The sequence below is a fragment of the Anaerobium acetethylicum genome, assembly GCF_900096945.1.
GTDB classification, from domain to species: domain Bacteria; phylum Bacillota; class Clostridia; order Lachnospirales; family Lachnospiraceae; genus Anaerobium; species Anaerobium acetethylicum.
Genome location: NZ_FMKA01000023.1, coordinates 1 through 57,671 on the forward strand (window position 1 = coordinate 1; position 57,671 = coordinate 57,671).

Annotated in this window: 55 protein-coding genes and 1 pseudogene (1 of these 56 running past the window's edge); 2 read left to right on the top strand and 54 right to left on the bottom strand. The window is 40.2% G+C overall.

Going from position 1 to position 57,671, the window contains the following annotated elements:
* Positions 1 to 165 precede the first annotated feature (165 nt).
* From BJR36_RS20365 to dinB, 26 genes and pseudogenes are all read right to left on the bottom strand, one after another.
* Positions 166 to 315 carry a hypothetical protein gene (locus BJR36_RS20365; protein ID WP_169823714.1) on the bottom strand — a complete coding sequence of 50 codons (150 nt, stop codon included), beginning with the start codon at positions 313 to 315 and terminating at the stop codon, positions 166 to 168.
* Positions 316 to 378: 63 nt separating this feature from the next.
* Positions 379 to 1,935, bottom strand: a complete 1,557-nt coding sequence (locus BJR36_RS14460; protein ID WP_091235627.1) for a PDDEXK family nuclease — start codon at positions 1,933 to 1,935, stop codon at positions 379 to 381.
* Between the two features lie 9 nt (positions 1,936 to 1,944).
* Positions 1,945 to 3,015, bottom strand: a complete 1,071-nt coding sequence (locus BJR36_RS14465; RefSeq protein ID WP_091235628.1) for a DNA cytosine methyltransferase — start codon at positions 3,013 to 3,015, stop codon at positions 1,945 to 1,947.
* On the bottom strand, positions 3,015 to 3,224 hold the full coding sequence (locus BJR36_RS14470; protein WP_091235630.1) for a helix-turn-helix domain-containing protein: 210 nt from the start codon (positions 3,222 to 3,224) through the stop codon (positions 3,015 to 3,017). The genes BJR36_RS14465 and BJR36_RS14470 overlap by 1 nt, the downstream gene beginning before the upstream one ends.
* Positions 3,225 to 3,583: 359 nt before the next feature.
* Positions 3,584 to 4,030, bottom strand: a complete 447-nt coding sequence (locus BJR36_RS14475) for a very short patch repair endonuclease (protein ID WP_091235632.1) — start codon at positions 4,028 to 4,030, stop codon at positions 3,584 to 3,586.
* Positions 4,031 to 4,224: 194 nt separating this feature from the next.
* Positions 4,225 to 5,835: a recombinase family protein gene (locus BJR36_RS14480; RefSeq protein ID WP_091235634.1), complete on the bottom strand. Its 1,611-nt coding sequence runs from the start codon at positions 5,833 to 5,835 to the stop codon at positions 4,225 to 4,227.
* Between the two features lies 1 nt (position 5,836).
* Positions 5,837 to 7,540 (bottom strand): recombinase family protein, encoded by a 1,704-nt coding sequence (locus BJR36_RS14485; RefSeq protein ID WP_169823715.1) that lies wholly within the window; start codon positions 7,538 to 7,540, stop codon positions 5,837 to 5,839.
* A 10-nt stretch (positions 7,541 to 7,550) separates the two neighbouring features.
* On the bottom strand, positions 7,551 to 9,269 hold the full coding sequence (locus BJR36_RS14490; RefSeq protein WP_091235638.1) for a recombinase family protein: 1,719 nt from the start codon (positions 9,267 to 9,269) through the stop codon (positions 7,551 to 7,553).
* A gap of 40 nt (positions 9,270 to 9,309) precedes the next feature.
* Complete coding sequence (locus BJR36_RS14495; RefSeq protein WP_091235640.1) at positions 9,310 to 9,498, bottom strand: hypothetical protein; 189 nt, start codon at positions 9,496 to 9,498, stop codon at positions 9,310 to 9,312.
* Positions 9,499 to 10,463: 965 nt separating this feature from the next.
* The gene (locus tag BJR36_RS14500) at positions 10,464 to 10,922 is read right to left on the bottom strand and encodes a very short patch repair endonuclease (RefSeq protein ID WP_091235642.1); all 459 of its coding nucleotides are present in this window, start codon (positions 10,920 to 10,922) and stop codon (positions 10,464 to 10,466) included.
* Positions 10,923 to 10,936: 14 nt separating this feature from the next.
* Complete coding sequence (locus BJR36_RS14505; protein WP_091235645.1) at positions 10,937 to 12,892, bottom strand: DUF2075 domain-containing protein; 1,956 nt, start codon at positions 12,890 to 12,892, stop codon at positions 10,937 to 10,939.
* Between the two features lie 16 nt (positions 12,893 to 12,908).
* Positions 12,909 to 14,549: a DNA cytosine methyltransferase gene (locus tag BJR36_RS14510; protein ID WP_091235647.1), complete on the bottom strand. Its 1,641-nt coding sequence runs from the start codon at positions 14,547 to 14,549 to the stop codon at positions 12,909 to 12,911.
* A gap of 9 nt (positions 14,550 to 14,558) precedes the next feature.
* Positions 14,559 to 16,310 carry an AIPR family protein gene (locus tag BJR36_RS14515; protein WP_091235649.1) on the bottom strand — a complete coding sequence of 584 codons (1,752 nt, stop codon included), beginning with the start codon at positions 16,308 to 16,310 and terminating at the stop codon, positions 14,559 to 14,561.
* Complete coding sequence (locus BJR36_RS14520) at positions 16,310 to 17,317, bottom strand: PD-(D/E)XK motif protein (protein ID WP_091235653.1); 1,008 nt, start codon at positions 17,315 to 17,317, stop codon at positions 16,310 to 16,312. The genes BJR36_RS14515 and BJR36_RS14520 overlap by 1 nt, the downstream gene beginning before the upstream one ends.
* Entirely contained in the window at positions 17,295 to 20,126 is a 2,832-nt protein-coding gene (locus BJR36_RS14525) for a Z1 domain-containing protein (RefSeq protein ID WP_091235655.1), read from the bottom strand. Before BJR36_RS14525 ends, BJR36_RS14520 begins: the two co-directional genes overlap by 23 nt.
* 2 nt (positions 20,127 to 20,128) lie before the next feature.
* The gene (locus BJR36_RS14530) at positions 20,129 to 21,616 is read right to left on the bottom strand and encodes an ATP-binding protein (RefSeq protein ID WP_169823716.1); all 1,488 of its coding nucleotides are present in this window, start codon (positions 21,614 to 21,616) and stop codon (positions 20,129 to 20,131) included.
* 4 nt (positions 21,617 to 21,620) lie between these two features.
* Positions 21,621 to 21,797: a MerR family transcriptional regulator gene (locus BJR36_RS14535; RefSeq protein WP_091235659.1), complete on the bottom strand. Its 177-nt coding sequence runs from the start codon at positions 21,795 to 21,797 to the stop codon at positions 21,621 to 21,623.
* Positions 21,798 to 22,190: 393 nt separating this feature from the next.
* Positions 22,191 to 22,277: pseudogene (locus BJR36_RS20770) on the bottom strand (hypothetical protein); the annotation flags it as partial.
* A gap of 37 nt (positions 22,278 to 22,314) precedes the next feature.
* Entirely contained in the window at positions 22,315 to 22,713 is a 399-nt protein-coding gene (locus BJR36_RS14540; RefSeq protein ID WP_091235661.1) for a type II toxin-antitoxin system PemK/MazF family toxin, read from the bottom strand.
* Positions 22,714 to 22,716: 3 nt separating this feature from the next.
* Complete coding sequence (locus tag BJR36_RS14545) at positions 22,717 to 23,097, bottom strand: hypothetical protein (RefSeq protein WP_091235663.1); 381 nt, start codon at positions 23,095 to 23,097, stop codon at positions 22,717 to 22,719.
* Positions 23,098 to 23,127: 30 nt separating this feature from the next.
* The gene (locus BJR36_RS14550; RefSeq protein WP_091235665.1) at positions 23,128 to 23,466 is read right to left on the bottom strand and encodes a helix-turn-helix domain-containing protein; all 339 of its coding nucleotides are present in this window, start codon (positions 23,464 to 23,466) and stop codon (positions 23,128 to 23,130) included.
* A gap of 31 nt (positions 23,467 to 23,497) precedes the next feature.
* Positions 23,498 to 23,689: a hypothetical protein gene (locus BJR36_RS14555; RefSeq protein ID WP_091235666.1), complete on the bottom strand. Its 192-nt coding sequence runs from the start codon at positions 23,687 to 23,689 to the stop codon at positions 23,498 to 23,500.
* Positions 23,683 to 24,069 (bottom strand): recombinase family protein, encoded by a 387-nt coding sequence (locus BJR36_RS14560; RefSeq protein WP_091235668.1) that lies wholly within the window; start codon positions 24,067 to 24,069, stop codon positions 23,683 to 23,685. The genes BJR36_RS14555 and BJR36_RS14560 overlap by 7 nt, the downstream gene beginning before the upstream one ends.
* Before the next feature lie 315 nt (positions 24,070 to 24,384).
* The gene (locus BJR36_RS14565; RefSeq protein ID WP_169823717.1) at positions 24,385 to 24,690 is read right to left on the bottom strand and encodes a helix-turn-helix domain-containing protein; all 306 of its coding nucleotides are present in this window, start codon (positions 24,688 to 24,690) and stop codon (positions 24,385 to 24,387) included.
* Between the two features lie 647 nt (positions 24,691 to 25,337).
* Positions 25,338 to 25,586, bottom strand: coding sequence for a hypothetical protein (locus BJR36_RS14575; RefSeq protein WP_091235677.1), 249 nt, complete (start codon positions 25,584 to 25,586; stop codon positions 25,338 to 25,340).
* An 81-nt stretch (positions 25,587 to 25,667) separates the two neighbouring features.
* A complete protein-coding gene (gene dinB / locus BJR36_RS14580) occupies positions 25,668 to 26,915 on the bottom strand; it encodes a DNA polymerase IV (protein ID WP_091235679.1) in 1,248 nt (415 codons plus the stop codon).
* Positions 26,916 to 27,033: 118 nt separating this feature from the next.
* Here dinB and BJR36_RS14585 point away from each other — a divergent pair, with 118 nt between their 5' ends.
* The gene (locus tag BJR36_RS14585; RefSeq protein ID WP_242875588.1) at positions 27,034 to 27,570 is read left to right on the top strand and encodes a helix-turn-helix domain-containing protein; all 537 of its coding nucleotides are present in this window, start codon (positions 27,034 to 27,036) and stop codon (positions 27,568 to 27,570) included.
* Positions 27,571 to 27,685: 115 nt separating this feature from the next.
* Complete coding sequence (locus tag BJR36_RS14590; protein WP_091235684.1) at positions 27,686 to 28,219, top strand: ImmA/IrrE family metallo-endopeptidase; 534 nt, start codon at positions 27,686 to 27,688, stop codon at positions 28,217 to 28,219.
* A 210-nt stretch (positions 28,220 to 28,429) separates the two neighbouring features.
* Here BJR36_RS14590 and BJR36_RS20920 read toward each other — a convergent pair whose 3' ends face one another.
* The 28 genes from BJR36_RS20920 to BJR36_RS20775 all read right to left on the bottom strand — a co-directional run.
* Positions 28,430 to 28,564 (bottom strand): hypothetical protein, encoded by a 135-nt coding sequence (locus tag BJR36_RS20920; protein ID WP_278276592.1) that lies wholly within the window; start codon positions 28,562 to 28,564, stop codon positions 28,430 to 28,432.
* 594 nt (positions 28,565 to 29,158) lie between these two features.
* A complete protein-coding gene (locus tag BJR36_RS14595) occupies positions 29,159 to 29,980 on the bottom strand; it encodes a TIM barrel protein (protein ID WP_091235687.1) in 822 nt (273 codons plus the stop codon).
* 25 nt (positions 29,981 to 30,005) lie between these two features.
* Complete coding sequence (hxlB, locus tag BJR36_RS14600) at positions 30,006 to 30,560, bottom strand: 6-phospho-3-hexuloisomerase (RefSeq protein WP_169823718.1); 555 nt, start codon at positions 30,558 to 30,560, stop codon at positions 30,006 to 30,008.
* 81 nt (positions 30,561 to 30,641) lie between these two features.
* Positions 30,642 to 31,658: an ABC transporter permease gene (locus BJR36_RS14605; protein ID WP_091235737.1), complete on the bottom strand. Its 1,017-nt coding sequence runs from the start codon at positions 31,656 to 31,658 to the stop codon at positions 30,642 to 30,644.
* 35 nt (positions 31,659 to 31,693) lie between these two features.
* Positions 31,694 to 33,190 (bottom strand): sugar ABC transporter ATP-binding protein, encoded by a 1,497-nt coding sequence (locus BJR36_RS14610; RefSeq protein ID WP_091235692.1) that lies wholly within the window; start codon positions 33,188 to 33,190, stop codon positions 31,694 to 31,696.
* A gap of 65 nt (positions 33,191 to 33,255) precedes the next feature.
* Positions 33,256 to 34,254, bottom strand: coding sequence for a substrate-binding domain-containing protein (locus BJR36_RS14615; protein ID WP_091235694.1), 999 nt, complete (start codon positions 34,252 to 34,254; stop codon positions 33,256 to 33,258).
* Between the two features lie 57 nt (positions 34,255 to 34,311).
* Positions 34,312 to 35,841 (bottom strand): xylulokinase, encoded by a 1,530-nt coding sequence (gene xylB / locus BJR36_RS14620; protein WP_091235697.1) that lies wholly within the window; start codon positions 35,839 to 35,841, stop codon positions 34,312 to 34,314.
* Positions 35,829 to 36,512 carry a ribulose-phosphate 3-epimerase gene (gene rpe / locus BJR36_RS14625; protein WP_091235699.1) on the bottom strand — a complete coding sequence of 228 codons (684 nt, stop codon included), beginning with the start codon at positions 36,510 to 36,512 and terminating at the stop codon, positions 35,829 to 35,831. The genes xylB and rpe overlap by 13 nt, the downstream gene beginning before the upstream one ends.
* Positions 36,513 to 36,528: 16 nt before the next feature.
* The gene (locus BJR36_RS14630) at positions 36,529 to 37,368 is read right to left on the bottom strand and encodes a MurR/RpiR family transcriptional regulator (RefSeq protein ID WP_091235702.1); all 840 of its coding nucleotides are present in this window, start codon (positions 37,366 to 37,368) and stop codon (positions 36,529 to 36,531) included.
* A 664-nt stretch (positions 37,369 to 38,032) separates the two neighbouring features.
* Positions 38,033 to 38,470, bottom strand: a complete 438-nt coding sequence (locus tag BJR36_RS14635) for a hypothetical protein (protein WP_091235704.1) — start codon at positions 38,468 to 38,470, stop codon at positions 38,033 to 38,035.
* 67 nt (positions 38,471 to 38,537) lie between these two features.
* Positions 38,538 to 40,289, bottom strand: a complete 1,752-nt coding sequence (locus tag BJR36_RS14640) for a C40 family peptidase (protein ID WP_091235738.1) — start codon at positions 40,287 to 40,289, stop codon at positions 38,538 to 38,540.
* A gap of 123 nt (positions 40,290 to 40,412) precedes the next feature.
* A complete protein-coding gene (locus BJR36_RS14645; protein ID WP_139133560.1) occupies positions 40,413 to 40,712 on the bottom strand; it encodes a transposase in 300 nt (99 codons plus the stop codon).
* 63 nt (positions 40,713 to 40,775) lie between these two features.
* Positions 40,776 to 43,160: a VirB4-like conjugal transfer ATPase, CD1110 family gene (locus BJR36_RS14650; RefSeq protein ID WP_091235708.1), complete on the bottom strand. Its 2,385-nt coding sequence runs from the start codon at positions 43,158 to 43,160 to the stop codon at positions 40,776 to 40,778.
* Between the two features lie 17 nt (positions 43,161 to 43,177).
* A complete protein-coding gene (locus tag BJR36_RS14655) occupies positions 43,178 to 43,576 on the bottom strand; it encodes a PrgI family protein (RefSeq protein ID WP_091235710.1) in 399 nt (132 codons plus the stop codon).
* 16 nt (positions 43,577 to 43,592) lie between these two features.
* Positions 43,593 to 44,435 carry a hypothetical protein gene (locus tag BJR36_RS14660; RefSeq protein ID WP_091235713.1) on the bottom strand — a complete coding sequence of 281 codons (843 nt, stop codon included), beginning with the start codon at positions 44,433 to 44,435 and terminating at the stop codon, positions 43,593 to 43,595.
* A 61-nt stretch (positions 44,436 to 44,496) separates the two neighbouring features.
* Complete coding sequence (locus tag BJR36_RS14665; RefSeq protein ID WP_408605724.1) at positions 44,497 to 44,829, bottom strand: hypothetical protein; 333 nt, start codon at positions 44,827 to 44,829, stop codon at positions 44,497 to 44,499.
* A gap of 116 nt (positions 44,830 to 44,945) precedes the next feature.
* Positions 44,946 to 47,153 carry a VirD4-like conjugal transfer protein, CD1115 family gene (locus BJR36_RS14670; RefSeq protein WP_091235717.1) on the bottom strand — a complete coding sequence of 736 codons (2,208 nt, stop codon included), beginning with the start codon at positions 47,151 to 47,153 and terminating at the stop codon, positions 44,946 to 44,948.
* A 1-nt stretch (position 47,154) separates the two neighbouring features.
* Entirely contained in the window at positions 47,155 to 48,345 is a 1,191-nt protein-coding gene (locus BJR36_RS14675) for a PcfB family protein (protein WP_242875590.1), read from the bottom strand.
* Positions 48,346 to 48,367: 22 nt separating this feature from the next.
* Complete coding sequence (locus tag BJR36_RS14680; protein WP_091235719.1) at positions 48,368 to 48,787, bottom strand: hypothetical protein; 420 nt, start codon at positions 48,785 to 48,787, stop codon at positions 48,368 to 48,370.
* A gap of 10 nt (positions 48,788 to 48,797) precedes the next feature.
* The gene (locus tag BJR36_RS14685) at positions 48,798 to 49,946 is read right to left on the bottom strand and encodes a hypothetical protein (protein ID WP_091235723.1); all 1,149 of its coding nucleotides are present in this window, start codon (positions 49,944 to 49,946) and stop codon (positions 48,798 to 48,800) included.
* A gap of 36 nt (positions 49,947 to 49,982) precedes the next feature.
* Positions 49,983 to 51,449: a relaxase/mobilization nuclease domain-containing protein gene (locus tag BJR36_RS14690; RefSeq protein WP_330387947.1), complete on the bottom strand. Its 1,467-nt coding sequence runs from the start codon at positions 51,447 to 51,449 to the stop codon at positions 49,983 to 49,985.
* Positions 51,436 to 51,771, bottom strand: coding sequence for a plasmid mobilization protein (locus BJR36_RS14695; RefSeq protein WP_330387948.1), 336 nt, complete (start codon positions 51,769 to 51,771; stop codon positions 51,436 to 51,438). Before BJR36_RS14695 ends, BJR36_RS14690 begins: the two co-directional genes overlap by 14 nt.
* Before the next feature lie 367 nt (positions 51,772 to 52,138).
* The gene (locus tag BJR36_RS14700) at positions 52,139 to 53,125 is read right to left on the bottom strand and encodes a DUF3991 and TOPRIM domain-containing protein (protein WP_091235726.1); all 987 of its coding nucleotides are present in this window, start codon (positions 53,123 to 53,125) and stop codon (positions 52,139 to 52,141) included.
* Between the two features lie 4 nt (positions 53,126 to 53,129).
* Complete coding sequence (locus BJR36_RS14705; RefSeq protein WP_091235728.1) at positions 53,130 to 53,669, bottom strand: JAB domain-containing protein; 540 nt, start codon at positions 53,667 to 53,669, stop codon at positions 53,130 to 53,132.
* Positions 53,641 to 53,769 carry a hypothetical protein gene (locus BJR36_RS20925; protein ID WP_278276593.1) on the bottom strand — a complete coding sequence of 43 codons (129 nt, stop codon included), beginning with the start codon at positions 53,767 to 53,769 and terminating at the stop codon, positions 53,641 to 53,643. The genes BJR36_RS14705 and BJR36_RS20925 overlap by 29 nt, the downstream gene beginning before the upstream one ends.
* Before the next feature lie 14 nt (positions 53,770 to 53,783).
* Positions 53,784 to 54,788, bottom strand: a complete 1,005-nt coding sequence (locus BJR36_RS14710; RefSeq protein WP_091235730.1) for a DUF5688 family protein — start codon at positions 54,786 to 54,788, stop codon at positions 53,784 to 53,786.
* Positions 54,789 to 55,020: 232 nt separating this feature from the next.
* Positions 55,021 to 57,051, bottom strand: coding sequence for an InlB B-repeat-containing protein (locus tag BJR36_RS14715; protein WP_091235732.1), 2,031 nt, complete (start codon positions 57,049 to 57,051; stop codon positions 55,021 to 55,023).
* Between the two features lie 15 nt (positions 57,052 to 57,066).
* A protein-coding gene (locus BJR36_RS20775; RefSeq protein WP_242875591.1) for a hypothetical protein crosses the window boundary here: on the bottom strand, positions 57,067 to 57,671 show its 3' portion. It continues 247 nt past the right edge of the window; 605 of the gene's 852 nt are visible here — the last part of the coding sequence; its start codon lies off the right edge, out of view; its stop codon occupies positions 57,067 to 57,069.

Sequence of the window (57,671 nt, forward strand, 5' to 3'; positions counted from 1 at the left end):
GAAAACGAGGAACTCATAGCGGCGATACAAAATAGTTGTAGGAGCCGCGCTGAGATTATTGCTTTCTTAGAGAGCAAGTAATCTATATCCCAATGCCATCGATTTCTAATAGGTCAGATGGCATTGAGTGGGTAAACCTTGGGAAGTTAGCATTTTAAGTGCTTTCTAGTAGAAACCTAGTGAGGAGTTGCGGGAATCCAGGATATCAATAATGGTTCTGGAATCAACCGTACGTCTGCATACTGTTGCAGTATACTTAGAACCATTTCTTAAATACCACATCCAGAATACTCTTTCGGCTTTCTGTATTTCCATTTCTCTGATCCAGATATTTCTTATTGCAGTAATATTTCGGACGACCACTATAAATTCAATATATTAAGTTAAATCTTTTAGCAAAACCTGCCTATTCATACTGAATACATCTTTAATCTTTTGATGATTGAAAGGATTACTATTATGTATGTCCACCATTCTTATTACATTCGAAACACTTATAGCAGATCCGTTAATGCCAGTTGTATTCACAATATTTCTAATCTGACCATCTATATTGCTTCCAAAACCTCCAGCTATATAAGAGAAAAACGCAAGATTATTATTACTTTCACTATAATTAGCTAAATTTTCAATGTAATTATGAACCATCCTGTTATAATGATCGTTACTAATGGTATATTTGCTGTATGCCTTATTATCAATAATTGCTTGATATCCATCTAAATCTGAAATCAACAATACATCTGGCGTTAAACCAATCGGACCTACATGCTTCGATTCAAAACCAAATACATCGTGAAAAAGCTCTACAGTTGCTTTTTCAAAGTCAACAGCCTCCTCTCTTCCCTTAAATGCCATTTCAAAATATTTTGTCATAAATGCACCTACCGAGCCCGTAGGATATTGCTCCACTAATACTTCTTCTACAAGTTTCCCATCAATTCCCGTTTGATGTACTATATAATCTACTAATTGAGGAGTTATTCTTGTTATTGGTCTTTCTAAGGACTCTGCAATATATGCCTGCATAATCTTTTGCCTTGCAATAACTCTTGCAGTAATAGTTTGTGTTTGTGCAAGGTTTCTATTATCTTTGCGATGCTTCGGATCAATTCCGTACTTACGTTGAAAATATTCATGCTGTTCAGGTCTATCAATAAAACTTGGGGATTCTCTTAATATTGAGACTACTTCCTCATGTTTATCGTCCAAAATATATAATTTCCCATCTTCGCGCTTTGCTAATTGCGTGTATTCCAGCCAATTAACTAAGGTATTTGCCAAATCAGTCAAATGACTATATGGATGATCTGGATTGACAGCACCTTTTGACGGCTTATATTTAGTGAAAAAATCTTCCTCAAGACATTTATCACCAAAATTTCTAAATTGAATAATTCTATCCACAACACAGTTATAGCATTTCTCTGTTTCATTCTCCGCTTCGGTTACAACAATTTTTGCTATTTCTTCTTCTGTTAAACATCCAATTTTATCGTCATCCAATAATTTTAACAGAAACCTAAACGGTCGTATTTTAAACCTTTCAGCCACTTGTACCCCTCTTCCCGTTGAAAAAGAAGATGGGAACTGATATTTTAAAACCTGACTGGACAGCACTTGAACAGGAGAATCTCCATTCATAATTGCTTCTCCAGCCAAAGTCAATTTGATTTTTCCTGATGAATCTTGTTTAAAAACCAAACCCAAACTTACAAGCCATGCCATATAAGTTCTAGCTCCACCACCTGTTTGATCCCTTCTTTCGCCTTTTCTCTTCAATCCAGCTACTTCAAGTGCATCTTCATATGCAAGATGAGAATCCCTTTGTCCTTCCCATTCTTGATTCAAGGATAAATCTGCAAATGCCCCTAACACTTCAGGTATTGCATTTAATTTCCTTTTCGGTCTTGTAACCCACCAATAATTCAACACCCTTATCACCTACTCTGATATATTTGATTCTACACTTTCATAATTAATTCCAGCAAACGAATTCAGTACGGCCTCAAAAATAATTCTAGCCCCTTTTGAAGGTACCGCCATTCCAATCTGCTTTCTAACAGATTCTTTTGAACCCTCAAATACATACGTATCAGGAAAAGTCTGAAGCCTTGCCCTTTCTCTATTGGTAAGCGCCCTCGGTATCTCATAATGATATATATGAGTCCCGCCGCCTCCAGAACCTGTAACTGTATAAGCTGGTTTATTTGGATCTAATCTTTTATATATCTGACTTATTTTTGCACCTTTTACATTCAACTGTAATTCTTCAGGTAAATCAGCTGTGAATGCATTCTGCCCTGGCTTAATATGTTTTAATCTTTCAACTACTGTTGGAGATTGCTTTGTCAATTCATTATTTGTAGCATATCCAGGTATTGGTGGAACTTCTAACGCATGCCTGCATGTATTGTTGATATTTTTATATGGCTCTGGACTTGGAACTTTAAACTCATAAGGTAAATCATTTCGAATACCAATAATTATCATTCTATGTCTCGCCTGCGGAACTCCATATTCTTCAAATTTATATAGATTAGGATATATTTTATATCCCGCTTTAATTAAATCTAATTGAATTTTTTTAAATGCTTTTCCATCATTAGCACTTTTTAATCCACCGACATTTTCAGCCAAAAACCATAAAGGCTTATATCTTTTTAATACATTTACGCCATAAGTATATAAAGGACCGAACACGCCATCAAAACCCTTTTGTTCTCCAACAACCGAAAAATCATTACATGGAAATCCAAATGCTAGTGCATCAATATCTCCTAATTTATCAATATCTAATTTTCTGACATCCCCGCAGATAACGCTTTCTTCATCATCAGGACAGATATTTCTTATGTATGTTTTGCAAGTATCTGCATCATAATCGTTGGCCCATTTGTGAACTATCTTATAATCTGGATTACTTATCTTTGCTGTTGTAGCCCCTAAAGCAAGACCTCCTGGTCCGCAAAATAATTCTCCTAGTCTAAATTCTGTTGTGATTTCTGAATTCATTATATTTCCTCTCCATTCGGTAAAATAAATTTTCTTTGAAACGAAATACCTAATGCATCCGCAACAGCATCAAGATCCGAAACTGTAAAACTTTTTCTTTTCATTTTTGAATTTAAACTTTGCGGTGATTTTCCTAACCTTCTGGCCAATTCTGCTTCGCTCACATTGCAACGCACACAAATCACCTTAATTTGTTCTGATATTGTCATATGAATTTTCTCCTGCTACCTGCTTGCTACAAAGTAAATTTAACTTTAATATTGTAAACGTTTTTTTTGATAATGTCAAAACATTCATTTAGCTTATATGTTTTTTTCAAAGACGAATCTTCCGAAACATTCAAATCAAAATGCACTATATAATCATATAAAAGGGATATTTATCATCCAACTAATTCAACAACGTTATTTATTTTCAAAATATATAACATCTTACCACGAACACAAGTTCGATTCAAGTATTAATTTTCATCCATCAATTTTATCAAAGTGTAGTTCAAACTTCACCACGGTGTAGCCATCCTCTGCATCCTTTCAGTTTCAGACCAATAAAATCAACTTAATAATCATCATCCTCCAGCGGCATTTCCCCCAAAAATCACATTGAACACCGCATCTTCAATCACCTTAACGCATTCTTCCGTCTTTTTCAATATATCTTTTCCCCAGAAGTGTATGACCGTCCATCCAAGAAACAGCAGTTCCTGGTCTCTCTCGATGTCTCTCTCCCGGTTTCGTTCTATTTTATTTATCCAATATTCGCTGTTCTCCGCCAGCTCCAGTTTGGGCTTCAATATCTCCCAGTCCTTCCCATGGAAAAACTCGCTATCGCAGAAAATCGCAATCTTGTATTTGGTCAAAGCAATATCCGGAGTTCCGGGCAAAGCCTTATAGTTCTTTCGATACCGGAAGCCCTTGTTCCAAAGGGCTTTACGTAGGCTTATCTCTATCTTGGTGTCCTTGCCCCGTATATGGCTCATGGTCTTGTGCCGCTGCTCCTTGGTCATACGATCCATACAATCACCTCCTGGTATGCTATCGGTATATTTTCAATTTCTTTTTATGGACTTCCTTTAGAAATTCGTCTTACAGTTCTCTTGACTTTGCCTTGAAAATCCTTACTCTATTATATTTCATTGTACAGCAAAATACCCTGATAGTTAAGCACAACCTATTTTCTGTGCCTTGCTATCAGGATATTTTGCAATCGTTATCTTATCATTCCTTCCACATCTTCAATATTCACGAGCCTATTACTCTTATCCCCAAACTTCCACTTTATTTCAATCCTCCCCTCGTCATACACCACAATCTCATCCACAAACACTTCTGCCATTTCCTTATTCAGTTTTGTCAGTTTCATACTCCCATCCAACATCTCAAATCCCGCTGCCTCTGGCACATCCATATCAGAAATCTGCCTCACTGCTACCTTCTGCTTCTCAATATTCTCCTGCATTTTTTCCATCATCTGCTCATATATTTTCTTCTGTTCAAGATAGGTATCTTTATCTGTCACTTCCATTTTGTATGCTTCATAACTGGCACGGAGATCCTGTTGCAGCAACACCAACGAATGCTCCATATCTTCCAAGTGTTTCTCCGCTATTCTAAGTCTTTCTTCATTCTTTTTACGCTGTAAATCAACAATTTCTCTGGAATCAACTAAAACATCCGCATGCTGTTGCAGCATAGTCAAAACCACCTCTTCAATATCAGCATCCAAAATACTATTCCTACAGTCACCGCTGCTCTGATCCAGGAATTTCTTAATGCAGTAATACTTTGGACGTCCACTATACGTATGTACAAGTGTATGTCCACAATCGCCACATCTCATCTTGCCAACCAGGCAGTGTCTCGCATGGCGCTTCCCATCTGTGAATTTTTGATAATTCAATTCTCGGAGTTCTTTCACTTTCTGAAATTCTTTCTTGGATATAATAGCCTGATGACAATTTTCGATTTTCCGCCACTCTTCTTCCGGCAGTGCCACACAGCTTCTTGCACCGACCTCTTTACTCTTGTATCGGTTATATACCAATGTTCCCGTATACTGTTCATTATCAAGAATTCTTCCGATGGCTAATACATTCCAAAGCGGTTTCCTTTTCTTGTACCTGGCAAGCATCTTCTCATTGCCTTCCGTCTCGGCAATATAAACACCTGGTGGAACAATTCTATCATCATTGAGATTTCGGGCTATCTTATACATTGAAGCACCTGACTTATATTCCTTGAAAATCCTCTTTACAACCTTGGAAGCCACATCATCAACTACCAACTGATGCTTGTCCTCCGCGCTTTTCACATAGCCGTATGGTGCATATACAGCAATGTAGTTTCCATTACTCCGAATGGACTTCAGCGAAGCCTTTACCTTCTCAGATAAATCTTCACTATAAAAATCATAGAGTAGCGCCTTGAAAGAGATATCAATTTCTCCAATGCCGCCAATATGATCCTGGCTGTCATAATTATCATTGATGGAAATAAACCGAACACCCATAAACGGAAATATCTGCTCAATATATTTCCCCTGAACGATATGATCTCTTGAAAATCGCGAAAAATCCTTTATGATAACACAGGAAATCTGCTGCCTTTTGATCAATTCCAGCATGTTTTGCAGGTCTGGCCTTTCCATGTTCTTGCCTGAATATCCGTCATCAGCAAATTCTATTACATTCATTTTTTTAAGTTCCTTGTCTTTTTTGATAAAAGATCTGATGAACTTACGCTGATTCGTAATACTATTGCTTTCATCTGCAACAAAATCATCTTCTTTGGATAATCTCAAATACATCGCTATCTGTTCCATGTTATGAATGCTCCCTTCTGTACTTTTCCCTTTCCTCTGTAAGAGGGTCCTTGAAATGATAGGTGATTTGAATATTCTTATCCGGGTACAATTCAATACGAGAAATCATCGCCTCTACAATCTCTCTGTTCAGCGATGCTTTCCCTCTCATGCAGGATGCAGCGGACCACCAGCGTACTTCCTTTTCAAGTTTTTTCTTCTCCCTGGATTTGTTCTCTGTTTCATCAATAATCTGCCCTTTGAGATTGGCGATTTCTTTTGCGTTTTTCTTCTGCAGTCGAGCCAATTCCTGTTTTGTGACATCTCCCATAACATAGCCTTCGTATGATTTGCTCTCGCAATGCTCCGCTTTTTCAATTCGCTTTTCCAGAGATTTTATCTTTTCATCAAATGCATCCATCTTATCTGCAATGATTTCATTCATCTTGTCAACAATTGTATCTGCCTTTTCGTACTGCATCGCAACCTGGAATGACAGCGCATCATATACTGACTGAACGATATCCCTTTCCAGCCAGGAGCTGATGCACTTTTTCTCTTTACCGGCATCATAACTATATCGACACTGATAAAAATACTGCCTGCACAACTTCCCATTCTTTTCCACAAGTTTGGACATCATCGGAATCTTTTTTCCACATGTACCACAGTACAGAATGCCATCCAGAATATCCGCCTTCATAGGTATATGTTTGCCTCGGTCGGAAGAAAAAGCGCTTTTCTCCACCTTCTTTGCAAACAAATCCCTTACTGCATAAAAAGCCTCTTTATCGATAATAGCTTCATGCGTATTCTCTACAATTACCCACTCTTTTTTATCTGTAGAATGCGTTTTTTCATTCTCGCTTAATCTTGTTCTCCTCTTACCCTGCACCATATTTCCGATATATGCCTGGTTGGAAAGAATAGAAGAAAGAGTTCCTATGTACCAAGGCTTCGCATCCTCATTATTTGCATGATAAAGCCTCTTTGTTTTCAGGTATTCACCTGGACTGGATAAATTGTAATCCTGTAAAGCAATTGAGATATTACGCATATTTGTTCCTTCCAGTGCCATAGAAAATATCTGACGCACAACATCAGCTGCCGGCTCGTCAATCACATACTTTCTCAATGGATCATTTGAATCTGCAAGATATCCATATGGTGCATTACTGCCAACGAACTTGCCCTTTTCCATATCCATCCTTCTGCTGCATGCAATCCTTTTGGAAATGTCCTTGGCATACATGTCATTCACCAGATTCTTAAGCGAAATCTCCAATGCTTTATTTTGGTTAAATCCTTCATCCGAATCAAAATGATCATTCACAGAAATAAACCGAATCCCAAGGAATGGCAGTATCGTCTCTATATAATTGCCGGACTCGATATAGGTTCTGCCAAATCTGGATAAATCTTTTACAATAATGCAATTGATTTTCCCAGCTCTGGCATTCTCCATCATCTGCTGAAATGCAGGCCTGTCAAAACTTGTACCAGATACGCCGTTATCGATGTACTCGTAGGTTTCTGCGAATTCCTGCTTATCCTTTACATAGTCCCTCATTATAGCAAGTTGATTTGCAATAGAATCTGAAGGCTTCATCTTCAGTTCAACTGATAATCTCGCATAAAACGCAGTACGGAACGTTCTTGTTTTCACTGAATGGTTATCTTCTACGATTACATTATTTTTAGCAACTGCATTAAACCTGCCAGCCATTCGTGCCATCCTACACACCGCCCTTCAATTCCAGTACACAGTTTCCATCAATCGCTATGGCTCCTGCTCCTAATGCATCCTGCCCTGTCAGCTCATTTGCAGTCTGAACAATCCCCGCAACCTTCTCCATCTCGTTACTATACTTAAAGATAATCTCCACTGTATCTTCATATATCAGGATCCTGTCAACAAATGTTACCAATGCAATCCGATCCATTTCTTCAATCTTAAAATTCTCGCGAAATTTAGCCAGCTCATCTGCAATGGCAAGTCCACTATTATAAATGCCATGAATAATTTTCTCCTGTTTCTTTACTGCCTCTTCCAGCTCTGCTTCCTTAACTGTATAAATTTCCCGGTATCGGACAAACTGCTCTTTGGTAATAATCTCATCCTGCAAATCATTGTAAAGAGAAGATTTCAGCACCGCATACTTTGTTATTTCAGCCTTTAATCCGGCTATCTCTTTATCATGTGCTACCGCTTCATCATAATTCACATTCAGCTCATCCAAATGCTCTACCAGTTTTTCACAGTCACGCATGTTGTCAATATAGGACTGTAACTGCCCAAGAATAATCTCGCTCAGCACCTCTTCCCTTATGGCGTGCCTGGTGCAATTTCCCTTGCCATTACGGTTATAATTGGAACAAATGTAATTCACTATCTGCTTACCCCTGTATGTATAAGAACGTCTGACCATACTCGTACCGCAATCACCGCAATACAGCAATCCCCCATAAATGTATGATTCCTTCTGTCCGGCTATTGCTTTAGTATCACGATTCATAAGTATCTGAACTGCATCGAAATCTGCTCTTGAAACAATCGGTACATGCGAATTTTCAATGATAATCCAGTCGCACTTAGGCACCATAACCTCCCTCATAACCTTATGATTTATTCTTGTTCTCTTACCCTGCGCCAGTACTCCTACATACACTTCGTCTTTTAAAATCCTGCCAATGGTCTGAGCAGACCACTTGGGATCACCTGTTCCCTGAAAGCTGGTAGAATACTTCTGACCAGTTTTTTTCTTATATGCCATCGGCGATAATACTCCGTTGGTATTCAGGTCATTTGCGATGGCAGATGCACTCATTCCTGCTAATTTCTTTGCAAATATATCCTGAACAATTCCGGCTGCATATTCATCCGAGATAAGCTGATTCTTATTATCATCTGCCTTGGTATAGCCATATGGTGCAAATGCTCCTACAAACTCTCCGTTTGCCCTCTTAACCTGTTGACTGGACCTGACCTTTATAGAAATATCGTGGCAATAATTATCATTAATCAGATTCTTCATTGGTATGATAATATGCTTCTCTCCATGGTCTGCTGTAAGGCTGTCAAAGTTATCGGTAATTGCTATGAATCTTACGCCATATTTATCAAATGTCTTAAGAATCAGCTCGTCTCCGCCGATATGTTCCCTGGCAATTCGCGATAAATCCTTAACTATAATGCAGTCAAGCCTTCCCTGCTCTACTGCCTTCATCATATGCTGATAGCCAGGCCTTTCAAAATTGCTGCCCGTAAAGCCATCATCAACAAACATATCTGCAAGCTTAAATTCCGGCCTGGTTTTTATAAAATCTTCTATCAGAAGTTTCTGGTTCGTGATACTATTGCTATCCACCTTCCCCTTCCCATCACGGTCATCATCTCCTGATGAAAGCCTCAAATACATTCCTGTTCTGTAGCTATCAAGTTCCTTAATTCCCATCTATCAATTCCTCCTATTGTGCTCCGTAATCATAAGTATCTCATCCATACTTCAGCGATGCTTTCCGGTCAATGTAAGAGACCATCAGGTCTTCCATATGGGCATCCCCATATCCAACCTTGATCTTATATTTATCCACATTCTTCACATTATGTGCAACGGTTTTCCCCTTCTCCACAACATCCTTACCGGCATCGCTGACAATTGCTCCCGTCTGTTCTTCTATCAAAAAATCTTCTCCTTCTTTCGTAAAAACGGAGACCGCTTTACAAATATCACGAAACGCAAAAAACCGCTCTCCACAGTAAACAAAGTATGACTCTGAAATATATACATCTCATGTATAAACTTCGAGTTTCCAGCTATTACTTCTTTACATACGGAAGGACGCAACCTGAAAGAAATACATGTGTACACGATACATGTATCCTGGCTGTTGCTATACTTTTTTTGCAGAACAGACCCTTTTTGTGCCAGACAGACTATCTGCCTTTGGCAGGCACAAAAATCGCTAAATTCCTTATTCTGTTCCTAATCCTTTTGCCCCTTTTGAGGGAATCCGTATGTATTGAAGCTTTCACTTCACTTTGTTAACCATGGACAGCGGTCTCTTTATTTTGCGGCGTTCATCTTTTAACACCGCTATTAAAAAGCTGTCTATTGTCAACTATATTATATTGCCTGAAAATGATGTTGCTCTTGCGCTGGCTAGGCACTCACAACAGGTTAATAGTTAGCGTAGTTCCGTGTTTGGCTGAACACTTAAGTTGAACTACTTACTTTATAATAACATCCAAACAAATGTTTGTCTACTTTGATTTTTAAAAAATTTCATAAAAATTTCGTGTGAAAACCGGCTGGATTTACCCGCCATATTTATCAGATGCAACTTTTAACATTATACATATGAATATTCCGTTCCAATAATGCGGAAAATTCTGAGCTCCATATACTATGCAAACAAAATATCCAACACATATCTATAAATGATAATAAAAATTGTACCAGTATTTAGAAAATGACACTCAAAAACTTTACCAGGGAACTTGCTTCTTCGTTTGGCCACTTGACATTAAATCACAAATTTTATCGTGGATACTTTACATCGCTCAACGCGGCATAGTCCTTGACAAAATTCGTAATTTGATTTCAACTCTTGAAATTTCGCACTCCCCTATTCCCTTTTCGAATATACTAATATTTATTTTTGTTCACATCCATATCATCATATCTTAATTGCTCCTGTATCGTTTCTTCAATAACCTTCACACATTCACCAGTGTGTTTCTTAATATCATTTCCCCAAAAGCGAATTACAGTCCAACCAAGAAATAAAAGTTGTTTATTAATCTCATCATCTCGTTCTCGATTTCTAGAAATTTTACTAACCCAATAATCACTGTTATTACTTTGTTTTAGTTTTGGTTTTAATACTTCCCAATCCTTTCCATGAAAAAACTCACCGTCACAGAATATAGCAATTTTATACTTTGTAAGTACAATATCAGGATTCCCTGGAAGTTTTGTATAATTTTTTCTGTAACGATATCCTTTATCCCATAGTGCCTTTCTTAAAATCACTTCGATTTTGGTATCCGTCGAATGGATTCTTTTCATATTTTTATGACGTTGCTCTTTTGTCAAATCATCCATCCCATCACCTGCCTTTATATTTCACCTATTCCGATTTGTTTAAAATATTCGTAAGTTCCATCATAATATTCCCTCAGCGTCGTTGGATCAATATCACTTCCTTCTGGAACGTAAATTACTAATCCTTGTCTTGCCCTAGTTAACAGAACCCTGTAAGAATTTTTTAAATATTTCTGTTGTTGCTCCTTTCTGACATGTGTCCACTTATCGCCTCTGAATTTATGGTAAGCAAACATTCTATTGTAATATCTAAAATCCGCATCCCATGCAAGTAATCCATAATCAATTTCTAATCCTTGCACTTTAAACTCTGATGCCGCAACTTCAAGATAAAACGATGAATCGACATTATCTTTTCCATTTAGAAACCAGCCGACATGATTAATTGTAGTAGGCACCCATATTCCGTTTGCTCTAAGTCTTTTGCCTTCGGAACTTGCAAGCAATCCGTATCGTTCTGTTCCTCGAGCTTTACTTTTTACCCACTTTTTTGCTTTATCAAAATTTCTAGTCATAACAATCGGATATGTCTCTTTTAATTCGCTATATATTTTTTTTGCCATGTGTAACTCATTATCTAATAATGCCTTTGTAAATTCAGATAATTTCTCACTTCTAAACGAACGTAGTGATACACCCAAATGCAATTCACTAATGGAATCATATTCTCTATTACCAAGCAAATCCTGAAGTGATTCATTACCAATATACTCGGAATCCGTCATTTTATCCGACAAATATATTTTCCAATCCGAATATCCCGCCTTAAGAGCCGCAAACCAATCTGATATTCCAGCCTCTCCTCTATATATTTCCTGCCCACCACCAACTAAACAAATAATAGTGGCCCAGTCTTCATGTCTATCCATAATACTGATCAAAAAATCCGGCTCAGATTTATCAAAGTTTGGAACGCCTTTCTTTCTGTTCATAAAATTAGTTAATGCATCTTTATCCCACGCTCTTTGCGCTTCATCAAAAACGGAAACTTTTTCTACCGGTGCTCTATTACTACTCAGAGCATCATCTCGGAATTTGTGAATTATCTGTATAAAAGATTTTGTTTCCCTTTCTGCCTCTCTAATTGTTACATCTGTCCGTTTTGCTTTATCTCTAGCCAAAGCAGCATGTAATACATCAACGAGCGGTCCGTTTCCAGACAGAAACACAGCATGTTCATTCTCTTCAAATTGATGTCTTTCATTGGCTATATTTAGCCCTGCGAGAGTTTTTCCAGCCCCCGGGACACCCGTAACAAAACAAATTGCTTTTTCTCCTCGCTTCTTGCACTGATCTATTATCTTTCCTATTGCAATGGTTGTCTGACTCAAATTCGTTGCTCCCGCATCATTTCTTGAAATATCTTCAACAGAATGGTTTCTGTATAATGCCTGGGCCGCCTCAATAATAGTCGGTGTAGGCATATATCTTGAATTTATCCAGCTTTCTAAATCTATTTCCTTCTCTTCAGTTCGACTTAATATATCAAAGATCAAAGCTTGTATATTGCCTTTATTACAACTAATAACATCAAATATCTTATCACTCATCATATCAACAGAATTTGTTATACTGTCTGCTTCTGTTGCGATAATAATCGGAACAATAATCTTATTTTTACTCTCTTCATGAAAATATTTAAGATCAAGTGCATAGTCCATAACCTGATCTTTTGCCGACTTTGAATATTCCTTTGCACCAACCTTAAACTCCAATAAGAATAGTACACCATTAATAATCAAAACGGTATCAATACGACTGCCTATACGTGGTATTGTATATTCAAAAACAATATCTCCAGAAGCAAATACCTCTAGCTGCTCTTTTAATATAACGACTTCTTCTTTCCATGCATTTTTCTGCAAATCTGTAGTTTCAAAGTCATCATTTATTAACAAATCACCAATAACAATATCATTCGGTTCACATAAAAATTTTTTTATTGAATTGCGGTAATATTCCTTTGCCATACTTGCTCCTTTCCGCTTACTTTTTATATTGATCGTAAATACTCTTAAGTGTTTCGTATTCCTGGTCACAACCGATTAATTCTAATACTTTTTCAGCAACTGCACGCCCTAATAAAGGCGGCACCGCATTACCTATCTGCTGATATACCGAATCCTTTGTCCCCAAAAATATATAATTATCTGGAAAGCTCTGCAATCTCGCAGCTTCTCTTGCACTTACTGCTCTATTAAGTTCTGGATGAATCCACATAGATTTTCTTACATTGACAACAGTATCCGATGGATGATCATATGCCAACCTTTTGTAAATCGTATTCTGAGTTCTTGCTGGATTTTCATATGTGTGCTTTAATTCATCGGGCAACGAATGGAAATTTTCACCTTGCTGAATCATTCCAAATCTTTCCAAAGCTGTTTCTCTAGTTTCTGTACATACATGATTAAAAATTTCTTTGCCTGTACTGTCTAAAACAAGTTTTCTGTAATATGAATTAATCACCGGCATACTGACTCTTTTCTGTATCTCTTCCATACTTTGGGTAGTAGGCATATACCTCACTAAATCTCCTATAGCCTGCTTAACAGAAATATAGTCATTAGGATTTTCAATCAAGTCCTCTGGAAGATGTATTTCACTGTTAACAGCTTCTTCTTTTACGCCAATTAGAATAAAACGTTCTCTTGTTTGTGGCACCCCAAACGATGCTGCATTCAATACTTTACCATTGATTGCATATCCTAAATGCTTAAACACACTTCTTATGAAATCAATAACTATGTATGTATGCATTCTTACAATAATTGACCTATTCGCAACAATTCTTTCAAAAATCGCATTTTTACTGTCCAGTTCAAGCATTCCTTGAAAAAATCTTTGGATATCCCAAAAATTCCTTACTAAACCAATACTATTTATATCGATATTTCCCACTCTATCAATCATACTTTGAAGAACATTTCTAGCATTCATTGTGGAATTATTATACCAATTTGGCATTTCTTCTTTTACTTCCATATGCCCTATGATATTTTCTACTTTCTTTACGTTAGCTGTCTTTTTAAAATACTTTTGTAGCTGGTTTCGCTTTTTATAAAGATTATAAATCACATAAAGTTCTTCTTCACTAAGCAAGCTCAGCTCATGTGCATCATGATTTTCGCATAATTCATTTATTTCATTTACGTACTCTCCTTCATATAAAACAACATCTCCATCATGAATCTGTAACTGTAATGTATTCGTAATGTAATCATAATCATCATGTGTCAAGCAAAATGCATGTTTATCGGAAGCAATAGTTTTTACATTTTCCATGACAAATGCCTTTGGTCTTATTTCTTCTATTGCTTTAACATACCTCTTAACAAGTTCATTACTTCCATTAATCAGCTGTCTTCTCTGACGATTTGCATTTGAAAACCCCTGACATGGTGGACCCCCAATTACAACATCAATCTTACCGTTTTCTTCTACTATTTTTCGAAAATTCACTTTTAAAATATCATCATAATTTTTTAAACCTGGATGATTTTTTTTATATGTTTTAGCAGCATTTTTATTATTCTCAACAATTGCCACAACCTCAAACTGACCGGTCATTTCAAATCCTAAACTGAGACCCCCTGCTCCCGCAAATAAATCTAAAATTTTATACATAAATTACCTCTAAATCAATTTATTTTTATATCTTTCCTTAAGAAATTTCCAGCAATCTTCTTTTTTACACCACTGAGTAATGTTAATTCCTTTGACTTCTGGATTCATGAAATGATTCCAGACACGCAAAATCAAATCCTCGATCATAATTGACAACTCTGGAGAAATTGCCTGTCGCTTCCAGATATCCACATCAGATACCTGATCTTCATGAAATTCCGAAAGTAAAGCCATAGTATAGTAATTAATTTGCGCTTTGTATCCACCAAAGTTTTGTTTTGCAACTAACTTATCACATTCTTTAAACAGAATTACTTTTGCAATCATGCTAATATATGTATCATCAGATGGCGCCGGTAAATCTCCATTTTTTATCATTGCTGAATATTCGATAAAGTTTGTTTCTAATCCTTTACTAACTGTATACGGATATTTCATCCAAGCCATCATACATTTAGCTGCTACAGTCTTTGAGATACACATTGACTTTGGATTAAGTTCTTTAAACTTCTTCTTTGTTGCTGGTGTTGGTTGCCTATTTACATCCACCATATATTGACCTCGAGCTCGCTCGTAGTACCAACGTAACGTAGATTTCCCACTATCAACAGGGACATAAATTTTTCTAGATAATCGCTCCATCTCCACATGATAAGAATCATTTGCACTAAAATCTGACATATTAATCTTGTTCTGGCTATTAGCATATTTTGATATATATCCAACCATTTCTTCCGTTTTACGAAAATCGCGAATAACAGTAAGTTTCATCTGCACATTAACAGCTGAAATATCGACTCCCGACTGTAAAGCATTGTAAATTGATGCAGTAGTTTGCCCACCATTTACGATCTGCCAATCTGTTACCTCTTTGATCACAACAAATGAATCATCACTGTTTTCATCATCTACTATAATTGCTTTTGCGGTGGTTGAAATACCATTATTATATGTCATGAACATTTCAGGTTCATTTTGCAAAGTAGCCTTTAAACCTTGATTAATTTTACCTGTAGCTTGTAAAAATGACCTGACATTTTTTTCAATCAAACTTTGACCTTCATCTCTATAGATTTCTGCAAGACATTGTCCCGAAATAACACCTATGTAGCAATCATAAACATCATTTTCCTGTTGTACTTTTATCATTTTAAGTGGGGCATTGTATTTATTCTGAAATCTAACTACTAAATCTTCATGTGATTTCTTTTGATAAATTGACTGACAAACTCTTTCTAAATCCCAAACATCAAATTTCACAATGATTTTATCAATTTTAATGCTTTCCGGAATATCAGGTGTGGTTTCACGATTTGTAAGTAGAATAACACGAATATTCTCAATATCATTTTCAAAATTGTTAATATACTCAGAAATAATATACCCCGGATCAGTTTCTTCCACATTTTCAAAATAACCTAATTTACACATACGAAAAAATTTAGTGGCTTGCTTTGAATTTTTGATAATATCCATCTTACCCATCTTTGATATCTCGATTCTATTTTCAAACGCACTCACAACAAGAGTTAATGTTTGAAAATATTCATCAAAAATATATCCGTTAATTTTTGCTTTCTCAAACTCTTTTTTATAGCTTAATATATTGCAGTTATTCATGAAGGATTCACCAGCATCGATTACATATTCCGAAAAAACTTTTGTAAACGCATCTTCAGTACTACATTTATCATTTTCTTTATATTCACGTATTTCTTCAATTAATTCTTCATTGAACTGTCTCATCTGATCTGTAATCATTATATATCAACTCCTTCATAAAAAGATTCTACTGTAATTAAAAAAGAATTACATGCATCAAGACTCACAACATAATCAACTGAACCGATCCCTTTGCTTATTGTCTTTGTTGTTATTTTAGGAAAACCCTCTTCAACTGAATAACAGTTTTCTTCCCTTATTTTAAAATGTACAGTGTACAGTTCTGGCATCTGGTACATATAACCAACTTTAATAAGTTTATCATAAAAACTAATCTTTGCATCTGCTCCCAGCATTTTCACAATTCGCTCTACTATATCAGGTAAACATTCACCATCCACTTCACTTTTTTTCATTTTTAAATACATTAAGTATAGTCGACCCAAAATTCCAGTATCATCCAACTGAAATTCATTACTGATCTTTACCTTATCCGGCCCTTTTGAACTTGAACTTTTTACCTCTAAAGCATCCCTTCCAAAATAAAAATCATGAGTTTCAGCATTACAGCCAGTCCAACAATTTAAAACACTTTCATCTTTTAATGCTACCATTTTTTCAAGTATGTATAACTCACCGTAAAGTCCCTGCTGTGTATTCTCTTGAAGGACATATTCTTTATCAAATTGAAAAAAAGTGTTCCATTTTGCAAGAACTTCTTTAACCTTCCAAACAACGTCTTTATTTTCCACTTCTTCAATCCTGTCAATTATATCCTGCATTACAAGTATAAAAATCTTTCTCTCATAATCATCTAATTGCTTAAACGATAAGAATTGTTTGGTATTATTATCATCAGGAATATTGGAAAGACGTTCTTCCATCCCCTTCCATTTAGGCAAAGATTTTAGCGTATCTTTGGATACCCCATCCGGAATAGAAATTCTTACTTCACATGCCCTACTATATTTATACACACTTATAAATACAACGCTCTTTCCCTTAAGTATAAACCTTCTTGAGAGTACACTTGAGCTGGCATATTGACTTTTATTAAAATCCGCAATTATATCATCAAATATATTAGTCAAAGATATCATTTCCATCACCCTTCATTACAATTGGATTCACTTGATAAGAAATAGACTTACCATTTCCTTTTGGAAATACAACAACAAGACCGAAAGGAGTTTTATGTTCAACCCCATCAACTCTAAAATTTCTCGTCTCAGATTCTGTATCGCTATAATCTATTGGATAAATTAGTAAAAGTCCTTTCTTAGGATCCATTTGTGCTCTTATATTTGCAGCTATTGTATCCTCATTTCCTTTATCCGATACTCTCCCTATCTTAAGAGCATCTTCATATTCCTTCTGGCTTAAAGCAAAATATTCATGCCCTTTTGACTTTAACATGTGTACTGAACATACTTTTCCATCTCTTAATGGTACAACACTATTTTCTCCATGCCTTGTAATACCATTTTTTATTTTATGTCCTGCTATCTCAAAGCCTGGATCTTCCTTTCCTAAGTTAATTAAACAAACTGTCCAATCTACGAGGAGCCCATCTCTATTTTGTTCTTTAATATAAGTTGCAATATTATTTCCATTGACCTTGCTAGCATATTTAGAAGTTTGAAATTCACTAAAAAACTCGATAATTCTTTGACCTGATATATTTTCCAGAAACAAATGATCATTGTCAGTCATTCTGCCCAATTTCGAAAAATGTTCTTCTGACAAATATACTTTTGAGGCGGTTGAAAACATCCTATCAACCGCCGAAAAATTAGTATCATACTGTTGTATGTCAACATCAATATCTCTCGTAACTGTTAAGGTGTTACTAAAATCAAGTTTTTGTAGTGCTCCTGATTTCACCTTCTTTGGACTAGATATTTTTAATCCCGGATGTGTTGCCACTCTTAAGCCAAAATCTTTTGGTTTCGCCTTCTCATCACACATATAGGAAATCTGATTTCTAAGATTGTCTGTGGCAAAAGCAATTCTTGCAAACCATCTATAGATGTCCTCAGTAATAAATACTCTACATAAATCCGCATATTTAGGTCTAAATCCAAACCATCGTCCCATCTGCATCAAGGTATCATAATATTTTGATTCTCTGGTGAAATAACTTACAGACAAACCTTCTAAGGTGAGCCCTCTTGAAAATTTATCTCCTCCAATAGCTATAACATTATATTCTTCTCCTTCATTTTCTTTATAAGACAATGAATCCTTACTATTTCCATTAATAACATGAATCCTTATTTTTTCTTCATTCATTAGCCGAACAATTTCAGCAAACACCTCATTAGAATCAAACAACTCTGTATTTTCCATGTATCTTGAAAAATCATCCATCATACTTTTTGTAGTTGAAAGATAATCCTCTTCTATTAACCGAAATATTTCATTTCTTGTTTCGCTATCTCCATCAATTATCATTGGCTGCAACTCATCAAAGAAATATTCATTAACCTTTCTAGCTAATATGTCCTGCATATTTTTTATCCTTGCCACATGGATAAGCATTGTGTTAGGTTTATTTTTTTCTTTTCTACAATTTCGCACTGCAACAGAAATCAAAAAACATTTAAGTGCTTTTTTCAAACTGTCAGGCAATTCTCCGACTGTCTTTTTCTTGACATCCACGAAATTTACTTCTTTAATCTTTCTTACAAGAGGCATTGGTTTGACATCTTCATCAGCTGATCCATATCCAAAAAATTCATTTGCACCTATGTATCTGTATGGCTTTGGCAAACTAATAATACAATCCGCTGGGAATAAATCATTTCCAAGTTCTTCACTAGCCTCCTGAATATTATTGGGAATAAAAATATTAGCATAAGGCGTAGCAGTATATCCAACATATGATTTGCACTCAAAATGATTTAGCAGACTACGAATCAGTCTATTTATTGTCTTTACATCGTACTCATCAACAATATTATTTGCGTCGTCAAACTCATATCCTGTATTTACCGACGCTTGATCCGCCTCATCATCAATTAATAACAAAGGATATTTTGCTTTCATATAAAACTTTCCATTTTCATCTTTTGAGACTTCACTATTACTTTCAATATTATCTATAAGATTTTCTAATGTAGACTTTATTTTCTTGGTAACAATAATCGTTGCATTTTCAGGAGATGTTAATAATCCAGATCTATTTTTCGTAAAATCCCCCTTCTCATCTCTAAAAGTAAGTGTTTGAACAAATCCTGCATTATACAATTTTCCAACGCCAATTTTATTCTTTTCTGCTCGTTCTCTTTGTTTCTGCTTTGCTGCTGAATCGGTTTCATATCCTAAAACTTCTTCATCAATTCTAGCCTGTGTCTGACTTCGCAGATTATTATGAATACCAGCTAAAATAATTATATATTTATACCCTGCATCGAGAGCCTTATTTATCAGGCCTATATAGTTTGCCGTTTTACCTGATTGAACATAACCGACAACCATTGCTCTTTTTTCCTGAGCAACTGACTTTTGAGGATTTGCAATAGAATTAAGCAATATATCTGTTGTGTTATCAATACTTTTTTTAATTGCACTTCTCTCCCATTGTTTTTCATCATAAAGATATTTGAAATATCTGTTCCAAAAGCTCAGTTTTGCATTATTTTCAGCTCTATAATCCACCCACCATGTTTCGTTTTCAGCTTCTTCACCTAGTAACATCGATGGTTCATCTTCTTCACGTTCTCTACTGATGCGACTATACAAATATTTTCTTAAATCCTCAGGATCTGTTACTTTATTTGAAAAAGTAATAACGGTGTCCTCAATAATAGAGTCTACAACACTATTAATGTCCTCACCCGTCTCTTTCTCTATTGCATTATCGCAAAACATATATGCTATTTCATACAAGCTACCTTCTTCTTGAAGTCCCATAGTTAATTCTCCCCAATAATAGTATTTAATTCATTTTTTAAATAAGCATACTCTGGAGATTCTGCTAATACTTCATATATTTCTTCACTTTCATACTGAAGATCTTTTAATATAGCAATCTTCTCTTTTAAGTTAAGTATGTCTTTTGCCTTAATATCATCAGCAACCGTTGCCATATCATCTCCAGCAATCACTCCACTTAACATAGCAGGTGAATAATTTTCGACAAGCGATAAATACGTTTTTAATTCCTTCTTCGTCTCATCATCCAGTTCCTGCATCAACTTCAGTAACATTGGATGTTTTTTATTCAAATAAAACATATAGTTTCCTACTGCGTTTCTTCGCTGCTCCCACACATATTTTAAACTTGTATTATTTGATGTGTTTTTCCGATTATACACCCCTCGTGAGTTGTATACAGCAACAGATCTTTCAACTGCTAAATAAGCAATCTGCGTAATACTCTCTTCGATGGCAACTGGAAGCGTTGCCTTCGACTTCTTGATGTCAATTCCCCACTCAAAATCGCTTTCCGAATTCATATCTAGTCTTATTCTGGCCAAATTATATGCTGGTTCTTTTTTAAACTTCCCAAACCATGTGCCATACACAATTAATCTTCGATTTCTATATACATAAAATCCCTGTTGTCCTAGCCACTCCTTTGGTCCTCCCGCTTTTTTATACTCTTCTTCATTACCAAATTTATTTTTATGCGGAAGAATAAATGGTTCAATATAAACTTCCGATTTCCCATCAAAGAGTTCCTCCTTAGACAATTCCATTGTCGCCGGATTTTGTCTCACAAATGGATTCCAGGCCTGCAAAACATTTTTGTTGATTGATAGTTCAAGTTCTTCCTCTTCAATAAAACGATGAAATATCATTGCAAGATGAGCTCTAATATTCTTTATTGTCTTATAAAATTTCTTCTTTGATTTTTCCAAATTATTATAATCTATTAATCTATCCAAGACAGAAAGGGATATGATTGTTCCTTGTTCCCATTCATTAAAATCCATTTGTTCTTGAATTGATTCCAAATAGTCTTCTATTTCGTTATCTGAATGAATTAGAACTTCCCATTTATTATTCTGTTCCACATGGTCAAGATTCCACTCTGAATTATTCATTATGTTATCTTGCTTCGTAATTACCAATAACTTTTTCCCAATCGAAAAAGATGCTGTCTTCATCCCCATACCAAATCTACCAAGATCATTTTGATTACGCATCTCAGCAGGATCGGCAGAACCTATTTTCATGGATTCTAATAACTCATCCTTATTCATTCCCCGGCCATTATCTGCTATCAATATTCTTTTTTCATCCCAGTCAAAATAAAGTTGAATTTTGGTAGCTCCACTTGAAATACTGTTATCAACTATATCTGCTATTGCAGTTTCTTCTGTATATCCAACTGAGCGCAAAGAAGACAAAAGCATTTTTGCATTAGGCAGTAATTCAAACGTATCATTAATCTCCATAATTTTACCCCTCATACTTCTTTTTTCTTGGATCGGAAGGTTTTTCTGCATTGTCTGGAATTAACCATGTTTTTCCCTTCTTAATTACACCCACAATCCGATTTTCTTCGCAGTACTTTGCAACTCTCCTTGCAGAAACATTCCATTTTGTAGACATCTCAGTAGTAGTTAAATATTCCATAATATCTCTCCACTTCTATATACTTTCGCATTTATATATTATATTCATTTATCTGAATATTTTCAACTGTTAAAGATACTTACTGAAGCGTATTTTACGACCAGACACCAATAAAGTTCCTATAAAAGAACTTTTGCCAGCGCATACTTCCACTTCAAATCTTTTCAAACAATCATAATGCATATCCAAAATCAATTAAACCTACCAGGCATTATCTGACGACCTTCTTTATTTTGAATTTCAAAACACGAAAATATTCAGAGCTTATTGCAAGTGATGCTAGGAAAAACGAGATCTGATTATCGATTGTTCTCCCCTATCTTTCATTTATGATTCCCTTCCTTACAATCATCATCCAACGCTCCTTCTCTTTATCCCACTGTTCTCAATCTATTAGATAATTTTCGAAGATCTCGCACCAACTTCTTTTGCCATCTGCTCGAACTTCGACTGACACCCGGAGTACATTTTCGCGCCTTCCTTATATCTAACAACCCCATCTTACTTACTTACTTACTTACTTACTTACTATTGCATTTGTTTCCTTCTTTTTGTCCCCTAAACCAAGCCCCAACTGCAACCGAATCGCATTGTCGATTGCCTCCATAGCCCTTGAATCCTTCGGAATACGCCCAGCTTTACTTATGACTTTACGCCTGTCTACCGTTACTATCTGCTCTGCCAGGAAATCTGATTCCTTTTCAAAATATCCGTTTACATCCTTAGGAAGCAACCTCACATGGACTGGGATATCCTTAAGCTTGCAGGAACACGGGCAAACGCTCAGTACATTCGCATAACGATTATTCTTGTCATTGCTGACCACAATACACGGTCTTATTCCAGATTGTACTGAGGTTTTGGGATGCTGCCCTAAATCCACATAAATAACATCGCCTCTATAAATATCCTTCATCGTCTAATTCTCCTTTATAACCATTCCCAGTATTCCTTCATCAACAGTTACCATATATCCGCTTGCAGCTCTTACCTTTCCCACCTTATAATAGGCATCCGGTACGCCTGTAGAAACAGCAAGCATGTTGGAAAGGATAATTCCCTGCACTTTCCCTCTTCTGACCATTTCCACCATCACTTCAAAATGTCTGTTCACATCTGCCTGCCCCAAAATATCCCGATGCATGATTTTGACAATCTCGATGTTATGAGCATTTGCATATTCTTTTATGTACCTCAGTTGCTTTGCTTCACGATTACTAGCAGAATACAAATCACCATCCGTAGACAGATAAGCCACACAGGTTATTTTTTCTTTGATTAACTTCTTTTTCTTGCTCATTCCTAAACCACCATTATTCCTTCCTTATTATCAACACAATTCCCCGGGAAACGTCTGGATCATCTGACTGAATATGCCCATCAGATACATTTTCTTTTCAGACGGGATTCCTTCCAGTTCCGCATCTATCGAAATTCCTTTACGTTTTTCTGATTTTACAGGTATTGCCAATACTGTATTGGCATCCGCTTCAAGCTCGCCCATGATTTTATAGAGCAGATCAATACTCATTTTTCTGCTCCCAAGCTCAAGCTGATTGATATGCGAAGTGCTCATTCCCAGTTTGAAGCTCAGCTCTTCGATTGTCATGTTCTTTTGATTACGCAATTTGCGTATTTCCTGACCTACTTTCCAGCCCTCGTACTCCACACATCGCACCTCCTGTTCCTGTAAGATATGTCTATCGGTCGAAATAGCTTTTCAAGATTTCCCTTACCATTTCAACTGCTTCAGCTTCAGTAGCGAAATTTCCAATATATCTTCCGTATCGGTCATACACTGCTGTCCCGGCTTCGTGAATGATATATGTAAAGGTATTCGCAGATAGCCGGCTGCCATTATCGGAAAGATATTCATCCTCTGGATCTACCATCCCCCACTATCCTGCGGAATGTAAGCAAGATTCATTCCCCTTTCCATGTCGTATATGGAGACGTTTAATTTTTCCGCTTTTCTCATAAAAGCCTTCAAATCCTCAACATCCCTGGTAATATCGAATATTGAACGAACCACCACTACATCTATGCAGCCTTTCTCCATCCAGGCTGCAAGCTTATCTATTGCCTGGCGGTCTGCATCATTACCGCTGCTGCCATCAACAATCACTTCAAGCAGCTCAACCGAACTGCTCTTCGCTTTGGCAATCATCTCTTCGCCCATTTCCATAATCTTGCCTTCTGACTTTCTGGACTTGATAAAGCCGACTCCGATATATTTTCTTTGACAGCTGATAAAATTTAATTCTTTCTTCATAAAATCATCCTTTCAATTGATAAGAGTGATTCATACTGTGCACGGTATTTCATCTGCAGGTCTTTGACCTATCCTTATTTTATTTTATAAAGCGCTTCAGGTCGTGGAACCATCCGGTTGAATAGATGGTCCTCTGAGGTCTAAAAAGGAGGTGCTTTCGCACCTCCTGGTCAAATGATTTCGCCAATCACTTCATTTATTCTATTTTCAAATCCGCAATGGCATCTGCCCGGATATCTGCTTTCCGTTTTCTGCTTTTCAACGAGCAGGTAATCTGCCGATATAGGAAGATATTCTGATAGGTTACAGCATCCATTAAATATTCTCCAATATGCCCTTCAGTATCTTCAAGGCCATCTGCTGCTTCTCCTCCGGATAACTAGCCAAAAGACTTTCAATATCATTACCGGTTTCTATTCCTGAAATAATAAAATCAGCTGTTGTTCCATAATAATCCTTTAGCATTTCAATCATATCAACAGACGCACCGCGTACGCCTCGCTCTATTCTACTGATGCTTTCCAAGGCAACTCCAAGATCAGTTGCCACTTCCAGCTGCGTCTTTCCAGCTTTAACCCTCAATTCTTTCAACCTTTTCCCGCTTTCTTCTGTATTATACATAGAAATCCTCTCTTTCCGGCTGATAACCAGAAGAAGAGGATTCCTACAAAGCTTTAAGAAATTAAAAAGGACGCATCGAGAAAGCCAGTTTTCACTGGTTATCTTTCTCATGCGTCCTTAGGCTGGCATTTTTACATATTATCAGTCTATGCTTATCTCAAATGTTGCCCCTATCATGATGCCAATCATATAATTGTCTTGTCCTATAACAGGCATTTCCTGTTATAGCTGATATCCAACTGTTGCTAATAACAGTTATAAATAAAATTTTTCCTGATCCATATGGGCTTTAATTCGCCCCTCCGAATAATTCTTTAGCATAACAACCCGGTTGCAGTGATGACACTTCATCGCGAAGTTGGGCATCACAGGCGTATTATCATTTTCAGTTATTATATGGTAAGCTCGAAATGTTCTTTTACATTTCTTGCAATAAAAATCTATTGTCTTAAGTTCGTTATTCAAATCAGTACACTCCTTTGCTATACAAAATAATCAGTTGATTTTTGTACTCGCTAAAGGAAAGGGAAGTCACCTTTGCAAGTTGCTCTTGCCAGAAGTTCCGATGCATCCTGGTTCTTGACGCTCTGGCTTGATTTGCTGATCATGAGCTTACTGATTGTGCTATACGGTAAAATATGACACAATCATGCTCCGGCTCTTTCCATAAACCACAAACTATTGCCTTCATAATAAAGGTACTTTTCCTGTGCACAGATTATGCACGTGTACCTGGTTCCAACCCCTCCGGCCTTTAAGCTGGCCGCCCTTCTGATATCTGTCACGCGCTGTATTTCGAATGTCCTTCCATCGTCCCATTTAAGACTTATCGGAAGCAATCTTCCATCTTTTGTAAATTCAGCTATGACATCCACATATATCTTATTGCTTGTCACACACTCGCCCCCTATAAAATCGTGATTGTTCTTGAATTTTTTAAACGTCAAATACCTTCTCTTCCCCAAATCTCAAAACGCTTAGCCAAAGTATGCCAAGGGATGGACTTTATGGTCCTCTTTTGCATTTACTGCTGATAAAGCCCTATCCTGAAACATAAGCCCACGCTGGATGCTGTAAAATCCGAATCTCCTCCGGACCTCATCAACTGCTGTATCCATCTTTTTCTGTTTTTCCCTAACTTCGATATTTTGAAACAAATCCAGCTGCTCCCAAAAGTTATCCGTCACTAAATCAGCTCCACGTATACCGATACTGCGAATCGGCTTTCGCCAGTTATAATTCTCTTTGAATAGCCGAAACGCCTCTTCCGCTATTTCTTTTGTAATATTGGAAGCGGAACGGATTTTTCTTTGCCTTGTAAATGATAGCAGTTCATTGTCCCGAACACTAATCTCCACCACCTGGCATCGGAATCCGTTTTCTCGCAGCCTCGCCGCAACGCTTTCTGCCAGAGTATACAAAACAATTTTAACTTCTTCATCGTTTTCCAGATCTTTTGGTGTCGTCGTACTGTTGCCGATTGACTTGATTGGTGCATGGGTATTTTCTACCTTTACCGGCGAATCATCCTGGCCGTTGGCAAAAGACCATAGGATAAGTCCCATCTTGCCCAAATGACCTTCCAAAATCCTTGTATCTGTCCTTGCCAGTTCTCCAATTGTCCCGATTCCAAGCTTTGTCAGCTTTGCATTCGCACTGCGTCCTACATATAGAAGATCCTTCACCGGAAGCTTCCACACCTTGTCTTTATATTCATCTCTATAAATTGTTGTGATTGCATCCGGCTTCTTATAATCCGAACCCAGTTTAGCAAATATCTTATTGAACGATACTCCTATGCTGACTGTAATTCCAAGTTCAGATTTCACACTATTGCTGATTTCAGCTGCAATCCTTAAACCATCTCCCTTGATACTTACACTATCTGTGACATCCAACCAACTTTCATCGCATCCAAAAGGCTCACTTAAATCCGTATAATCTGCATATATCTCCTGCGCCATTCGCGAAAACCTGAGATAGTGATCCATTCGAGGTGGCAGGAAGGTAATTTCCGGGCAAACCTGCCTGGCCTGCCAAAGTGCCATTCCAGTTTTTACGCCAAATTTCTTTGCAGTATAGTCGGCAGTCAGGACAATGCCATGGCGTTTTTCAGAATCCCCGCCCACTGCAATTGGTTTACCGCGCAATTCTGGATGGTGCAGCAGCTCCACGCTGGCGTAAAACGAGTTGCAGTCGCTATGCAAAATTGTACGGTCACTCATTTCTTCCTTCTCCTTTCTTGTCCGAAGTTTGTTTGCGGTTAACCAGAACTATTTACGCCGAATCTATTGACGAACCAGAAGTTCCGATATATACTTAATCAGAAGTTAACTGACAAATATGATTATATTAATAATTCGGAAGTTTGTCAATAGTTATTCAGAAGTTTTAACCATTTCTTGGAAAGAAGGTATGACCATGACTTTTGGTGAAAAAGTGAAAGAAGCAAGAATATTAAAGAATTTATCGCAGACGGAGCTTGCTGCGATTACCGGAATTTCAGAACGTTCTCTTTATACATATGAACAGCTTGATACAATTCCCAGAAAAAACAATCTCAAAAAATTGGCAGATGCACTTAATGTCTCTGTCTCTTATTTAGTAGATAATGAAGAATCTGATACGCAAAAGAATATAGAAAATGAAGAGTTCATCGATCAGGTAAAAGATAAGTTCGGATATAAAGGAGCGAAAGAAGCTCGGGATGTTATAGACCGCGCCGGTGCTTTATTTGCAGGCGGTGATTTAGATGATGATGCAAAAGAAATATTTATGCAGTCTTTGATGCAGGTTTATATTTCTTCAAAGAAAGAAGCCTCCGAAAAATTCTCCAGAAAGAAAAAAACGAAGCCGCCAATTGACGACTCCGTATTATAGTACAGCATTTTATTGTAGACTTACCGCGAGCTAGACTGTAAACTCAAAGCTCCAGAAGCCGTTCACGGCAATCATCTCATCTTGAATTCAAAATATATCAAAGGAAGTGACCCGTATGACGATTGATTATATTGTCAACCAGGTGGAAGCTTTGGTAAAGAAAGCTGGAAGTCGAGATCCATATATTATTTGCAATGCACTGGACTACAAATTGCACTATATGGACTTGAAGCAACGATTAAAGGCTTATTACTTTTACCAGTCACGCATCAACAATATCATTATTGATGAAAATGTAATCGAGGTATTCCGTCCCATCCTTATCGCTCATGAATTGGGCCATGGAATGCTCCATAAGGAAATTGCAATGATGTCTGGATTCCAGGAACTGGAGGTTCTTGAAAAGCGTTCTGATAAGCCTATGGAATACGAAGCCAATCTATTTGCAGCCGAGCTTTTGCTTGAAGATGAAACCGTTTTGAAACTTTTAAATGAATACACATTTTTTGAAACTGCAAGTATGCTCAACGTGCCTGCAGCTCTTTTGGATTTCAAATTTGGGATACTGAAGGCAAAGGGGTATGGGATCAGCTCTTTGCATTATGGGAAGTCTGATTTTTTGAAAGAGAATATTGGGGCTTACAATTGAGCAGTCTTGTTGCTGCTTTGTCATCTCGCTCTTTCCCCTGACATGAAAAGCAAATTTAATACGCTAATGAATGCCATAGACCATTTCGTGCCTTTGCTTCAAATGTATATATCACAGGAACTGTAAATGGGATTTCTCTTATAGAAAAAATAGAATATAACGAATAACCCTTTTACAAAAAGCCTGGTTAGCACTTAATGATATGGCCTTTTACCTGAGTGCCTCCACCACTTTGAAATCTGATAATATACAAGTTCGGCTGCCGCTCACTACGGTGCACTCACGAATCACTCCATTATTTTCCACAATATAGACCATATCGTCAGTTTTAAATTCTGCTGCCATAAATGCCTCCCCTCCAAAAAAAGAAAAACCAGCTCAAAGGGAAATCAGAGCCGGTCCATCCTTTATATTATTCTGTTACAACTTTACCGCGTAAAGTGATACCTTCTACAACCCCATGTAAATACGCCCCTGATGCAAGTTGCCGTTGCTAGTGCTTATTACATCCAATATTTTGTTAAATCATTGTTTCTGTTCATGACTTAACCCGGCACAAAAAGATTGCAGCATAAAATTCATCTGCTGCCGTTGCACGTATCCCTCTTAATAAGTATACTCCTTCAGAGAATCTTTAAATGCATCTTTGATACATTCTTCCATCTCCAATATCGGGGCCCATATTGATTGGTCTGTTTAACAAATACCCTTGGTAGCAAACCTATTCTTATTTTATCAAACAATCATTTGTTTGCCAGCACGAAGGACGATATAACCTCCAAATTGAAATAATCATCTTAAATCAATTTAGAGGTTAAATATACATTAGTACACACCACTTTTTTAGTTTAATATTATTTTCAATTACTATCATCTAGAATTAATCCAGAGTATATTTGTAGTGAGGTAATCTAAATTGGTCACTCATTACGGTGGCAGTTAATTTAGAAAACATTTTTTAATCGTCTGAATATCTGTAATAAGATTTTGGGCCTGCGCTATCATATCATTACGCAACGGATACATATTATAATAATTTTCTATGATAATCCATCCTTCAAAATGATGCTCTTTCAAAAACTTCATCTGATCATAAAATAAGGTGTTACCTTCTCCAAGCAGCTTTCCTCCCGGAAACTGAATGCCATCTTTCGTATGCAGCTGATTATCCATCAAATCGAATAGATTTTCTAATTGCTCACATTGATCCATGTCAAAATTATATTTAAAATTTTGCGTATCAAAGTGCACTTTTAAATTAGAATGGCCTACTTTCTCCATGACTTCCCGCTGACGTCTCCAATCCAATGCGTTTTCTGTAAGAATATCAATCCCCTTTTTCTTCGCAACTCCACACGCAAATTGTAATGTTTCAATGGTATTTTCAACATGCTGTTCTTCTGTAATTAAATTCTTCAGAAAATTTGGAATCATGATTTTTCTAATATTCATTTTATCCGCAGTCTCAACAGCGATTTCAATCTGCTCTAAGGCAATTTTTGTGTTTTTTGTGTCTTTACCATTAATAAATTCATGTTCCATCACATCGTTTAGAACAATTGCCGGATAAGCGATATTATATTTTTCACCTTCCTCGATGTAAGATTTCCGAACCAACTCCTGTGCTAATGGATACCCCATCTCATAGCTGCCAAGTTCTAACTGAATTCCATCCAGTCCTGCCGCCCTTGCAATCCTGGGTGCGTAATAGCCGGCACCCGGAAGTCCCCAGGCTACAGCACCGATTTTAATTTTTTCCATATTCAACGCCTCTCCCTTTAACTTATCATTCAAGGTTATTATGTTTCGCATACATATCGTCATTGCTGATTTGCAACTTTTCCATGAGCATCAGAACCATTGTATCAAAAAACACCTCTACTACCTGTTCAAACAGGGTTCCCATCGGCTGTATGGATACATTACTCTGTGAAGCCTTTGGTTTTGCATCAATTATAAACACAATATCGCTTAACTTACTTATTGTGGATTCCGCTATTCCTGTAATTGCAACAATTTTAACCCCTAATTCATGTGCCCTGCAAGCATGTTCAATCAGATTCGGAGTTTCTCCAGAGCCAGTGCAAATGATCAGCAAATCTCTTTCTTCAATTGCTGGTGTAGTAGCCGCCGAAGTTTCATACGCCGTAATTCCCATTTGGGAAAGACGCATAGCAAATGCCTTTGCCTGTAATCCACTTCTACCTTTCCCATCGCAAAATACGCTTTTTGAGTTGACGATTGTATTTACAAAATCATTTATTTTATTATCACTTACTATTGACTTTGCACAATCAGATATTTCCTTTAAAATTTTTTCTCTATACTCGCCATAGGTCATTGGCATACCTCTTTTTCATTCTATTTATTTTGCTTTATTACTATCTTGCCTTCACAAGAAGGCTTTTTAACACGGAACTATTTATTTTTTAACTTTTGCAAGCAGGTTCTTAAATAAGGATCCGTCACTTCCATTTTGTTTTATATAATCAATATATACTGCAATAAGGATAACAATTCCCTGAACTACATATTGCCATGAAGAATCAATTCCCAATAAATTCATACCGTTTTTTAAAACCCCAATAACAATTACTCCGATAACCGTTCCTGAAATACTCCCTCTTCCGCCACTCATACTTGTTCCACCGAGTACAACCGCTGAAATAGCATCCATTTCAGCCCCATCGCCTAATATCATGGTTGCAGTAAATGTACGTCCTACTGTCAAGATACCTGCAAGTGAAGCAAGAATACCACTGTATAGAAACACAAAAAATGTAATTTTTTTAACATTGATTCCCGAATATTCGGCAGCCTGGCTATTACCGCCTACCGCAAAAATATGTCTTCCCAACTGTGTCTTATTTAAAATGAAGGAAGAAACAGCAATAACCGCAATAATTGTAAATAGCTGAATTGGAACTCCTAATATTGTTCCCATTCCCCAGAATGTATAAGAATCATCCAATACGGCAATTGTCTTTGCACCTGTATAAATACGTGCAAATCCTCTTCCAATATTCATCATTGCGAGAGTAACGATAAATGCTGGTATATTGGTTCTTGATATGATTAAACCATTAATCATGCCAACAATAAGACCACATCCAAGCCCAATTGCAATTCCTACATATACCGGAAATCCGTTCCATGTAATCATCCCGGCACTGACACATCCCGCTATCGCAATGACGGAACCAACCGATAAATCAATGCCTGCCAGTAAAATCACAAACGTCATTCCGCATGCTAAATATAAGTTAATCGTAATCTGTCTTATAATATTGAAAAGATTTGTCATTGTTGCAAATTTATCCGTGAACATTGTTAATAAAACACTGAGTATAACAAGTCCCAAGAGGATTCCAAAGTTTGTTTTAATAATATTTACAAATGAACTTCCAAAGTCCAAACTCTTTTCCTTTTTTGCTTTCATGTTTATCACATTCATGTTTATCTCCTTCATCTTTATCACCTACCTATTTCTTTTGTCGCCAATTTCATTATTTTTTCCTGCGAAAATTCTGACCGTTCTAAAATTCCTGTTGTATAACCCTGATTCATGACTACGATTCTGTCACACATATTAATTAATTCCGGCATTTCCGAGGAAATGAAAATAACAGATAATCCCTGTTCCGTCAATTTATCAATCAAATGATAAATGTCCGATTTTGTCTTAATATCAATTCCTCTGGTTGGTTCATCCAAAATCAGCACAGATCTGGTAACTAACAGCCATCTGCTGATAATGATTTTTTGTTGATTTCCTCCACTAAGTTTCCCAATTTCCTGTTCAATACTAGAGTATTTTGTCTTCATCACATCATCAACGTATTTTCTGGTCAGCTCAATCTCTTTTTTCACATCATAACGTCCGCGTTTTATGAATTCATCTAATACCTCAATGGTTGTATTAAATCGAATGCCTTGCGTTGCATAAATTCCCGCTTTTTTTCTATCCTCCGGAACAAATCCAATTCCTGCCTTCATTGCATCTTTTGCATTTCTTATGCGTATCTCTTTATCATTCATATAAATGCAGCCACTGTCCATACTTCTCAGTCCAAAAATACAACTCATTGTTTCGCTCCGTCCTGATCCAACCAATCCGGAAAATCCAAGTACTTCTCCTTTTTTTAAGTCGAAATCAACTTTTTTTACTTCTTTTCCTGAAGCCAAACCTTTTACTTTAAGCACAACTTCCTCTGTCGAATGGTTGTGTTTCTGATATAAATCTCCCAGTGTCCTTCCTACCATAAGTGCTACCAGCTGGTCCCCTGTGACTTCTTTTGTTTTGACTGTATCTATGTATTGTCCATCTCTCATAACTGTTATTCGATCTGCTATAACATCTAACTCAGCCATTCTATGGCTAATATATATAATTCCAACCTTCTTTTCCTTCAACTGTCTAATCGCACTGAACAAGGCATCCACTTCACTATCAGTCAGTGACGAAGTTGGTTCATCCATAATGATAATCTTAGCTCCGAATGAAATAGCCCTAATAATTTCTATCATCTGCTGTTGTGCAATATTCAATTTACCTACTAACTGCTGTGATGTTAACTCAAGCCCCATGGACTCCAAAAATTCCTGTGCCTGCCGATTCATCTTTTTCCTGTCCACAATACCTGCTTTATTTTTTGGTTCCTGCCCAAGAAAAATATTTTCAGCTATTGTTAGATATGGAATCAGCATCAGCTCCTGATGTATTACTCTTATTCCATGTTGTTTTGCACTTTCTACATCCGTTATTTCGATTTTCTGACCTTCTACACTTATTGTTCCACTATCCCTTTTATATACTCCGCCTAATATTTTAATCAGCGTCGACTTTCCAGCTCCATTTTCGCCCATTAGTGCATGCACTTCTCCGGCTTCGAGTTCCAAATGAATATCATTTAGCACATTTACACCCGAAAAGGACTTCGATATACCATTCATTTCCAGCAAATGTCCCATTACCTATCTCCTTATAAAAGAGGGGGTGCCTCTTATTATGATTCACCCCCAACATTCTGTTATTCTTACTGCCAACCTTCACTTAAATACTCTTTGATATTTGTCTGATCAATAGAAAATGCCGGAACATTAATCTGAAAGTTATCCAGTTCTTTTCCTGCGGCAAGGGTTTGCGCTGCCTTGTAACATTCAACACCTATTTTGATTGGTGACTGTGCTGCTGTCATTTTATAAATACCATTTTTGGCGATTACCTGTTTTGCTTCTGGTGCTCCATCAACTCCATAGATATTTGCTTTTGTCCCTGTCGTCGTCAAGGCCGCATATGCACCCATACCTGCCTGGTCATTAATACTAAAAATCGCTACGATGTCCGGATGGGCCTGTAAAATATCACTTGTAATATTCTGACCTTTTTCTACAGTACCTTCTGCATCAAAGGTCGCAACTATATTAAATCCTTTTCCTTCAATTGTTTCAAGAAATCCTGCTTCCCTATCAATACACGCACTGTTTGCCGGGTAGTTCAGCACTGCAATATCTCCACCCTCTGGCAGATCAGCAATCATAGCCTCTGCGCACAGAACTCCTGCCAGTTTGTTATCTGTTGCAACATATGCATCTACAAGATCAAGATTTGCAACCGCTGAATCAAAGTTGATAACCGGGATTCCTGCTTCATCTAATTTTTGAAGCGCCGGCTCAATTGCGTCACGATCTACCGGATTTAAAAATACTGCATCCACACCCTGCGCTATAAAATCCTCGATGATCTGAATCTGTTTTGTGCTATCCTGCTGCGCATCCACAACAACTGTCTTATTTCCATCTGCTTCTGCCTGTTCTGTAATAGAATCCGCTACTGTCTTAAAAAAATCAGATTCTATCCAATAGGTAATTCCGAAAGTTTTTCCACCTTTGCCTGCCGAATCTGATGCCTCCACTTCCGCAGTTGCGCCTGCCGTGTCTGTTGACGCATTCTCTGTTGTCTTGCTTCCGCATCCAACCAGTAAACCGATTGTCATAACTGCCGCCATTACCATTGCTAACTTTCTTTTCATCATACTAATTTCCCTCCTGGTTTTTATATTAATTATTTGAAATAATTAATTTCCTAGTATTTATTCATCTATATCAGCCAGTAATCCAAACTCATCTTTTAAAGCTTCATAGAACCTGTCATATAGTTTATGGTATTTCTTGTATTTTTCCATATCGTTCCTGTTGCAATATATAGTCTTATCTTCTTTTACAAATTCTTCACAAGCCTTCTGTATGTTTTCAAATACCCCGGCCGCCACACCTGCCAGAATACAAGCTCCATAGGCTGGACCTTCTTCCTGTTTCAGTGTTTTTATGTCGCAATCATACAGAGCCGCCATTATTTTCTGCCATACAGGACTCTTGCTGCCTCCGCCACACACTCTCATCGAATTCACGACCGTTCCAATGCTTTTAAGAATATTGTTACAGTCGGCCAGAGAATAGCTGACTCCTTCCATAACTGCACGCAATAAATTTTCCTTTTTATGAACCGCATTCAGTCCAAGGAAAGCACCCCTGTATTTAGGATCCATGTGTGGCGTTCTTTCTCCCATTAAAAATGGCAAAAATATTAATTTGTCACTACCTATAGGTACTCGGTCTATCTTTTCATTCATAAGAGAATATACATCCATCTCCCGCTCTTCGGCTTCCACATCATAATCTGTGCAGAAATTATTTTTAAACCACTCTAATGACAATCCAGCTGACTGCGGCCCTCCCATTGTGTGCCAGCATCCCGGAACAGCGCAACAGCAGATATGCAAGCTGCCTTCTGGTATCTCTTTATAGGAATCCAAATGTGTATACACTATTGCAGATGTTCCTATTGTAGTAAATGCTTCTCCGTCATTTACTACTCCTGTGCCAATCGCTGCTGACGCATTATCGCTTGCTCCTGCCACAACTATGGTTTTATCGCTTAATCCACATATATCTGCAATTTCTTTCTTTACCGTCCCCGTTATCTCCTGCGATTCATGGACTGTTCCAAGCAAATTCTTATCAATATGAAGTGCATTCAATATTTCATCTGACCAGCATCGGTTTTTTACGTCTAAAAGCTGCATTCCGGAAGCATCCGATACGTCTGTTGCAAATTCACCTGTAAGAACCTGTCTGATATAGTCTTTTGGAAGAAGAATATGCCTGCACACCTGATATTTTTCAGGCTCATTGTCTCTCGTCCATAAAATTTTGGCAGCCGTCCATGCTGCAAGTGGCGGATTCGCTGTTATTTGCAGCCATTTGGATAATGGCAGTATTTCGTGCATTTCCTTTACCTGCTTTTCTGTTCTTTGATCGCACCAGATAATTGATTTTCCAATAGGTTCGTTCTTTTCATCCAACATAACCAAGCCATGCATCTGACCCGAAAGACCAATCCCCAGAATTTCTTCTTTTTCCACACCTGCCTGTTCCACCACTTCTTTTATCGTTTTCAAAACAGCATCTTTCCAGTCTGATGGGTCTTGTTCCGCCCATCCATTCTGAGGCTGATACATTGGATATTGCTGCAATGCAGATGCTACAATCGCTCCATTTTCATCAATCATTATTGTTTTTGTTGCACTTGTTCCCAAGTCAATCCCTATTAAATACGGCATGATGCGTCCTCCTGTACTTTTTCAATAATCGCGTTAAATTCATTAATATTACTCCGAATATCACCTTGAAATAGTGCTTTTCCTGATACAATTACGTTTGCACCCGCCGCTAAAACATCTGCTAAATTACGTACATTAATATCTCCATCTACTTCAATGTCCCTTTCTATATTGAGGCTTTCCAATCTTTTCTTTAAATTTCTGATTTTATCAATAGATGTTTCAATAAACTTTTGTCCCGCAATTCCCGGTTTAACGGTCATGAGATGTATTACATCTGCCTTTTTCAATATTTCATCATCCAACGCATCCAGACTTGTAAATGGATTTATTGCAATTCCCGCCTTTAAACCAATATGTTTTATATAATCAATTGTCTCTTTGACATCCTCACAAGCTTCATAATGCACACTTATAATATCAGCTCCTGCTTCCTTAAAGCGATCCACAAAGCGGATTGGCTCTTTAATCATAAGATGAACATCAAAAACAAGATTTGTGTCGGTCCGAATGCTCTTTAACATTGCAAAGCCAAATGAAAGATTTGGGACGAAATTTCCATCCATAACATCTATATGTATATAATGCGCTCCAGCCGATTCCATTTGTTCCAGTTGTCTTTGAAGGCATTTAAAATCTGCCTCCAACAAGGATGGCGCTATTTTATTCATATTACTTATCTCCTGACTAAATTTTATTTTGATCAATTGCATCCTGTATTTTTTTTAACTGCTTCATATGATTATTCCCAATTTTTGTAGCATATCCTAAATACAGAGCATCTAATATAAATTGATCAGCAACTCTTCTTGTAACCTTATCTCTTCCAACCGTCAGATCATTAACAGCAATAAATAAACTAATATCTGTAACTCTCAGCAGTGGTGATTTATTCATTTTTGTAATGGCAATTGTTGTTGCTCCATTTTGTTTCGCAATTTTCATACATTCCACAATGTTTTTAGATCGTCCCTCATAAGATACTGCAATTGCTACATCATCTTCTGTCATATTCCCCGCGACAACAAGTTGTAGCATTGTATCACTGTGTGCTGTGCAATTAATTCCTAATCGACTAAATTTCATGAATGCCAGTTGGCATGCTGCAAATGCATCGCCCACTCCAAAAAAATGTATAGACCTGGCTTTTATTAAAGCGTTACGCGCCTTTTCATATCCTTCGTCTGCCAAAACCAAAGTATCATTTAGTGTTTGAACATTGCTCTGATATACCTTTTTCAGTATTGTTGTCATACTATCCGAAAGTTCAATTCCTTCCGATTCGACTTCAGTTCCATTTGCGATTGTTCTGATAAACTCTTCTTTTAACGACGAATACCCGGAATAACCCATCCGTTTACAGAACCGAATAATTGATGCCTCACTGCTTCCAGATTCCCTTGCAATTTCAGCCAATGTTAAATGTGTGATTGCTTCTGGATTTTCTAATAATGCTTCTGCTATTGCTTTTTCTGCTCTTGGCAGAGATGGTAATAAAAATCTAATTCGTACAAACAAATCATTCATAGCGTGCACTCCATTTTCTGTTTTGTTTTGTAAAGTTATTTGTTGAATAAAATATATCATTTTGTATGATTGAAGTAAATATATGCAATTTTTTTTGTAATAAACGTCTTATTTATACCTTTAGTCCTTGTTTTTCATACGCTTTTTTGTTGATTTTATCTATTTTTATGTTTTTGACACTTCATTTCGGAATAAAAAAAAGCTTAAATACTTCATTTCTAAAAATATAAATGAAGTATTTTGACTTTTCCTACGCATATTTCAATAAGCAGTTATCCATTTTTTTACTTTTTGGTATGGTGGATATACTTTCTTAATACCCCACAATACATTATTAGCGAAGTTTATATTTATTGACAAAGGTCTGGTGTCACCCTGCCTAGTGATTTCCACTCCTAATTAAAAAGACGATAAGACTTTTACATTCCTGCCGTGACTAAGTACTTGGTAAAATTTTCTATTTCTTAGCAACTCATCATTTTTTCACCTTTGCTACTCCCCATCAATACCCCCTCCCACATCCCAAGTTTATGTAAACCTCCAAACCGAAGCAACAAAAACCACTTCAGTTTGGATACTTTATCTATGACTAAAAAGAATATTTATGCCCTCAGCATCAATAACTTCACCTCTTCAAATCTGCTATGCAAATCGAGAATTATTTTCATTTGTTAACGAAACCCTCTTTACCTAATTCTTCACTTCTTTCTTCAGGATTTTTCGTAATCTTGTTTGGTAAGTTTGACCCAAGTATTTCCTTGAATAATTTCAACTCCTCCTTATCAAGAGACACAGCAAATTCAAAATCCATCCCCTTTTCGTTCATTTCATTTTCTTTATCTATAATCTTACAAACAAGACGCAACAACACATAATTTTCTCTGGAAAGACGGATCCCTTCTTTAAAGGAGATGTCCCCTCTTTCCAATTGTACTTGCTGTATTGCAATCTTCTCCTGAATTATCCGCTTTACTTCCGGCGCTTCTTCGATTTTTATGCTTATCGTCGCTTTTGTTGTTCTGGATTGTCCCCACTCTCTATGAAGCTCTTTCATCAAAAATTCCATATTTCCTAAAATTTCATTTTTTATTGCTTTGTTCATATCAATTTCCTCCATGTAGAATAGCGGAAACCATTATGGCCCCGCTTCCCTGTTTTCTCTCTCTTATTTATGGTCTTCCTATCAACACGATACTGCCTGGATTTGGCACATCACGGTACACGACGCCGATTCTTTCATTTGCCGCTTCAACCACTTTCCCACTTCCCGCATAAACCGCGACATGACTGATATCCTTGTATCGTCCATTGCTGCAGTAGCTATAGAATATCAAATCTCCAGGCTGCAGTTCTTCATAGGTCACTGTCTTGCCCGCCTCTTCCAATCCCTGCCCTTCTGCCGCTGCCGTTGTTGCTCCACCAAAACTGATGTCCACGCCTGCTGCCCTCCAGGAATAGTAGGCAAGCGAGCTGCAGTCGTAATAGCTTCCACTGTCACGGTAAGCCTGGCTATACGGATATCCCACTTTGGAAAGCGCAAAGGATACTGCCTGCTTTGCCTTCTGATCCGTGATTCCGCTGACTATCTCAGCTTTCTGGCTTACTGACAATTCGGATACCGTATTCGCTCCTTCCATGCTGGCGCCTGTTCCATCTGGATACCCTAACAAAACCAGATTCTCCGGACTCATGATTTCTTCCAGCATTTCAATTTCATAACCTGAAAATCCATACACAGAGACCATATCCTGATAGGTTTTCAGGCTGATATTTACATGTAGAGCAGTTTTGGTCGTCATGGTACCGTCCTCATTTTCGACGGTTTCCATAGCGGCAGAAGTCGTATATGAGCACATATCATCAAAGACCGCTTTCAGCCTTAATTCTGATAATTCGTTCATGTCAGCTGCCATGTCTCCGATTCCGTACTTCACCATATAAACAGCAAGCACGTCATAACAATTTGATGGTGCTGCTGTTCCCTCATAATCGACATAAATAACTTTACCGCTATCATATCCGGCATGTTCTGTTGCCAGCTTAATAACATCCTGGTTAAAATCTGCTTCGTATCTCTTAGCTGCTGACATGACCGTATCCCCTTCGTCTAATGGCGGAAGAAAAGCGGCAAAAGGCGAATTGTAAACAACTGCAATAACAGCAGCCACAGGGATAGCTGCGACAGCACTCAGCAGGAGCAGAGCCATCAAACCCCCGAGAACAGAGATTGCAGCCCCCTTACCAAGAACCATCACCTTACCGGTTATCCTGTCTTTCACAAACTTACCGAAATTATCATTCTGATTTTCTTCCGCCCTCATCTTATCCAGGAAGAACTTGAGTTTACGGCTTCTATCCATTGCCACAAAAGTTCCTGTCGTTTTGGAACCAACCCTCGTTTCTGTCTTTACTGGTTCTTTGACCGCTTTTCTCACCACTGGTCTTGCTGGTTGAATAACCGCTTTCCGGTCATGGCTACCGGCGATTTTCTTTTCAGCTTCCACCTTCTTAAGCTTACCCTTTCTTTCCGAAAGTCCATTCTTCTGAAAGAGTCCTGTACCCCTTGAAGCAGTACCAGCAAGGATTCCGGCCGTGCCATAAGCAATTCCTGCTGCTTTTTGGACATCCTCCCCTCCTTCCATCTGATCTGTGAAAGTTTTTGCCCCGATAGCTCCTGCAAGTTTTATGCATTCCTTCTTTGACTTGTCAAACTGCTTTAGATCCTTATCCGATTTACCCCCTCCTCGGAACAACCCAGTTCGGAACATGTGCCTGGTATGGCTGGTATATCCAGGTGTCCTCATCTTATCTGCGTGTTTCGTTCCGACATCCCTAGGTTCATGCAGATGCAGTCTAGCTTTCTTTTTGATATGGATGATTATTGGCTTGTCATCTATCTTTTTTATTTTCAGTTTATTCACCTCTTTTCCTAAAAAAAGCATCCAGGTTCATGGCCTGAATGCTTCTTCTACATCAATATTTGTTCTGGTATTTCCTGCTTCTATCCCCTATCCTGAAATGGCATAGACAATGGTAGCGGCTTATTATTCCTGCAATTCCCTCTTGCAGTGTTTCAGAATCGTGTTCAGTTTTGAGTGATATCGATTTTTCACTTCATAAAACGGGATCCAAATACCTGCCTCCTCAATATGCTCATACACGCTCCGAATAATTTCTTCCTGGGCCTTTCCCTTTGGCAGATCTCTGTGTTCTTTGTAAAACTCATAGGTTGCCTCGTACATCCACAGCCCGATTTTTTCCTTCTGACGTTCCTTTAATTGGGAATAACGCTTATTGGTCTGAAGCAGTCTGCCACCCACCATCTGATGATTCTTTCTGGACATTCCACTCATCCTTTCTATCCTGCTGATCACAATATACCACAACAAATCAACGATGAAAATCCTTTAGCCTTCCATTGGCGATACGGTTCTGCTTTTCTCCTCCGCAATTTTCTCGTGGATGTTAGTACTATAAAGATGATACAGCGCCGTCTGCCTGCTGATTGTGTGATCGAAGCAAACTACAACGGAACCGCACTTGATCAGCCCCATTCCAGATGAACTATTGGTCACAAACCGGAGCTGTGCTTCGGAAATGCCAATCACCTCCGTCATTCTGGAACTGTCCGTATTCGCCTGCTTCAGCAACGCCACAAACTCAGAATTAGCGAGCATGGTCGTTGCCGTATAGTTCTGTAGAAGGTCCACCAGGTTCTGGGTGATTCCCGTGCAGAGCCCGCCCTGCTTTCTTACCTTCTTCCATAACTGCTGCAGATACTTTGCGCTGTATTCGGAATTCAACAGTACATGGAACTCATCGATATAAAGCCAGGTCGCCCTGCCCCTTTTTCCATTCTCCACGATTCTCTGCTGAATGGACTCCATCATGATGAGCATGGTTACCGGCGAGAGCTCTGCTCCAAGATCCCGAATCCCATATACCGTAAAGCGGTTTTCCACATCCACATTAGTCTGATGGTTGAAGATATTCAGTGAGCCATTGACAAAGAGTTCCAGCGACAGCGCAATGTCCTTCGCTTCTTCCTCCGGCTGGTTAAGCAGAAGCTCATAGAAGTCCGACATGACCGGGATAAATTTCTCGCTGCTCCTCGCAATGTCAACGTACAGTTTCCTGACGCAGCGGTCAATGATTGATTTCTGCCTGGAATTCAGTGTGTCTCCCATGCACTGTTCACAGAGCCCCAGCATAAATTCTCCCTTTTCCCGAATCCAGCCTTTCGAATCATTCTGGTCCAGGTTCCATACGTCCAAGGACAGCGGGTTCACATAATTATCCGTGTACGTTGACATGTTCACTACGGTTCCCCCATACGTATGGGCAATGTCAAAGTACTCGTGTGTGGGATCGATTACGATGATTTCATCCTTGCCTCCTAAGAATACCGACCCCATTTCCATCTTGCAAAAGAAGGATTTGCCGGATCCCGGAACGCCGAATACGAACCCATTCCCATTGATCAGCTTCTTTCGATCTCCGATATTGATATTTCTGGACACCTGATTTATGCCGTAATAATTGCCGCCGATATCGTTCAGCTCCTGCACATTAAAAGGCATTAGGACCGCAAGGCTCTGGGTAAGCATGGTCCGCATGGTTTCCACCTGTCGGACTCCGATTGGCAGCGCGGTATTCAGTGCTTCTCTCTGTCGTAGGAAATGTGTCTCTATGCTGCAGCCGTTCCTCTTCCCGATGGTTTCTACCGTTTCCGAGATGCTGTCCAGTTCCTCTTTTGTATCTGCCATCAGGATAATCGTGACCGCTGCATAGAATAAGCACTGGTCATTCTCCCGCACATCATCCATAATTGCCTCGATTTCTTTCTTCTCCGTCCTCTTCGCATATGAGATTTCCGATGAGAAGTCACTGTTCTTGTTCCGGACTCTCTGCTGTCTGATGATATCCGACTCGATTCCGAGGTACTTCTTTTGCAGCATCCTTGTCGTCAGCTCCTTTGGAATCGGCACTACATCGATGCTGGTTATGGAATGTACCGGGAGGGACGTGATTTCATTGAGGAACCTGTCGGATAGGCTGCTCGGATATTTCTTTACAAACAGTGTCCTGCAGTATTTCCGTTCATCCTCGAAGTGGTCCGGATAGTATTTCACCATCCCATTGCACAAATCATTCTTGAAGTCGCTGCCGATGGTTTTATATTCCTTCAGGTTGAACTGGAACTCTCCCTCATTCCCTAAGTGGTAATAGTCATAAAGGACTTTCAGCCTTTCATTTCCTGATAACGGAACAATCGCTGCGCCCAGTTCCTCGAATGCCTTATGGATGGCCGCCTCCAATGTCGCAAACTGTGCTTTCGCCTCCTCAAAATTCTTTCGGACAATGGCAACGGTCAGATATCTCTCCTGTTCAATCCCCTGTTTTCCCTCCACAATCTTCTCTTCGATGATATCATTATAGATTTTTCGGAAGTGATTATACCCGTCGTTCTGATCCTGTATCAAAACAAGCCTTCTCAAATCCTGCATGTTCTTGTTCTTATTGTTGATTGTAATCTTAAAATTACAGTCCATGGAATTCAGGAACCTGCAGTACCGTTCAAAAATATTGATCTGTTCTTCCTCATTCGTAGTTGTGTAGTTGATATCCTGAAAGCGGTAGCATTTGGAATAGCGGTTCTTAGCCACCTCAAAGATGCCATTCTCTGCTACCGCCATGATTTCAATGGTTTCCTGGATGGACCTTGGGGTGCGGTATAATGGCTCGCTTGCCTTTTTCAGTTCCCTGAATCCATCTGAAAAGAATAATCCCATCTGTTTTCCCTCGCTTTCTATGATTTTCTCTTTACAAAAGCCCAGAACTGTTCCTGGTTTCTGGCCTTATTTTCTGGTTTATTTACAGTCTCCTGCCCGAACTCCCGGATGGCTGCCTCCCCTTCCGTCGATGCATAGGCTAACACCTTATTCGCAAAGGCAAATCGGAGCTTCCTTCCCATCACTTCATAGAAGCCCATTCCGTTGTAAGAATAGTAGCCTCCTAATGCGATGGGAGCGACGACCGGAACGGCCACATAAGAAGCTGCTGTCAGTCCGATATGGCGATACGACACCAGTATCAGACCTGCCCCGCTGATCAGACTAACCATGGAAAACAAGATCTGTCTGGCGGTTAATCCCATCACCACTGATTCCTGGTACCTGTCAATGTCTTTGTTTATTTCAATTACCATGTTGGTTTCCTCCTCTCTACAATCCGAATGCCTTGGCTGTCAGATTCTGTGCTCCTTTCACACTGCCTACCGTAAGTGCGATGGTAAATGTCATCTCGCACAGATAAATAAGTGTCTGTGCCCACCCCGCATAGCTGTCCGTGAATTCCGGCAGACCGGCGCTAAGAAAGGCATTGCAGACGATGATTGCAAGGGCCATTGAAACTGCCTCAAACACAACGGACAGAAAATATTTGAAGTAGGAAACCGCCGTGTGGCTGACGCCGCGATTCCCTCCGATAGTTGAAAAAGCAATTGCTCCCATCGGCACAAGTATCATTAGCTTTAAAAACCGGAAGTACACAGTGTAGATCAGGAAAAAGCCACAGATAATGATAATCATGGACAGCATCGTCGCCAGTATCAGCATGATCAGGCTTTCTCCAAATCCAAGATTCCTGATTGTCTCTGCCTGGATACTGTCAATAGTCAGTATAGCCGTGTTCCCTGCTGACAGCAGACTGATGAGATTTCCTGCCGATGTGAAAAATGCCTTCAGGATCGTCACATTATTTACTACCAGCCATTCTGCAAGGGCGACGCGGATCATCATTCTAAGAATCGCCTCAAACCGCATTTCCTCCCGGATGTCAACGCTCTCTGAACAGAATCCGATTACGAAAAACAGCACGACCAGGGACGATCCGACTGCCACAAAGACTGGCTCGATATTCTCAATCACTGCCCATGGACCTCCTCCTTTGAAATTTACTGGGGACTGTCCAAGCAGGGAGAACACCAGTGATACCTGGCTGTTCCAGAAACCGAATACGATTTCAAGCAAATCGAGGATTTTTTCTCCAAGTTTGAATATATCCAAATAACCTCACCTCATTTCTATAACGCCCGGGCCATCCTGCCCAGGCACTCTCTGTGATATCTTAGAATCCTAAGAAGCTTAATACCGTTGATATGCCCGCCATCATAATACCCGCCACGATACCCTTTAAAGCAGAGTTCATGGTGGAGGAATCCTGCTGCTGGTATGCCTGTGCAAATTCCATGACGTTCTTTGCAAGTATAATGACACCTACTGCACCGATTACGGAAATCACCAGTGTCTTCAAGTTATCCAGCGGCTGTGTTACCACAGAAGTTCCGGATGCCGCAGACACCTGTACGGTCATGAGACTTGCCGCCATCAGGCATCCTGCCGCTGCCGTCTGCACCCTTCTTTTGCACTTTGCAAAATGGGGAGCCGTCCTCGTTTCCATTGTTTTTACCACATCTTCACTCTTTCTCATTTTTCGATCTCCTTTTCATTAAAATCGGAGCATAGAAGAACCAGATGCATCCACCTGGCACTTATATCTCCTTATTGCTGCTTCCTCTATCGAAGGAAACTGCTCCCATCTGCCTCATAGTTTTCCCTGATTTCACGCATCTGCTCCACCGGGACATCCGGATAAAAGTATGCCAGAATATCCTCTTTGGGCATTCCTGCGGCAAATGCAAGCCTTAGCTCTTCTTTCTGCTCCTGCGAATACTTCCAGCTGATCATTCGTTTCGTAATCGTATCTGCCCCTGTAATCTGATGTCTTGCTTCTGCATCCGAATTATTGGCCTTTCCTGCCGCCTTTCCCTTACTCACTTCATCCCTGTTTTCTTCGGCGTACCTCAGTCCTTTTTTTTGTGCTGAATTCCTCTGTTCCTTTTGAATGGATTCCTTTATCGAAGCAAAACGGCTTCCCAGCTCTGCATCGCCAAGCAGCATGAACTCCTCGCAGGTCACCTCATCGATATAGATATTTTCCCCTCTTTCCTTCCGCATTTCATAATGCCTCAAAGCTTTGGGGGACAGCAGTTCAAAAGGCGGACCAAGCAGACTGCTTCTCCCTGAAGCACGGTGCACGTACACCTCTCCCTTCCCATCTGCGGTCTGGTCGAAGGCCGGATGTGCAAACGGCACATACTTGTTATCCAGGATAGGATCGAACCCCCTGATGAAGATAAGGCACTTCTTGTTATCCAGCTTTCTTGCTTCATCCGGCGTTAATAATTCTCTTCCCAGAACGTCATAATTCCTGCTTGCGCTGCCCTGTTTTCCCCTTGTCTCTCCGGTGGAACGTTTATCGATTGTGCCCTTGCCAAGCAGCTCTGATATATACTTATGGGTTCCGACTTCATTTCCCCCAAGATATACCAGCGTATCGCAATTGCCTGGTACGGTCTCCCATGTATCCTTAAACAAAGCCTTGATCTGGGCCAGGTTCTGGATAATGATTACACTGCTGATTTCTCTGCTTCGCATGGTCGATAACAGGGAGCAGAAATCATCAGGAAGTGCGACATTGGCGAATTCATCCAGCAATAAAGTCACATGAATCGGAAGTCTGCCTCCGCAGTTAAAATCTGCCTGATAGTAAAGTTCCTGAAATACCTGCGTATAGAGGAGGCCGATAACAAAATTGTAGGATTTGTCCGAATCCGGAACGACACAGAATAAAGCGGTCTTTGTTTCCCCGTCGCCATTTACTCCAATCCCAAGCTCTGCGATGTTCATTTCATCTTTCGATAAGATCCGTAGTACCTGCTTATTCTCCAGGAAGGCAAGCCTGGAATTGGCACTGATGATGATAGAGCGGACCGTATCTCCTGCACCGCGCATGCACTTGCTGTACTGCTTCACTGCCGGATGGTTTGCTCCAAGCGCCGACTTCTCTTCCAGAGCCTTCATCCTTGCATCGAGCTTTGACTGTTTGTTCTGCTCTGTCACTTCCGCTTCCCCGATCAGCTTCAGGACTGTTTCGAAATTCCGCCCGGCCGGCTTCTCCTCCATCCACACATAATAAAAGATGGACTGCAGGAACAGGCTTTCTGCCTTCTCCCAAAATGGATCGGAAGATGTGCTTCCTTTCGGGGTCGTATTGGCTATCAGGTTGGTAATCAGCTTTATAACGTCTGTCTCCTCCCGGATATAGGAAAACGGGTTATAGCAGTCGGACTTGTCCATCTCTAAAAGATTGATTACCTTGACGTTATATCCGTTGTTCTTTAGCATCTGTCCACAGCTTCTAAGGATTTCTCCCTTGGGATCTGTAGCGATAAAAGAGCAGCGATGGGGCATCTGCATCAGATTCGGTTTGACGCCATAGAACGTTTTTCCTGCACCTGAACCGCCAATGATGAGGACATTATTATTCAGTTTCGTATGCCTGGTATCTAAACTCATCCTTACATTCTGGCTCAGGATTCGGTTGAAATCCCTGTCCTTATCTGCAAGAACCTTATTGATCTGCTTCACATTGGCAAAACGAGCCGTTCCATACTCTTTTCCCGGCATATAGTTCCTTTGACTGGTATAATGCATGACGACGGCAATGGCATAAACGGCCAGTGCGATGCCCACTGCTTTGGCTGTGTTCGGGTTCAGATAGTCCGCCATCGGCTCCTGACACACTGCCTGAAAGCTCTCCAGAAATGAATTGATATCCATTCCCTCTTTCCATGCACCATTTATCAGATATCCACCGTATCCCGACAGAATCGCTCCTAACAGGATTGACAGGACCGATGGCTTCTTCTTTGTTGTCTGCATGCTATCTTCCTTTCTCGACCTTGAATGTCTCCGGAGATTTGGTCTTTTGCGGCTTCATGAATTTCTGTCCTTCCGGTACTTTTGCCTTCTCTTGCTTCATGGATTTCTTGTTTTGCTCCCTGACGGCTGGCTCCACCCTGTCATAATGCCTGGAATACAGGTCCTCCCCCTTCATGGTGCCGACGACACGGTTCTCTTCATCGTAAAGCTTATACTGCTTCGTTCTGTCCAGAAAAGTCAGCATCGTTTTTCTTTGATTGATTTCCAGAATATTTTCTTTGGGAATCCAGATATATCTTGCGTCCTGCCCGAAAGTTCCAGGCACCCTTGTCTTGATTGCCGTTTCCCTCTCTTTTACAAGAAGTTCCCTGCTGATGGCAACATCGATCAGGTCAAGGTTCTTGGAAGCCGATACAGCTCTTATCCGTTCTTCCAAATCCTGATACCCTCTGATGCGGTTTATGAATGCCTCCTTGTCCATGATGGCCTTATATAGTCCGTCTGCATCTCCGTGATCCAGAACACCGATGGTTTCCAGCTTCCTGATCACATCTTCTGCCTGCTCCTTCCCGATAGCGAACTCCTCATTTACCGCATTGGCACTGATGCCTGGCTTTCCGATTGCGAAGAGCCCGACCTGTTCAATCAGACCTTCTATCTGTTCATCTGCCCTGGAATCCTCTCCTGTGAGAGACTTATCATTTCCCGGTTTCTGTTCCCGAAAAAAACCCTGCAGTTTCCCCTGCCCCTTCTTGTTCCCGTTCTGCAGATAATCATCGATCGTTATAATCTTACCGAACTTCATTCTCTGGATCATCCCATTGACTCTCGGAACTGCTTCTGAGTGGAAAATGACTTCTGATAATCCATCCTGTTTCTTCATATCCGGCAGTACCGAATAAAGGATTCCATATTTCTTTGCCATCTTCTCTACCTTTTTCATCTCATCGCTTTGGAACTGGAAAATCTGCAAATCTCCGCCTTTCATCAGAAGTTTTTTCATGGACGTCCTTCCAAGGGTCTTCTCATAATCGAGCATGCCCTTCAGGAACTCCACTGCCTTCTGCATGGCTCCGATGCCGCCGCTTCCGACTTTCATTGCGATTTCAATCCCTTCATATGCTACCCTGATAATCTGTACCGCTTCCTGAATTTCTTCTGCCATAATCTTAACCGGAATTTTTTTGAGCATAGTTTTGTTCAAACCCTATGCTCTAATTCCGGCCTGCCTCCTTCCTGTCAATAATGACTTCCTTCTTTACCCTGTCTTTAATGTCTCCGGTATCCATTCCCCGGATTTCCTCTTCGGTCACATCCATCCCATAGGCGCTCAGAATAGCCGCCAGACGGTTGACTGCCTTCTCTTCCTCAATCCGGTACATTTCAAGTGCGACCAGAAGGTTTTCAACCCGTCTGATCCACTCCGGCTTCTCATCGCAGATTGCTTCGTATTTTCTTATGATTTCCTCTGAATCCTTATCCGTTGCAGCCAGCTCTTGAACCAGCAGACCAATGAGCTCCGTATCATCTGTCTGAAATGCGAACTGGAAGATAAACTCCCTCTCTTCCTTTGAAAGATTTTGAAAATGGGCATCCACCAGCCCCACGGTTTCTTTGATTCCCTTTAAACTCATTTCTGTCCTCCTAATAATCCATGCTGTTTTCCAGAACAGCAATTTCAATGATTTCCTGCATGTTCTCTGCAGGAAGCCTGCTGTTGATCAGCTCCACAAGCTGATTCTCCTTCAGCCCTTTTTCGATGGCAGTGCGGATCATAACAAGCTGCTCTTTCACAAGTTCGCCGCCTGCAACCAGTTTCACCAGATCCTGTCTGGACCTCTTCCTGATTGCCAGCTTTGAAAGCAGAGCCAATGCTCCGCTTGTCTTCTTTTCTGCCCGTTCCATCAGAAGCGTCTGAATCACATGTCCTCTTGTATCCACGAAAGCCGGATGATAAAAAGCCGGAATTCCATATACATATGGAACCTGTGCCCCTGGCGCTTCCTGCATTCCCTCTGATACAGCTGGCTGCATGTTATCCGATGGCGCTGCCTCTTTTGAATCACCCGCTTTTCTCTGCATCTTCCTTATATCCCTTTCCTTTTCCTCAAGATCTCCCCGCAGTCTGGCAATAGTCGCATCAGCCTGGCTGATCTTATCCTGCATCTCTTCCAGCATCCGGTCCTTCTTCTGTATGGATTTCAACAGGTCAACCTGTTCTTTCTCATCTTTCCCGGCACTTGCCAGGCTCTTCAGTTTGTCATTCAGGACATCATAACGCTTTTCCTGACAATCGATTTTTGAGACAACGCTCCGGATTTCTTCCAGCAAGGCTCTTATTTCGCCTGATTCTTCAAACTCCTTTGCCTCGGCTGCCTTCTCTGTCGTTTCCGGATCTATCCTGTCCAGATTTTCCAATACCGACCGGTAGGCTTCCACCATTGCTGACGGCGAATCATCCCTGTCCACGACCGCCTTGATCTGTTCTAATGGGACGCCCTTTTCGTAAAATTCTAGCGCCACAGCCATCTGATAGCCGTTCATCTTCTTATTTGCAAGTACGGCAACCACCTCATCCGGATACCCCTTCCGCAGGCACTGAGAATAGATCCTCATCTGGCTGATGTCCATATCCGGCTGCTTATAGCGGTTTGTCTGCTCTATGGTAAGTCCAGACTGCAGGTCTTCCTCAATAAGCGCAATCACTTCTTCTTTTACCCGCCCGACTTCCCTTAAAGTTCTGACATATTCTTCATTCCGCTTCTTTGCAACTGTCTTCTGTTCCTGGTTCATATTTTGTCCTCCTTTTATCCGCAAAAAAATAACAGCCTAACGTTTTGGCTGCTTCTCTGCTATTCTGTCTTCCATTGTCCGTTTTCTGTCTGCTTCTAATTTCAATTCTTGCTCTTCTGCAGTAAAATCCTTTAAAATGGACTCTGCAACCTTCCATTCTTTGTAGATTGCCTTCTCCCTTTCGCTGACCTCGGAATACCTGCTTCGGTAGTATGTCCTCAGCTGCTCGGTCTCGTCATAGGAATAGCCTTCCTGCTTCAGCTGTTTCGACAATTCCTCCCACTGCTCATGCTCCTTTTCAAAGAAATGGTCTCCGTTCTGAAAACAGTTCTCACACTCCCGCAGCTCTTTCATCTGGCCCGCGATACGAAAAAGCGATCCGCATTTGCTTCGAGCCTTATATACCTGGCTCTTTTCTTTTGAAGCCATACGTTTTCTGCTCTCAAGGTCTTCAGCTGCGAAAGTCAGCTCTGCAAGGTCATGGATGTCATGCCGCGCCAGAAACAGGTACTGCTTCTGCAACAAATGCATCTTCCTGATATCATCCCTGTATTTCCAAGCCTGGCTGTAGGGCTTCTTCTTCAGCTTTCCGGTCCGGTACAGTTTTGTAAAATACCGTTTCTGCAGGCCTGACCATTTTGCTTTCCGATATCGCTTCACTTTGCAGAATAAAATATGAGGCTCTGTCATCTTTGGTCTTGGCTGATAGGAAGTCAGGGCTTCCGTCATTATCCTCTCTCGGATTGCTTCCTCTGAATAGCGCTCTCCTAAGGACTTGCACCTCTTAAAACGGCCCATTCCCGGCGGCCTGATGGCAAGATATTTCCCTGCACCTTCACCTGGCGCATTTTTGATTTCATACCCCTTCTCTGCCAGCAGATCCAGGAATCCCTCAAAGGACGCCGCCTGCAGAATGCAGCTATCCAGATCCCGCTTTATCATATTGCTCCATACAAACCGGCCGTCCCGCCTCACGTTCCATTCGGGCACTTCCTGACGGTCCTGTTTCTTTCCAGTTTCAAACTCCAGCTCCGATAGGCCATATTCCCTGCACAGGCGGTTCATCAGAGGCTGGATTTCTTTTGCCCAGTCTCCCTTTTCATAGCGGTATTTCTTTCCGGTCTGGAAGCTGACGCTATTAAAGATGATGTGGGAATGGCAATGATCGGTATTGTCATGCACGGCATAAATCAGTTCGTACTCTTTTCCGAGATATTCCTGTGCAAACTTTCCCGTTATCTCCATGGCAGTATCTGCATCCACTTCCCCTTCCTTAAAGGACAGAATCAGGTGATAGCCCTGCCGTCTGTCCGCCTTTCCGAATTTCTGTTTGGTCTGTTTCATCTGCTCGAATGCTGCATCCGGCAGACAGTTGAAACTCTGGACAAGCCTTCCTCCCTGGGTCTTTTTCCCATCGGCAATGTAGTCGATGGCATTCTTAAGGGATTTCCCATGGTAGGAGGAGCCGCTGTCCTTCATATATAAAATCTTACTGATTGCCAATTCGGACCACCGCCTCATTCACGGATATATTCAGCTTCCTCATATAGGCTGTCAGCAGCTCCTTATCCCTTGCCGAATACAGTGCGGAATTGTTATTGAAGACGACCTGATTGATATTGATGCCGATATGATTTATTTCATTGATCAGCTCCTTTAAAAGCATTCGGATTTCCGGATAATCATTTGGCTTCTGGCTGAGAAGAAACCGCAGATACTCCGCCTCGCTAAGTTTTGCTTCTCTTGCTCTTCTTTCTAAGGCTTTTGCTTCTTCCGGCCTGAGTCTTAAGGTTTTTCTTACCGTGTGGACTTTATCTGCCATCATCTCACCGGCCCTTTCTTATCTGCCTTTTTATCCATTGCGTTCTGTGCACCTCCTTATCCGTATTTCGATAAAATTCCCTTTCTTCTTCCTCTGCCTGGATGGATACCCGTGTGGGGCAAGATACGCATCAGCGACGTCACCGCCCTGATGCCTCTTGTTAGGTGGAATTCTCCCCCTAAAACCCCCTGATACACTCCGTGAGTGACTATTTATCACTCATTTTTGGCTTGTGAGTGACTTTTCTGCAATCACCTGCCCATTTTGAGTGACTGTATATCACTCACAAAAACACATGGGTAAATACAATCCCCAGCTTGTGAGTGACTCCCAGTCACTCATTTCGGCCCTGTGAGTGACCTTTTATCACTCACCTTGCTGATTTGAGTGACTTCTGCTCACTCACGGATTCTTCATCCATAGATCTGACCAGTCTGGCGGCCTGCAGCCATTCGTTATAATCCTTAAAGCCGGCAGGCGGCGGACAGTCTTCCACTTCATAACCCTTTCCGTAGTACTTTTCCATCAGATTTTCCGCCGCCTTTCTTCCTGGTGCATCGTTATCCAGACAGAACCGTATGGCGGTAATCTGCGGATACTCCGCCAGAAACGTTTCAAGAGGCGCATCCGCCAGCATTCCCAATGCAAGCTTGTTCGTTTCAAAATCCATATGAATATCCGCATAGCTCATCAGATCAATTGCTGCTTCAAATACCACAAGCTTTGTATTGTTTTCGTTCACATCATTGAATCCATAATGTTTGTCATTTCCTGCCACGTCGCATCGGAAGCCCTTCCCATCTTGATCGAATACCCCTCTCATGCTGGCAAATCTCGTAACCCCATTCCTGTCGTTTCCCTTGAACACAATGTTGTGGTAATGCCTTGCTTCATAGATTAGTCCCCTATTCAGAAAATAATCGATAACCGCATGTGAGATACCGCGCTCCCGGTTCAGATAGGTCCTAAGATCGGAATTACCGGATGACGGCTCAGGAAGAGAAAACTGCTTTCTCTCCTCTTTCTTTGCCGGGAACTGATGCTTCAAAGGAGCTACTCTGCCCTGGGAATCCATTCTCTGATAGCCCGCAAAATCAAGGAGCCAGAAAACGGCTCCCTTTACGTCCATCCCACAGAACACCCTTAAGAAGTCAATCTGGGAACCTCCATTTTCTCCCTTGTCATACTGTCTGGACCAACGGAACCAGTGGCTTTTCTCATAGATCCTGACTGAATCCATTTCCGTCAAGGTATGGTACCTTCCCACCCTCTTTACGGTATATCCAAGGCTTGCTGCCACCGCTGTCAGATCGATGCTCTTTGCAATTGCAAGCTCTTCTTCCGAAAACCGCTCCATAATCTCACCTCTTCTTTTCTTTCTCTGCGACCATCGGGATTTCAAAATCAAGGGAGTTGTAATCCGTCTGGAAGATATGGTTCGGATTTGCCAGTATCCCTTTTTCCCGGAAACTAAAATACCGGCTGTTATCTCCGCCCACAATAATATGATCCAGGAGCCGGATTCCCATAAGGCCGCAGAGCTTGATCATCCTGTCCGTCATGATTGTATCCTCCTTGGATGGCTGAAGCGATCCGGATGGGTGGCAATGCAGAAGGATCATATGGGCGGCATTAGACAGGATGCTTGTTTTGAACAGCTCTCTCGGATGTGCCAGCGCCTCAGTCAGGGCGCCGATGCTTGCAAAGTGGCAGTTGATCGGAGTACTATCCGCCTTCAGATTGATGACGCACAACACCTCCCTGTCCATCTCGCAAAGCTGCTTCCCTATCACATCTACGGCATCCTGAGGGCTGCTGATCCGATGCTCCGAAAAGATTGGAGCATCTTTAACAAGCCTGACTGAAATCACATCAAGTTTGAATGTCTTCTTCCTTGGCATACCGATCAGCCTCCTCTCCAAACTCGACATGAACGATGAAATCGCCCTTGCTTTCCTTAATAAGCTGAATGATTTTTTCCATAGTTGCTTCCTGTTCCATCAAATCCCTCCATCTTATCTGAACTGGTTTTTGGAATCATATACCAGCTTCGGCTCCGCAACGATTCCATCCAGCCGCTTGTTGGGAGTATCTGTTGCAAGGCTGAGCTTTCTCAGATCCTTATCATAGTGGTAGACCTGGTTGGAAAGCCTTTCATCCAGAGATACCTGATCCATATTGATCTCAGCTACCATCTGGGCCAGCTCGTTTGGATTTCCCGCATTGACCGACACGGCAATCACTTCGTGCACAGATGAAGGCATGATATAAAGGTCAGAGTCCAGTTTTTCTGCCAATCCATGCAGCCCTTCTTCGTAAAGCATGGAAGCTGCACCATTTACTCCCCTTTCATTGGAGATCACATACATCACCCTGTCCTCCGGCATTTCACCAATCATCATGTCTACAAGATCTCCCGGCATACCATCCTTCATAAACATGTCCCTGATGACCTCGTTCATGGACTTAATGGTTGGCGGAAGCAGGATTTTTGTATTCACCTGCGCCACCTGGAACAGCTGCTCTTCATCCATGCCCAATTTTTCAGCCAGCATTGTATTGACCATGGTGCTCGAAATCCCTTCCAGATCTACATCTATGAGCCAGCGATAGATGATGGATAGATCCTGAAACGCACGGTGAGGCATGTTTTCAAGCATCCCCTTGTTCTGCTCTGTATTCACCAGCTGCATGATGATGTTATCTTTTGCGCTGTCAAAATTAAGCATGCTGAAAGCATCCGGAGCCTGTTGGATTGCTTTTTCGATGGAATCCGCCGCCTCCCTTAATACTTTGTCCATGTCATTGCACGCCTGATACTGCTCGTACATGGAATTGAGGTAGATTGTCGGTGTCGCTAGGGTGCTTCTTTCATCCAATGGGACAATATGGAGTCCGTCAAGCGTCTGGTTTACTTTGGATATAGAATGGATGTCCACTTGGCTATTCTGGTATTCTTCCGGCATGTAGTCCAATATCCTTTCTGTTATTGCTTTTTTGAATAATTCGTAATTTATCATGAATTTTCCCTCCTGAAAATAAAATAAGGGAGATACAGTTTGGCTTGTATCTCCCGGGGTGGTTGGTTGCTATTCAGTTCTGACTGATCCTGCTATGGCGGAATCTTCTGGCGTTTGTATTTTTGCAATCTGATTATACTCCTTTCAAAATGGGTACAAAAAAAGCCAGAGTCGTCTGGCTCAATTAACGAAACAATTCAGCACATCATAACAGAATAGGAAAAGTGCTGAACTACTTTTCGAAATCCCCTGAATTTTTCAGATGCTGTTTCACATGATCAATATCCTCTTTGGTAAACTCCCTTGTCTGCACCACATGCGACCATTTCCCATCCTCACCTTTCACATTGCTCATAGCTGCCGCCAAGGTATTATTGTAAGTCACACCACTTCTCCATTTTGAAGTGGGTTCCAGCCCACCATTTTCATACAGCTCCAAATAATAACTCGAATCAATGAATCTTGCATACTGCTTATTCCCATCAAAATCCATCGGCCCTTCTTTGGTAACATCTGTATCAACTATCGTGACCTTTGCCTGTTTCTCTATCATATTCTTCCTGCTGTCTGTCGCGGTGTAGGTAATCACGATTTCTCCAGACCCGCTCAAATCAATGAATGCTGCGGATGAATAGTCCTTTACCATGATTTCTATTGACCCATCTTCTCTGTCTGTAGATTTTGCAGTTCTCAGCAGCTCGGCTTCGGTAATCACGCCGTGATTCGCTTCGTATAAAGTAAAGAACCGGTCACTGCATATCAGTTCCGGCGCATAATCCCAAATCGCATATAGATGAATGACATCTCCATTCACACTTGTCAGATTCTGAACCTGCTGTCCTTCTGCGTAGCTTGCCGAAAAGGCATTCTGGTCGGTATGCCAGCCAAGATAAACACATGATTCGGATGGTGGTTCAAAGCTCATGGCTGGCAGTGTAGATGCCTGGTCATATCTGCAGGTCAGCGCCTCCATCGTTCCACTTCCACCATTGGGATGAAATACAATATGATAGGCGTTTGCCTCTGCATTAGCTCTTAAATCTACATTCCCAACCACTGTAAAGGTATACCTTTTGTTGCTGGAACTATAAGTCCCGCTCCAGTTGGCCCATGAATATCCTGTTTTCACTGATGCGTCAACCGTACAGCTTGCGCCGTAGTAATAACTGCCTCCACCTGATACACTTTCAATCCCTGTTCCCCCCTTTACACCGATGGTATACTTCTTTCTTGCAATATAGACATAATGATTCTTCTGTCCCTTTACGGTATACCTGCTGACGAAGCCCGCATTGTAGCAGTCACTTCCTGCATAAAACCATTCAAAGTCAGATCCATAATACAGATTCCGACTCTCTGCCAATGTCCATTCCCCGTTATAATTCCCGCCTGTATCCTGATACTTCACATACACATTCTGCCCATACTGCTTCCTGGTTACCGAAACATAGGAGGTCTTATCAAGCTTCGCGGTATATGAAATGCTTGCGGGATTATAGCAGTCATCTTCGTCCCTTGACCATGATACCGTTTCCCCATACACATAATCCCGATTGATTACAGCACTGTATCCTCCATAACCTCCGCCTGCATCCTGATACCTTACATATACCGTCTGCCTTGACTTTAATTCCGTCACATAATTTATGGCCTTATTGAAATAATTGTGCAGAGAGCTCGGATTGCCCCATGGTGCAGCCTTTGCGATTCCATTGTAATCCGTATAGACATTCCCCCAGAAGTTGCCGTAATCATCCATGGAACCGCTGTTCGTACGGTTTCCGTACTTATCGATTTTGATGGTTATCATGCAGCTGTCTACCACCAGATACCCGCCATTTAGTATAAACTCGTTGAAGGCCGTACGGTTCGTCTGTGCCAGCTTTGACTTCACATAACTGAGATTTATTCTATACAAATCGTAGATATAGCCGCCGGATGATATCTCGTTCACATTTTCCACCGTATATCCTGACAAATTGAAATAGATGTATGATGACTGGGAGCTGGTCGTCACTTTCATACGATAGCCGATGGTTCCCCAGTTGGTCGTGTTTTTGCTTGTATTCGCCGCTTTTCCCTTTGTCGCATAATAGAAATACCCATCCTGAAAGACAATTGAAGATCCGTATGAATTATAAAACGTAACCGCATTGTCAAAGTTACCGGCCATTACATCCTGACGAGGAGCCATTGCAGATGTTCCGACTATGGACAAAAAGAAAAACAGACTGAACAAGCCTGTTTTCCATAATTTCTTCATTCTATTCACTTCCTCCTAAAAAACAAATACTGACCAGTTATAGCATACCGTCTTATCGGTTCCATCCGGATTCTGCTTTCCTGTACTGTACGTCCCTACAAAGGAATACAGGTTGCCGCCATCTCGCAGCTCGATTTCCGGTATCACATCATACAATGCATATCCCTTGCTGGTAACACTGACTTCCATATAAGCAATTCCCTGCTCGTCAAGATATTTCATGATTCGGTCCTGCAGTTCTGCATCTGATACTGCTTCATTTTTCCAGCTTTCAATCATGCTGTCCAGATCCGCCTTCTGTGCGGATGTAATATCGCCCTTGGCTGACCTGGAGTCTTTCCACCCTTCCGAGATTGGAACATACTTGTTTTCCTGTACCGGAACTGCTGTCGGCGCTGGCACTGGCTGAACTGGTTCTGTTGCCGGTTCCGTGTTTGGAACTGTTGCAGGTTCTGAAATCTGCTTTCCGGCCGTCTTCTCCTGATTTGTTGCCTGTATCTCGTCAGAAGCTTGGGGTTCGGATTTTGTGGTGCTCTTATCCGCCGTAACTGGTTTCGCTGTCATCTTACCTGCTATAATGGATTCCATTTCTGCTGGCTCTTCTTGCTCTCCCGCTTCCT

Coding starts and splice junctions, on each gene's coding strand:
- BJR36_RS14610 (WP_091235692.1), bottom strand. CDS start 33,190: ATGGGACATTTGCTGGAAATGAATGGTATATCGAAGTCCTTTTCGGGT.
- BJR36_RS14650 (WP_091235708.1), bottom strand. CDS start 43,160: ATGGGATTATTCTTTTCAGATGGATTCAGGGAACTGAAAAAGGCAAGC.
- BJR36_RS14560 (WP_091235668.1), bottom strand. CDS start 24,069: ATGAAGAAAGAATTAAATTTTATCAGCTGTCAAAGAAAATATATCGGA.
- BJR36_RS14675 (WP_242875590.1), bottom strand. CDS start 48,345: ATGCTCAAAAAAATTCCGGTTAAGATTATGGCAGAAGAAATTCAGGAA.
- BJR36_RS14515 (WP_091235649.1), bottom strand. CDS start 16,310: ATGATTACAGATCAGATGAGACAGTTCAATGAAGAATTAATTGAAGAA.
- BJR36_RS14465 (WP_091235628.1), bottom strand. CDS start 3,015: ATGAATTCAGAAATCACAACAGAATTTAGACTAGGAGAATTATTTTGC.
- dinB (WP_091235679.1), bottom strand. CDS start 26,915: ATGAGTGACCGTACAATTTTGCATAGCGACTGCAACTCGTTTTACGCC.
- BJR36_RS20365 (WP_169823714.1), bottom strand. CDS start 315: ATGGAAATACAGAAAGCCGAAAGAGTATTCTGGATGTGGTATTTAAGA.
- BJR36_RS14485 (WP_169823715.1), bottom strand. CDS start 7,540: ATGGCTGGCAGGTTTAATGCAGTTGCTAAAAATAATGTAATCGTAGAA.
- BJR36_RS14530 (WP_169823716.1), bottom strand. CDS start 21,616: ATGGAGATTAATGATACGTTTGAATTACTGCCTAATGCAAAAATGCTT.
- BJR36_RS14500 (WP_091235642.1), bottom strand. CDS start 10,922: ATGGATGATTTGACAAAAGAGCAACGTCATAAAAATATGAAAAGAATC.
- BJR36_RS14525 (WP_091235655.1), bottom strand. CDS start 20,126: ATGGGACTTCAAGAAGAAGGTAGCTTGTATGAAATAGCATATATGTTT.
- BJR36_RS14510 (WP_091235647.1), bottom strand. CDS start 14,549: ATGTATAAAATTTTAGATTTATTTGCGGGAGCAGGGGGTCTCAGTTTA.
- BJR36_RS14630 (WP_091235702.1), bottom strand. CDS start 37,368: ATGAATGATTTGTTTGTACGAATTAGATTTTTATTACCATCTCTGCCA.
- xylB (WP_091235697.1), bottom strand. CDS start 35,841: ATGCCGTATTTAATAGGGATTGACTTGGGAACAAGTGCAACAAAAACA.
- BJR36_RS14540 (WP_091235661.1), bottom strand. CDS start 22,713: ATGAAGGATATTTATAGAGGCGATGTTATTTATGTGGATTTAGGGCAG.
- BJR36_RS14585 (WP_242875588.1), top strand. CDS start 27,034: ATGATTATATTAATAATTCGGAAGTTTGTCAATAGTTATTCAGAAGTT.
- BJR36_RS20920 (WP_278276592.1), bottom strand. CDS start 28,564: ATGGCAGCAGAATTTAAAACTGACGATATGGTCTATATTGTGGAAAAT.
- BJR36_RS20925 (WP_278276593.1), bottom strand. CDS start 53,769: ATGGAACAGGAAGCAACTATGGAAAAAATCATTCAGCTTATTAAGGAA.
- BJR36_RS14565 (WP_169823717.1), bottom strand. CDS start 24,690: ATGTATAATACAGAAGAAAGCGGGAAAAGGTTGAAAGAATTGAGGGTT.
- rpe (WP_091235699.1), bottom strand. CDS start 36,512: ATGAATAAAATAGCGCCATCCTTGTTGGAGGCAGATTTTAAATGCCTT.
- BJR36_RS14475 (WP_091235632.1), bottom strand. CDS start 4,030: ATGGATCGTATGACCAAGGAGCAGCGGCACAAGACCATGAGCCATATA.
- BJR36_RS14705 (WP_091235728.1), bottom strand. CDS start 53,669: ATGCCAAGGAAGAAGACATTCAAACTTGATGTGATTTCAGTCAGGCTT.
- BJR36_RS14535 (WP_091235659.1), bottom strand. CDS start 21,797: ATGGAATATTTAACTACTACTGAGATGTCTACAAAATGGAATGTTTCT.
- BJR36_RS14680 (WP_091235719.1), bottom strand. CDS start 48,787: ATGAGTTTAAAGGGAATCAAAGAAACCGTGGGGCTGGTGGATGCCCAT.
- BJR36_RS14655 (WP_091235710.1), bottom strand. CDS start 43,576: ATGGTAATTGAAATAAACAAAGACATTGACAGGTACCAGGAATCAGTG.
- BJR36_RS14685 (WP_091235723.1), bottom strand. CDS start 49,946: ATGAACCAGGAACAGAAGACAGTTGCAAAGAAGCGGAATGAAGAATAT.
- BJR36_RS14695 (WP_330387948.1), bottom strand. CDS start 51,771: ATGATGGCAGATAAAGTCCACACGGTAAGAAAAACCTTAAGACTCAGG.
- BJR36_RS14615 (WP_091235694.1), bottom strand. CDS start 34,254: ATGATGAAAAGAAAGTTAGCAATGGTAATGGCGGCAGTTATGACAATC.
- BJR36_RS14605 (WP_091235737.1), bottom strand. CDS start 31,658: ATGAAAGCAAAAAAGGAAAAGAGTTTGGACTTTGGAAGTTCATTTGTA.
- BJR36_RS14710 (WP_091235730.1), bottom strand. CDS start 54,788: ATGATAAATTACGAATTATTCAAAAAAGCAATAACAGAAAGGATATTG.
- BJR36_RS14590 (WP_091235684.1), top strand. CDS start 27,686: ATGACGATTGATTATATTGTCAACCAGGTGGAAGCTTTGGTAAAGAAA.
- BJR36_RS14715 (WP_091235732.1), bottom strand. CDS start 57,051: ATGAAGAAATTATGGAAAACAGGCTTGTTCAGTCTGTTTTTCTTTTTG.
- BJR36_RS14520 (WP_091235653.1), bottom strand. CDS start 17,317: ATGGAAATGATATCTTTGACTAATATATTTGATGATATAATTGCGGAT.
- BJR36_RS14545 (WP_091235663.1), bottom strand. CDS start 23,097: ATGAGCAAGAAAAAGAAGTTAATCAAAGAAAAAATAACCTGTGTGGCT.
- BJR36_RS14665 (WP_408605724.1), bottom strand. CDS start 44,829: ATGGAAACGAGGACGGCTCCCCATTTTGCAAAGTGCAAAAGAAGGGTG.
- BJR36_RS14505 (WP_091235645.1), bottom strand. CDS start 12,892: ATGGCAAAGGAATATTACCGCAATTCAATAAAAAAATTTTTATGTGAA.
- BJR36_RS14700 (WP_091235726.1), bottom strand. CDS start 53,125: ATGGAGCGGTTTTCGGAAGAAGAGCTTGCAATTGCAAAGAGCATCGAT.
- hxlB (WP_169823718.1), bottom strand. CDS start 30,560: ATGACCTATGGCGAGTATAGAGAAAAAATTTTAAAGGAAATATCTGAT.
- BJR36_RS14595 (WP_091235687.1), bottom strand. CDS start 29,980: ATGGAAAAAATTAAAATCGGTGCTGTAGCCTGGGGACTTCCGGGTGCC.
- BJR36_RS14635 (WP_091235704.1), bottom strand. CDS start 38,470: ATGAACAAAGCAATAAAAAATGAAATTTTAGGAAATATGGAATTTTTG.
- BJR36_RS14645 (WP_139133560.1), bottom strand. CDS start 40,712: ATGTCCAGAAAGAATCATCAGATGGTGGGTGGCAGACTGCTTCAGACC.
- BJR36_RS14480 (WP_091235634.1), bottom strand. CDS start 5,835: ATGGAACAGATAGCGATGTATTTGAGATTATCCAAAGAAGATGATTTT.
- BJR36_RS14490 (WP_091235638.1), bottom strand. CDS start 9,269: ATGGGAATTAAGGAACTTGATAGCTACAGAACAGGAATGTATTTGAGG.
- BJR36_RS14470 (WP_091235630.1), bottom strand. CDS start 3,224: ATGACAATATCAGAACAAATTAAGGTGATTTGTGTGCGTTGCAATGTG.
- BJR36_RS14670 (WP_091235717.1), bottom strand. CDS start 47,153: ATGCAGACAACAAAGAAGAAGCCATCGGTCCTGTCAATCCTGTTAGGA.
- BJR36_RS14555 (WP_091235666.1), bottom strand. CDS start 23,689: ATGGTAGATCCAGAGGATGAATATCTTTCCGATAATGGCAGCCGGCTA.